At 72.2% G+C, this 42,056-nt stretch carries 43 protein-coding genes and 2 pseudogenes (1 of these 45 running past the window's edge); 30 read left to right on the top strand and 15 right to left on the bottom strand.

Annotated elements, in window-relative coordinates:
* Window positions 1–103: 103 nt before the first annotated feature.
* Window positions 104–469: a DUF4440 domain-containing protein gene (locus CG747_RS22490; RefSeq protein WP_100603575.1), complete on the top strand. Its 366-nt coding sequence runs from the start codon at window positions 104–106 to the stop codon at window positions 467–469.
* Window positions 470–1,001: 532 nt separating this feature from the next.
* Here CG747_RS22490 and CG747_RS22480 read toward each other — a convergent pair.
* Together CG747_RS22480 and CG747_RS22475 are read right to left on the bottom strand one after the other, a co-directional pair.
* On the bottom strand, window positions 1,002–1,850 hold the full coding sequence (locus CG747_RS22480) for an oxidoreductase (protein ID WP_100603574.1): 849 nt from the start codon (window positions 1,848–1,850) through the stop codon (window positions 1,002–1,004).
* 238 nt (window positions 1,851–2,088) lie between these two features.
* The gene (locus tag CG747_RS22475; protein ID WP_100603573.1) at window positions 2,089–3,558 is read right to left on the bottom strand and encodes an MFS transporter; all 1,470 of its coding nucleotides are present in this window, start codon (window positions 3,556–3,558) and stop codon (window positions 2,089–2,091) included.
* Window positions 3,559–3,704: 146 nt separating this feature from the next.
* Here CG747_RS22475 and CG747_RS22470 point away from each other — a divergent pair, with 146 nt between their 5' ends.
* On the top strand, window positions 3,705–4,271 hold the full coding sequence (locus tag CG747_RS22470) for a TetR/AcrR family transcriptional regulator (RefSeq protein ID WP_100603572.1): 567 nt from the start codon (window positions 3,705–3,707) through the stop codon (window positions 4,269–4,271).
* Window positions 4,272–4,504: 233 nt separating this feature from the next.
* Here the strand turns inward: CG747_RS22470 and CG747_RS22465 are convergent, their stop codons facing one another.
* On the bottom strand, window positions 4,505–5,044 hold the full coding sequence (locus tag CG747_RS22465) for a GNAT family N-acetyltransferase (protein ID WP_100603571.1): 540 nt from the start codon (window positions 5,042–5,044) through the stop codon (window positions 4,505–4,507).
* A 571-nt stretch (window positions 5,045–5,615) separates the two neighbouring features.
* On the opposite strand from CG747_RS22465, the gene CG747_RS22460 reads away from it, so the two are divergent.
* Window positions 5,616–6,452, top strand: coding sequence for a hypothetical protein (locus CG747_RS22460; RefSeq protein WP_257980634.1), 837 nt, complete (start codon window positions 5,616–5,618; stop codon window positions 6,450–6,452).
* Between the two features lie 124 nt (window positions 6,453–6,576).
* Here CG747_RS22460 and CG747_RS22455 read toward each other — a convergent pair whose 3' ends face one another.
* The gene (locus tag CG747_RS22455; RefSeq protein ID WP_100603569.1) at window positions 6,577–8,190 is read right to left on the bottom strand and encodes a PLP-dependent aminotransferase family protein; all 1,614 of its coding nucleotides are present in this window, start codon (window positions 8,188–8,190) and stop codon (window positions 6,577–6,579) included.
* A 122-nt stretch (window positions 8,191–8,312) separates the two neighbouring features.
* Here CG747_RS22455 and CG747_RS22450 point away from each other — a divergent pair, with 122 nt between their 5' ends.
* The 3 genes from CG747_RS22450 (at window position 8,313) to CG747_RS22440 (ending at window position 11,222) form a co-directional block, all read left to right on the top strand.
* Window positions 8,313–9,038 (top strand): GNAT family N-acetyltransferase, encoded by a 726-nt coding sequence (locus CG747_RS22450; RefSeq protein WP_100603568.1) that lies wholly within the window; start codon window positions 8,313–8,315, stop codon window positions 9,036–9,038.
* A gap of 125 nt (window positions 9,039–9,163) precedes the next feature.
* Window positions 9,164–9,871: a class I SAM-dependent methyltransferase gene (locus tag CG747_RS22445; protein WP_100603567.1), complete on the top strand. Its 708-nt coding sequence runs from the start codon at window positions 9,164–9,166 to the stop codon at window positions 9,869–9,871.
* A 208-nt stretch (window positions 9,872–10,079) separates the two neighbouring features.
* Complete coding sequence (locus tag CG747_RS22440; RefSeq protein ID WP_100603566.1) at window positions 10,080–11,222, top strand: serine hydrolase; 1,143 nt, start codon at window positions 10,080–10,082, stop codon at window positions 11,220–11,222.
* A gap of 279 nt (window positions 11,223–11,501) precedes the next feature.
* On the opposite strand, the gene CG747_RS22435 is transcribed toward CG747_RS22440, so the two are convergent.
* Entirely contained in the window at window positions 11,502–11,906 is a 405-nt protein-coding gene (locus tag CG747_RS22435) for a helix-turn-helix domain-containing protein (protein ID WP_100603565.1), read from the bottom strand.
* 101 nt (window positions 11,907–12,007) lie between these two features.
* Here CG747_RS22435 and CG747_RS22430 point away from each other — a divergent pair, with 101 nt between their 5' ends.
* The 4 genes and pseudogenes from CG747_RS22430 to CG747_RS22415 all read left to right on the top strand — a co-directional run bounded on the left by CG747_RS22430 (window position 12,008) and on the right by CG747_RS22415 (window position 14,030).
* Window positions 12,008–12,409, top strand: a complete 402-nt coding sequence (locus CG747_RS22430) for a RidA family protein (protein WP_100603564.1) — start codon at window positions 12,008–12,010, stop codon at window positions 12,407–12,409.
* A gap of 113 nt (window positions 12,410–12,522) precedes the next feature.
* Window positions 12,523–12,708, top strand: a pseudogene (locus CG747_RS50730) (VOC family protein); the annotation flags it as partial.
* A gap of 121 nt (window positions 12,709–12,829) precedes the next feature.
* Window positions 12,830–13,396, top strand: a complete 567-nt coding sequence (locus CG747_RS22420; RefSeq protein ID WP_100603562.1) for a histidine phosphatase family protein — start codon at window positions 12,830–12,832, stop codon at window positions 13,394–13,396.
* Window positions 13,397–13,493: 97 nt separating this feature from the next.
* Window positions 13,494–14,030, top strand: coding sequence for a hypothetical protein (locus CG747_RS22415; RefSeq protein WP_257980633.1), 537 nt, complete (start codon window positions 13,494–13,496; stop codon window positions 14,028–14,030).
* Between the two features lie 36 nt (window positions 14,031–14,066).
* On the opposite strand, the gene CG747_RS22410 is transcribed toward CG747_RS22415, so the two are convergent.
* A complete protein-coding gene (locus CG747_RS22410; RefSeq protein WP_180985651.1) occupies window positions 14,067–14,399 on the bottom strand; it encodes an SHOCT domain-containing protein in 333 nt (110 codons plus the stop codon).
* Window positions 14,400–14,554: 155 nt separating this feature from the next.
* Here CG747_RS22410 and CG747_RS22405 point away from each other — a divergent pair, with 155 nt between their 5' ends.
* Complete coding sequence (locus tag CG747_RS22405; protein WP_146022130.1) at window positions 14,555–15,661, top strand: hypothetical protein; 1,107 nt, start codon at window positions 14,555–14,557, stop codon at window positions 15,659–15,661.
* A gap of 37 nt (window positions 15,662–15,698) precedes the next feature.
* Here the strand turns inward: CG747_RS22405 and ftsH are convergent, their stop codons facing one another.
* A complete protein-coding gene (gene ftsH / locus CG747_RS22400; RefSeq protein ID WP_100603560.1) occupies window positions 15,699–17,666 on the bottom strand; it encodes an ATP-dependent zinc metalloprotease FtsH in 1,968 nt (655 codons plus the stop codon).
* A gap of 255 nt (window positions 17,667–17,921) precedes the next feature.
* Between ftsH and CG747_RS22395 the strand changes: the two genes are divergently transcribed.
* A complete protein-coding gene (locus CG747_RS22395) occupies window positions 17,922–18,497 on the top strand; it encodes a hypothetical protein (protein WP_257980632.1) in 576 nt (191 codons plus the stop codon).
* 248 nt (window positions 18,498–18,745) lie between these two features.
* Complete coding sequence (locus CG747_RS22390; RefSeq protein WP_146022129.1) at window positions 18,746–19,210, top strand: hypothetical protein; 465 nt, start codon at window positions 18,746–18,748, stop codon at window positions 19,208–19,210.
* A gap of 58 nt (window positions 19,211–19,268) precedes the next feature.
* Here the strand turns inward: CG747_RS22390 and CG747_RS22385 are convergent, their stop codons facing one another.
* Window positions 19,269–19,913 (bottom strand): TetR/AcrR family transcriptional regulator, encoded by a 645-nt coding sequence (locus CG747_RS22385; protein WP_100603557.1) that lies wholly within the window; start codon window positions 19,911–19,913, stop codon window positions 19,269–19,271.
* A gap of 132 nt (window positions 19,914–20,045) precedes the next feature.
* Between CG747_RS22385 and CG747_RS22380 the strand changes: the two genes are divergently transcribed.
* A complete protein-coding gene (locus CG747_RS22380) occupies window positions 20,046–20,981 on the top strand; it encodes an alpha/beta fold hydrolase (RefSeq protein ID WP_180985650.1) in 936 nt (311 codons plus the stop codon).
* A 93-nt stretch (window positions 20,982–21,074) separates the two neighbouring features.
* Here the strand turns inward: CG747_RS22380 and CG747_RS48165 are convergent, their stop codons facing one another.
* The 3 genes and pseudogenes from CG747_RS48165 to CG747_RS22370 form a co-directional block, all read right to left on the bottom strand.
* Window positions 21,075–21,548, bottom strand: a complete 474-nt coding sequence (locus CG747_RS48165; RefSeq protein ID WP_180985662.1) for a DUF6461 domain-containing protein — start codon at window positions 21,546–21,548, stop codon at window positions 21,075–21,077.
* A gap of 49 nt (window positions 21,549–21,597) precedes the next feature.
* Window positions 21,598–22,041: pseudogene (locus CG747_RS22375) on the bottom strand (SDR family NAD(P)-dependent oxidoreductase); the annotation flags it as partial.
* A gap of 194 nt (window positions 22,042–22,235) precedes the next feature.
* Window positions 22,236–23,045 (bottom strand): LysR family transcriptional regulator, encoded by an 810-nt coding sequence (locus CG747_RS22370; protein ID WP_100603555.1) that lies wholly within the window; start codon window positions 23,043–23,045, stop codon window positions 22,236–22,238.
* Between the two features lie 67 nt (window positions 23,046–23,112).
* On the opposite strand from CG747_RS22370, the gene CG747_RS22365 reads away from it, so the two are divergent.
* Both CG747_RS22365 and CG747_RS22360 read left to right on the top strand, forming a co-directional pair.
* Window positions 23,113–24,009, top strand: a complete 897-nt coding sequence (locus CG747_RS22365; protein WP_100603554.1) for an NAD(P)H-binding protein — start codon at window positions 23,113–23,115, stop codon at window positions 24,007–24,009.
* Complete coding sequence (locus CG747_RS22360; RefSeq protein ID WP_100603553.1) at window positions 24,006–24,695, top strand: SDR family oxidoreductase; 690 nt, start codon at window positions 24,006–24,008, stop codon at window positions 24,693–24,695. The genes CG747_RS22365 and CG747_RS22360 overlap by 4 nt, the downstream gene beginning before the upstream one ends.
* Before the next feature lie 806 nt (window positions 24,696–25,501).
* On the opposite strand, the gene CG747_RS22355 is transcribed toward CG747_RS22360, so the two are convergent.
* The gene (locus CG747_RS22355) at window positions 25,502–25,744 is read right to left on the bottom strand and encodes a hypothetical protein (RefSeq protein WP_257980630.1); all 243 of its coding nucleotides are present in this window, start codon (window positions 25,742–25,744) and stop codon (window positions 25,502–25,504) included.
* A 156-nt stretch (window positions 25,745–25,900) separates the two neighbouring features.
* Window positions 25,901–26,473, bottom strand: a complete 573-nt coding sequence (locus CG747_RS22350; protein ID WP_100603552.1) for an RNA polymerase sigma factor — start codon at window positions 26,471–26,473, stop codon at window positions 25,901–25,903.
* 129 nt (window positions 26,474–26,602) lie between these two features.
* On the opposite strand from CG747_RS22350, the gene CG747_RS48160 reads away from it, so the two are divergent.
* Window positions 26,603–26,740, top strand: coding sequence for a hypothetical protein (locus CG747_RS48160; RefSeq protein ID WP_180985661.1), 138 nt, complete (start codon window positions 26,603–26,605; stop codon window positions 26,738–26,740).
* 71 nt (window positions 26,741–26,811) lie between these two features.
* Here the strand turns inward: CG747_RS48160 and CG747_RS22345 are convergent, their stop codons facing one another.
* A complete protein-coding gene (locus tag CG747_RS22345; RefSeq protein ID WP_100603551.1) occupies window positions 26,812–27,162 on the bottom strand; it encodes a DoxX family protein in 351 nt (116 codons plus the stop codon).
* 203 nt (window positions 27,163–27,365) lie between these two features.
* Here CG747_RS22345 and CG747_RS22340 point away from each other — a divergent pair, with 203 nt between their 5' ends.
* Together CG747_RS22340 and CG747_RS22335 are read left to right on the top strand one after the other, a co-directional pair.
* Window positions 27,366–28,313 (top strand): LysR family transcriptional regulator, encoded by a 948-nt coding sequence (locus CG747_RS22340; protein WP_100603550.1) that lies wholly within the window; start codon window positions 27,366–27,368, stop codon window positions 28,311–28,313.
* Between the two features lie 138 nt (window positions 28,314–28,451).
* Entirely contained in the window at window positions 28,452–29,186 is a 735-nt protein-coding gene (locus CG747_RS22335; RefSeq protein ID WP_100603549.1) for a 1,4-alpha-glucan branching protein, read from the top strand.
* Window positions 29,187–29,638: 452 nt separating this feature from the next.
* Here CG747_RS22335 and CG747_RS22330 read toward each other — a convergent pair whose 3' ends face one another.
* A complete protein-coding gene (locus CG747_RS22330; RefSeq protein WP_146022128.1) occupies window positions 29,639–31,060 on the bottom strand; it encodes a hypothetical protein in 1,422 nt (473 codons plus the stop codon).
* Window positions 31,061–31,418: 358 nt separating this feature from the next.
* Between CG747_RS22330 and CG747_RS22325 the strand changes: the two genes are divergently transcribed.
* From CG747_RS22325 to CG747_RS49695, 11 genes are all read left to right on the top strand, one after another.
* Window positions 31,419–32,783: a hypothetical protein gene (locus CG747_RS22325; protein WP_146022127.1), complete on the top strand. Its 1,365-nt coding sequence runs from the start codon at window positions 31,419–31,421 to the stop codon at window positions 32,781–32,783.
* Between the two features lie 336 nt (window positions 32,784–33,119).
* Entirely contained in the window at window positions 33,120–33,989 is an 870-nt protein-coding gene (locus CG747_RS22320; RefSeq protein ID WP_257980629.1) for an acyltransferase domain-containing protein, read from the top strand.
* Window positions 33,961–35,805 carry an acyl-CoA dehydrogenase gene (locus CG747_RS22315; RefSeq protein ID WP_100603545.1) on the top strand — a complete coding sequence of 615 codons (1,845 nt, stop codon included), beginning with the start codon at window positions 33,961–33,963 and terminating at the stop codon, window positions 35,803–35,805. Before CG747_RS22320 ends, CG747_RS22315 begins: the two co-directional genes overlap by 29 nt.
* Before the next feature lie 13 nt (window positions 35,806–35,818).
* A complete protein-coding gene (locus CG747_RS22310; RefSeq protein WP_100603544.1) occupies window positions 35,819–36,928 on the top strand; it encodes a 3-oxoacyl-ACP synthase III family protein in 1,110 nt (369 codons plus the stop codon).
* Window positions 36,925–37,767: an SDR family NAD(P)-dependent oxidoreductase gene (locus tag CG747_RS22305; RefSeq protein ID WP_100603543.1), complete on the top strand. Its 843-nt coding sequence runs from the start codon at window positions 36,925–36,927 to the stop codon at window positions 37,765–37,767. The genes CG747_RS22310 and CG747_RS22305 overlap by 4 nt, the downstream gene beginning before the upstream one ends.
* 27 nt (window positions 37,768–37,794) lie before the next feature.
* Window positions 37,795–38,895: a beta-ketoacyl-ACP synthase III gene (locus CG747_RS22300; RefSeq protein WP_100603542.1), complete on the top strand. Its 1,101-nt coding sequence runs from the start codon at window positions 37,795–37,797 to the stop codon at window positions 38,893–38,895.
* Window positions 38,868–39,140, top strand: coding sequence for an acyl carrier protein (locus CG747_RS22295; RefSeq protein ID WP_100603541.1), 273 nt, complete (start codon window positions 38,868–38,870; stop codon window positions 39,138–39,140). The genes CG747_RS22300 and CG747_RS22295 overlap by 28 nt, the downstream gene beginning before the upstream one ends.
* Complete coding sequence (locus CG747_RS22290; RefSeq protein ID WP_100603540.1) at window positions 39,137–40,381, top strand: beta-ketoacyl synthase; 1,245 nt, start codon at window positions 39,137–39,139, stop codon at window positions 40,379–40,381. The genes CG747_RS22295 and CG747_RS22290 overlap by 4 nt, the downstream gene beginning before the upstream one ends.
* A 148-nt stretch (window positions 40,382–40,529) precedes the next feature.
* The gene (locus tag CG747_RS22285; RefSeq protein ID WP_100603539.1) at window positions 40,530–41,093 is read left to right on the top strand and encodes a cysteine hydrolase family protein; all 564 of its coding nucleotides are present in this window, start codon (window positions 40,530–40,532) and stop codon (window positions 41,091–41,093) included.
* A 64-nt stretch (window positions 41,094–41,157) separates the two neighbouring features.
* Window positions 41,158–41,700, top strand: a complete 543-nt coding sequence (locus CG747_RS22280) for a GNAT family N-acetyltransferase (protein ID WP_100603607.1) — start codon at window positions 41,158–41,160, stop codon at window positions 41,698–41,700.
* Window positions 41,701–41,879: 179 nt separating this feature from the next.
* Window positions 41,880–42,056: the 5' portion of a hypothetical protein gene (locus CG747_RS49695; protein ID WP_257980628.1), read on the top strand. It continues 84 nt past the right edge of the window; the window shows 177 of its 261 coding nt (coding positions 1–177); the start codon lies at window positions 41,880–41,882; the stop codon falls past the right edge of the window.

The following is a 42,056-nucleotide window of genomic DNA, read 5'->3' as shown; positions in this document are numbered from 1 at the left end:
CACAAGTTGAGCCAGAACCCGAGAAGGGACGGCACTGACGACTGTTCCCCGTGCCGGCAACTATTCGCTGTGGCGGGATGGGGTCCGTCCGTAGGGTTCATGCATGGCAGACGAGAGTGAACGGGCCGTTCAGGCGGCCATTGCGGCGGAGATGCGGCTTCTTGACCCTGACGTGCGTGCTTCCCCAGTCCTGGTCTCGGAGCTTCTGGACCCGGAGTTCACCGAGATCGGAGCATCTGGCAGGCGCTGGGACGCGACGTCGATTCTCACTGTCACGAGTGCCGGTTCAGTGGCCCCGGAGTCTCCGGTCAAGGTCAGCGAGATGGCCGGGGTCGTACTCGCTCCGGGCATCGTCCACTTGACGTACTTCGCCGACAGCAAAGGGCGCCGAGCATGGCGGAGCTCCCTGTGGCGTATGACGGCAACCGGCTGGCGCATGTACTTCCACCAGGGCACTTTGGCGAGCTGAGCCAAGGATGGTCTGCCGCCCGAGAAGGCAGCGGACATCGAGGGAAACAGCGGCAGAAGTCAGCCGGCCTTGGCGGGTTCCTCGGCTCGGGCCCTTGTGCCGGCAAGACGGTAAGAGTCGGTGCAGGTCGCGATGGTGGTGCAGCCTTGCCCGACTCGATCAGGATCTCCGGCTTGCGACTGGCGGCGTAGTAGCGCACCACGCCGTAGGAGACGCCCGCCCCGCGCTCCTCGACCAGCCGGTGAGAGGTCCAGGTGACCGTGTGCCGCTGCTTGCGCGGCGCGTCGAGATCCGCCCGCAGGAGTTGCGGGCGGATCATCGCTCGGCGGACGCCGGCCGGCAGACGTGGTTGGCGCAGGCCAGGGCCAAGAACAGTCCGGCGAGCGCTAACAGCGGAAACAGCGGGCCGCGCCGGTCGGCCGGGGCACCGGCGCCCAGAAGCCCGGCGGGCATGGTCCCGGCCGGGCCGACAGTCTTGCCCGGAACCGCCTCTATCTGCAGTTGTTTAGGCGTCACTGTCCCTCAGTGGCTCTCACGCGATCTGTTCCCCGTCGGGGTGGTCGGTGGACTTCGACAGCTCGTTCCAGGCGGCTGTCTCCGCATCGAAGGCGGAGCGGGCGTCGGCGACGAGGCGGAGGGCGTCGCTGCCGAGGATGAGGTGGGTCGGCGGGTTTTCGGCCTCCACGATGGTGAGCAGGGCGCGGCCGGCTTGGGCGGGATCGCCGAGTTGCTGACCGTGCATGTCGAGGCGGCGTTGGCGGATCGGGGCGAAGATCGGGTCGTAGTCGGCGATGGTGCTTTCTACGCGGTGCATGGAGCGGCCGGCCCAATCGGTGCGGAAGGAGCCGGGCTCGATCGCCGTGACGTGAATGCCGAATGGTGCGACCTCTGGGGCGAGGGTGGCCGCAATGCCCTCGACGGCGAACTTGGAGCCGTGGTAGGCGGCCAGGCCGGGGAACGCGCGCAGGCCGCCCATGGAGGTCACGAACAGGATGTGCCCGGCACGGCGCTCGCGCATGCGGGGCAGAACGGCTTGAGTGACCGCGATGACGCCGAAGACGTTGACGTCGAACTGGTGGCGGAAGGTGTCGAGCGGGGTTTCCTCGAAGGTGCCCTCGACGCCGTAGCCGGCGTTGTTGACGAGTACGTCGATGGGGCCCACGTTTGCCTCGACCGCTGCGACGGTCGGCGCGATGGCATCGGTGTCGGTGACGTCCAGCACGCGGGCGTGAGCGCGGCCCGGAGCGGACTGCTCGAAGGCGGCGACCTGGTCCGGGTTCCGAACGGTGCCGATGACGGTATGGCCGGCCTCTAGGGCGGCGGTGGCGAGGGCGCGGCCCAGGCCGCTGCTCACGCCGGTGATGAGAAACGTGCGGGACATGTGTCTCTCCGTTGGAATCGGAAGTGTCGGACGGTGGAGCGCATAAGCCTGTCGAGCGCGGTGCGCGCGAGCTTCTCGGCGTGCTCGTCCGTGAGGTCGTAGTGGCCGGTGAGCCTGCGGAAGTTGAGTGGCTCGATGAGGATGTCGATGGCGTCGTCCTCGTCGGTGGATGTCGATGACTCGGGCGAGGGTCATCGGGCGGGATGTCTCCCGGACAAGGTCGGCGTCGGCGTCGGCGTCAACGGCTGTTCGTGGGTGCCTCGTTCGAGGTGGTGACCGCATGTGGATCGGTGGGGCGGTGGGGCGCCGCGGAGTCTTCCGGGGGCTTGGACCTCGCCAGCCACAGGCCGGTGAGTGCGGCGGTGGCCGATGTGATGGCGCCGGCAGCGAGGAAGGCGCTGTTGAGGGCGGTCTCGAAGGAGGCGCCGTCGGATTGGCGGGTGCGGACGATGGCTCCGAGTACCGCCACGCCGAGTACCGCGCCGATCTGTCGGGTGGTGCTGCTGATGCCTGATGCGAGGCCGCCTTCCTGCGGTCTGACTGCTTGGATGGCGGCTCCCGTCAGTGGGGACATGGTCAGAGCGAAGCCGATGCCGACCACTGCCAGCCGCCACCACACGTTCCCGTAGCCGGTGTCGGCGTGCACCATGCCCAGCGCCAGTAGCCCTGGGCCGGCCACGGCCAGGCCGACGGTGACCACGGTTCGGAACCCGTAGCGGGCGGCGAGCCGTCCTGCATACGGGCTGACGATCACCATGGCGAGGGATGCCGGCAGGTTCTGTAGGCCGGCGCGCAGGATCGAGCTGCCTTGGACGTACACGAAGAACTGGGAGAAGAAGAACGACGAACCCATGAGCGCGAACCCCACAACGACCATGGCGGTGTTGGACACGGTGAACAGCCGCTGCCGGAACAGCCGCGGCGGCAGCATCGGAGCGGAACGGCGCGCTTCGACGGTGGCGAAGGCGGCGAGGAGGATCACCGCGACGGTGAAGCTGCCCAGGATCGCCGGCGACGTCCAGCCGCGGGCACCGCCCTCGATCAGCCCGTAGGTCAGGGCCCCCACCCCCAGAACGGACAGCACCGTCCCCGGGGTGTCGATCGCGGGGGCGCTCGGATTGCTGGCCTCTTCAAGGCTGCGCAGGCCGACCAGCAGGAGGACCACGCCGATGGGCAGATTGACCAGGAAGATGGCGGGCCAGCCGAAGGCATCTGTCAGCACGCCGCCGGCCACGGGGCCCGCGGCCAGACCGATTCCGCTCAATCCGGCCCACAGACCGATCGCCTTGATTCGTTCTTGCGGCACGGGATAGGCGGCGGTGAGCAGGGCCAGCGAGGCGGGGCTCAGCGCCGCGGCGCCGATGCCCTGCAGCACCCGGCCGGCGATCAACCAGCCGACCGAGGGCGCGAGGCTGCACAGCACCGATGCGGTGGTGAACACCGCCACGCCGGCCAGGTACACCCGCTTGCGGCCGAACCGGTCGGCGAATACGCCGCCGGACAGCAGCAGCATGGCGACCAGCAGCACGTACGCGTCGACGATCCATTGCAGACCGGTCAGTTGAGTGTGCAGTCGGTGCTGCATGTCGGGCAGCGCTGCTCCGACGATCGTGTTGTCGAGCAGCACCATGAACTGGCCCAGGCAGGTCACCGTGAGCAGCACGGTCCGGTTCGGTCGACTGCCTACGGCCGCAGGGGGTGCAGCCATGGGAATTCCTCTCGATCGGTGGTTGCGCCTCTCCGCGGCCGACGCGGTCAGCCTCCGGGCGCCCTAACGCAGCCAATGACTGCGTTAGGGGACTGTAAGGAGGCTCGCCCCGCAAACGCAAGTCACGACTGCGTTAAGATGAGGGCATGGACGAACGACAGCGAGCCCGGCGACCTGGCGGGCGCGGCGCCCGCGTCGGCGCGGCGGTGCACCAGGCCGTCACCGACCTGATCGGCGAGCGCGGTTACGGGAAGTTCTCCGTCGGCGAGGTCGCAGCCCGCGCGGGCGTGGCCGACAGCAGCATCTACCGCCGGTGGGGCAGCCTGGAAACCCTGCTCACCGACGTGGCGCTCACCCGCCTCAACGCGCGGTCGCCGATGCCCGACACCGGGAGTCTGGCCGGCGACCTGCGCGCTTACGCGGCCAACGTGGCCCGCGAGATCACCGGACCCGACGGCCTGGCGTTGCTGCACCTGTCCGTCACCCTGTCGAGCCTCGGTCAGCAGGGCCTGCAGGCGCGTGACGACCTCCTCGCCGAACGCACCCGGCAACTGCAGTCCATGCTCGATCGCGCCCGCGAACGCGGCGAGCAGGCACCCGACGCGTTCGGCGTGCTGGACCACGTGCTGGCCCCGATGTACATCCGCGTCTTGCTCGGCATGGGCCCCCTCACCCCGGACTACGTCGACGGGCTGGTCGACCAATTGCTGTGACCTCGACCTGGTCCGCGGCACTGTCCCCACTGCGACCAGCCCGTCACGATCGTCGCCCTGCTCGCCACCCAGGAAGCCGCCCGCCCCACGATCACCAACCGCGTCACCGGCATCGCCCCGCTCAGACGCCTCCAATGAGCATCCGCTGAACGTCACCGATCGGCGGGCCCACAACGCGGCTCTGTCCTAGCAGTGCCTGGCGCGTTGGGGCTCCGCGGCCGTCGAGCACGGGCTCAAGCGGACGGCGTGACCGGCGACCGCAAGCCGAGCCACTGCTCGGCGTCCCAGGCATGGAACCGCTCCACCTCGGTGAACCCCAGCTTTGCCGCGAGGCGCATCGAGCCGACGTTGGCGGTCTGGGTGGTGAGCACCACTGGCTCGCCGGGAAGGACACCGTCGAACCAGTCGAGTGCCGCCGCGCACGCCTCGGCGGCATACCCGAATCCCCACGCCCGCGGCAGGAACAGGTAGCCGAGATCGGCCTTCCCCGCAGCAGCCGGGCGACGATGCTCCGTTGCCCTCCTGAGCAGGATCTGGCCGATCATCGCCCCGTCGAGATCAACGACGAAACTCCCCGGCCACCGCCCGGGCACCCCGGGCATCTCGCGCTCAAGTTCGTCACGCGGCCGGGGGCCGCCGAGGTAGGTGTGCACCTCCGGCGACGCCAGCAGCTCGATGAACGCCGCACGGTCCCGGGCCTCGGGCTCTCGGAGCACGAGCCGCTCGGTGTTGATCGGAGCAGGCGGCCAGGCGACCGGTCCAAGTTCAGTCATGCCGACCAACCAATCAGCAGGCTCGGCAGCGTTCAAGGCTCGCGGACCGATCAAGCCAACCGGCCGACCGCGGACACGTCGCTGCGGCGTTGCGCTTCGTCGCCGCGCCTGCGAGGTCCGGGTCGGTTCCTCTCTCATGGCTGCCTGCCGGGTTGACGCTCGCGCTCCGGCCTTCCCCCGTGCGGGGGAGGCGGGTGATCCGTGGGATGGATGTGATCGGCGCGGGTGACGGGGAGTCTTGGGGTGTCGGCAATCCGGATATATGGGGGTCACAGTGGCTGTTGCTGCGAACTCGGAGGTAGGCGGCGTTCCCAGGCCACCGACCACAAGCCCGGGGCGGATGTTGTGGTGGCGGCGGTGGCCCGTATGGGTACCGACGGCCGCTGCTTTGTGGGGTGTGTTGTACGCCGCTGTCGAGGTCACGTGGGCGGCGGCGGGCATCACCGTGCGTTGGAAGGAACACTCCTCGTACACACCGGCGGTCCAGCTTCTCCTGGCGGCCCTCGCGCTCCTGGCCGGCGGCGCCTGCCTGGCCAGCACCCGAACTCTCGCCAGGACTGGCCGGGTTGTGGTGGCGACGGCGCTGGTCACGGCGCTCCCGGTGTTCGTCGTGGGGTCGACTGGACTGCCGATCTATTTCGTGACGATTGCGACGCTCTCGGGGGTCGAGAGCGCCACCGGGCTGGCCCAGGTGCTGTTGAACACGGCCGGTGCCGCCCTTCTGCTCCTCGTCGGTTTGTCGTACCGCCGACGGTTGCGCGGCGACTGTCCGCGATGTGGGCGGCCGCACGCCGGCGCAGTCGACGGCCCGCTTGCCTACCCAGGCGCCTCCCGGGCCCCGAGGCGGACCCGCGTCGCGGTGTACCTGCTCATGTGCGGACTCCTGCCGTGGGCAGGAGCCAAGAGCATCTGGACGCTGGGTGGCGACGCACTCGGTGTCTCGGGCGATGACTGGCAGCGGACGATGAGCGTCGGCGCGTCGGGGCCGTCGAAGGCGGCCGCGTCGGCGGGGATCGAAGTGACCGTGCTGGCCGCGATGGTCGGGATCTTCCTGCTGCTGGGGTTGCTGTACGTGTGGGGGCAGGTGTTCCCCCGGTGGACGCTGTTCCTGTCCGGACGACGGGTCCCGCGCCTGCTGCCGTTGATTCCGGCATGGCTGACCGGCATCCCTCTGACGGTGTACGGGGTCTTCCTCATCGTCATGGCCCCGCTCGTCGCCGTCGGGGTGCTGCCCGGGATCAAGCCGTCCCCGCCGTTCACCACCAGCTCGGGGATCACTTGGATGGTCGAGTTCGGCGGCCTGGCATTCGCCGGTTTGGGCATCGGCCTCGTCGTGGCCGCTCGCTCCTATGCCGCCCGCACCCACCCCGTCTGTGCCAGCGCCACGGCAACGATGGGGCCTGAGTAGTCGAACATCGGAATGTCGGCTTCCGGCTGGCGTCGACGCGCAGTTGGCGGCGGTTCCCGATCGGAGCGCTCCCGTGCCTCGCGCCAACCCATGCCAGCCGGACAGCCCTGGGCAAGTGGCCAGGCTACGGCCCCGATCCGCCGCCGGGGCGCCGGACCGGCGGTGGGTACGTCGGGGCGGTTTTGGGCGTGCCGTGGAGGTGAGGCCGGGAGGGGCGAGGCGGTTGGGGAACCGCTGGGCGTGGAGGTCGGTCCAGTTCCCTGATCAGGTGCGCGAGTTGGCGCAGGCCGGGTGCGAACGCCGACTCGGGGGTGTTGCCGTATCCCAGGATGAGCCCGTTGTAAGCGGCGTCGGGGAGCAGGGAGTGCTGGGACAGGGGCCGGGGGGCCATCCGGTGGCGGCGGGCGGCGCGGGTCAGGGGCTGGTCCGGGGCATCCAACGGTAGTCGTACGGTCAGGTGCATCCCGCTGTCCCCGCCGGTCACGGTGTGGGGCACGTCGAAGTGTTCGGCCAGTGCCGTCCTGAGCGCGTCGCGTCGGCGGCGGTAGAGGCGGCGCATGCGGGCGAGGTGTCTGCCGTACTGGCCGCTCTCCATGAAGTGCGCGACGGCGAGTTGTTCGCAGCGGTGCCCGCCGCGGAGCAGTTCGTCCACGACCGGTGCCGCCCGGTCGACCAGCGGTTCGGGTAGTACGAGGAACCCCAGGCGCAGGGAGGGGAAGAGGGTCTTGCTGAAGGTGCCGACGTAGAACACGGGCGCGCCGGGTGCCAGGCCCTGTATGCAGGCGAGGGGTTCTTGGCTGTGGCGGAACTCGCTGTCGTAGTCGTCCTCGACGATCCAGGCGCCGTGCAGGCGGCACTTCTCGATCAGGTCGAGGCGTCTGGAGGCGGTGAGGACCGCGCCCGTCGGGTACTGGTGCGCGGGGGTGGTGCAGACGAGGCGGGGTGGGCGGTTCTTCCAGTCGGATGCGGAGGTCCGCAGACCTTCCGCGTCGACCGGGACGGGTACGACGGTCAGGTCGCCGCAGGCCAGCGCGGTCTGCGCGCCGCGGTAGCCGGGGTCTTCGACCCAGGCGGTGTCCCCCGGGTCGGTGACCAGTCGGACGCACAGGGAGAGCGCCTCCTGCGCTCCTTCGGTGATGACGATCTGTTCCGGGGTGCAGTGCATGCCGCGGGCGAGCGCGAGGTGACGCAGGATGGCGGTCCTCAGTGATAGTTCACCTTGCGGTGGGCCGTAACCCAGCAGCTCCGTCCCGCCCTGTTGGAGCGCCCGGTCCAGGGAACGCCGCCAGGCCGCCAGGGGAAACTGGGCCAAGGCGGGGACCCCCGGCGCGAAGGTGAGGGAGTCGGTGCCTTCCAGGTCGAGCGTGCGGATCCGCCCGCCACGCCGTGCGAGGGTGGCCGGGGCCGAGAGCGCGCGGTGTTCCGGCTCCGGGCGGGGCAGTGCGGCGATACGGGTGCCCTGCCTGCTGGGCTCGATGTAGCCCTCCGTGCTCAGTACGTCGTACACGAGCGTCACGGTGTTGCGTGACACTCCGAGGCTCTCGGCCAAGACGCGCGAGCCCGGCAGGCGACTGCCTGCCGGGAGCCGGCCGTCGAGGACGGCGGTCCTGAGGCGGTGCAGGAGCTGCTTTTGCAGGGAGTCCCCGCCGCGTGCCCGGGACAGCGGCTCCTGGAGCAGGAAGTCGAACTGCGGGCCGAGGACTTCGCTGTCGGTCGGCGCCGCTCTGCCCTCTTTCATGCGCCTGTCCTCCCTGTGCGGATATTTCACCGTGGCTCCATGGAATGACCGTACCGTGGCCCTTTTCGAGGATCCACGTGGTTCCTAGCCTGGTGAGGACCGGCACACACCAGGAGAAGAGCATGTCCGCACGTCTCAACGAATACGGCCAGCCCGTCGGCCACCCTCTGCCTGACTGGACGGCGCGTCCCGCGCCCGCCCGGGTCTGCCTGGAGGGTCGCTTCTGCCGGGTGGAGCCCCTGGACGCGGACCGTCACGCCGACGATCTGTATGCCGCCTTCGCTCTCGCGGCGGACGGCAGGGACTGGACGTACATGACGGCCGGTCCCTTCGACGGCCCGGCCGACTACCGCGCCTACGTGACGACGACACAGGCGGACGACCCCCTGCCGTACGCCGTCGTCGACCTGCGCACCGGCAAGGCCGTGGGCACCCTCTCCCTGATGCGCCAGGATCCGTCGAACGGCGTCGTCGAGGTCGGCAGCGTGTCCTTCTCGCCTCTGCTGCAGCGGACTCCGGTGTCCACGGAGGCCCAGTTCCTGCTCATGTCCTATGTCTTCGACGAACTCGGCTACCGCCGCTACGAGTGGAAGTGCGACAGCCTCAACGCGCCCTCGCGTGAGGCGGCGCTGCGGCTGGGCTTCACCTTCGAAGGGGTCTTCCGTCAGGCCGTGGTCTACAAGGGCCGCAGCCGTGACACCGCCTGGTACTCCGTTGTCGACTCCGAGTGGCCGCACGTCGGCAAGGCGTTGCGGGAGTGGCTCTCGCCCGACAACTTCGACGGGGAAGGCCGGCAGAAGCGGTCCCTGTCCGTCGTCCGGGTTTCCGACGAGGAGCCGGGACGCTGACGGTCCGGCACGGCACGCCGCGCGTCCGGCGACGGCGGCGGCAGTCTGCTCCTGATCCCCGCGGTGTGCCCGCTAGGTGCTGGTCAGAGCAGTCTTTTCCACCCGAAGCTGCACCGAAGGACTGTATGAACACCGGCTTTGGCGACACCGCCTGGCGCTACGGACCGCCGGCAACCCTGTTCTACGAAATCGACAAGCCGGTCGGCACCTCGTTCGGAGACGTCGAGTTCTACGCCGACCGCCTGCGGAACGTATCCGGCCCCGTATTGGAACCCGCCGTGGGTACCGGCCGCATCCTGATCCCCCTGCTCGAACAGGGACTGGCCGTGCGCGGCTACGACACCTCGGACTCCATGCTGGAACAGTGCCGCGTCAACTGTGCCCGGCGAGGGCTGAAGGCCGATGTCTTCGAAGGCGACATGACCGCATACCGCGACCCCGGCGCCTTCGAAGCGATCATGATCCCCACCGGTTCCTTCGCCCTGCTTCCCGACCGTGACAGTGCGCAGACCGCGCTGGCCGCCATGTACGACAGCCTGGCTCCCGGAGGCCGGCTGATCGTCGACGTCGAACCGCCGTCCCTGGATACGGCCCCCGACTGCGGACCGGTCGCCCACCAATGGAACGGCAGCGAGCTGATCACCCTCACCACCTGGCGCACGCAGGTGGACCCGGTAGCCCAGCGCACCACCCGCTGGCTCCGCTACGAAGCCTGGACGGACGGAGCCCTGACACGCGCCGAACTGCCCGTGCGGGGGGATCGGCAGGGCGAGGGCCTGGGTTCCACCCGTCACGACGGCGGCCATACCTTCCAGCACCGTCTCCACCACTGACGAGCAGCCGGTCTCGGGAGCCTGAACGTACTGGTACCACTGCTCCTGCGGGACGCCTTTCGCCAAGCGCGATCGCGATCCGGACTGCGGTGTCCCGGGGTTGGGACAACCACCCCCCACGACGGGTGCCAGCACCCGTGATTCGCGCAAACGCAGCGCGCAGACTGGGCGAACGAACATCGCCCGACACGCGACACCGAGAGGCATCATGCGCGTCTCCCATACCCTGCTCACCAGCCTGTTCACCGTCACGGCCATGGGCACCCTCTCCGTTTCCTCCATCGCCACGGCGGCCGACCGCCCGCAAGACCTGCGCGGCTCGCACAGCGAGCCGGACTCCGGTACGGCCCGCAAGGTCCGGCGCGACCTGGACCTGCTCACCCGCAGTGGCGCGGTTGGCGCGCAGGTAAAGGTGACCGAGGGCGACCGGACCTGGCTGGCCAGGTCCGGTGGTGCGCAGAAGACGGGAACCCCGGTGCCGTCTGAGGGGCAGTTCCGTGTCGGCAGTACCACCAAGATGTTCACGTCGGTGGTGCTGCTCCAACTCGTCGGTGAAGGCAAGGTGTCGCTGGACGGACCCATCTCGCGTTATCTGCCGTCGGGACTGGTGCCCCAGGGCGACAAGATCACCGTCCGGATGGCGCTGCAGCACACCAGTGGGCTGCATGACGTGGCGCGGGACCTGCCGCAGGGCGAGGAGTTCATCCGTCATCGCTTCCGTCACTACGACATGACCGACCAGGTACGGCGGGCCGCCGCCAAGCCCGCCGACTTCCCGCCCGGCACCGACTACGGCTACTCCAACACCAACTACCTCGTTGCCGGGCTGATCATCGAGCGAGTGACCGGGCACTCCTACGCCACCGAGGTGCGGAACCGGGTCATCGCACCGCTGGGGATGCGCCACACGGTGGTGCCCGTTGACAGCTCCGTCATACCCGGGCCGCACGCGCACGGCTATATGGGACAGACCGACATCAGCGCGCTGAACCCCTCCCTTGCGGGGCCGGCTGGAGAGATCGTCTCCACGCCGGGTGACATGGACAAGCTGCTGACGGCGCTCACCTCAGGCAAGCTGCTGCGGCCCGCGCAGTGGAAGGAAATGAACCACACCGTGGCCACCAAGGAGCCTGGAGCTGGGTACGGACTCGGGCTCAAGGTGCGCGAGTTGAGCTGCGGGCGCACGGCGATCGGCCACACCGGCGGCATCCCCGGCTATGCGACGCTCGCGTTCACCACGAGGGACGGCAAACAACGCGTGGTGCTCTCCGCAAACCTCGCCGACTGGCCTGCCGACGAAGCCATCGGCAAGCCCATCGACAAGGTTCTCAACGACGCGCTCTGCGGCTGAGCTCCCGACGGCGAGGTGCGTCCGGGGATTCATCAGCGGGCCTCCTTCAGGACTTGGTGGTGCGAGGAGGACGGGGTCGGGTGGTGTGCTGCGCGGTGATTCCGCTTCGTTTTCCGCTCCAGATTCCGGTGAGGGCGCCTTGCGCAGTGGCGAGGCGGCCCAACCGGCGGTGGAGACTCAGGTGTTACGGGTGTGCGCGAGGGACATCATGCTTGGCGCCGGGCGCAGAGGGCGGCCCGGAGTCGGCGGCCGTCGTCGGTGTCCGGGATCTTGACGCGCTCAGCTGTCGCTGCGTGCCCGTCCGGCGTCGAAACGGCCGCGTGCACTCTCGATGTGACCGAGGTGCTGGTGGGTCCAGCCGCATATGGCGTCGACCGCGGTGCGCAGGGCCCGGCCCGGCTCGGTGAGGGTGTACTCGACTCGCGGCGGCACGGTGGGGTACACCTTCCGGTCGACCAGGCCATTGCGCTCCAGCATGCGCAGGTTCTGGGTGAGCATCTTGTGGCTGACGCCCTCGACCTCGTTCCGCAGCTCGCTGAAGCGCAGGGTGCGCTCGCCGAGCGCCTCGATGATCAGGAGCGCCCACTTGTTGGCGACGTCCGAGAAGATCTCCCGCGCCAGGGAGTCTGCGCGCCGCAGGTCAGCGTCCTCGGGCAGGCCCTTGAGTACTTGCTTGGTCACCATCAGGTTCCTCAGTCACCGAAAAGTGCGTTCTTCCAGGTCAACCATGACTCTCCTACGGTTTCCGAGTAACTACAAGAGAGCAAACCGGAAGGGCGAGCACCATGGCCACCATTGATGCCTTCAACTACAACGTTCCGGCCGAGAGCGACTTCGGCTACTCACAGGCGATCAAGTCCGGCGAGCTGATCCACGTCTCCGGACAGCTCTCGTTCGATGAGGCAGGCGAGTTCCTCTACGCGGGCGACTTCGCCGCCCAGCTCAAGCAGACCTACGCCAACATGGACAAGGTCCTGGACCACTACGGCGCCACCCGGAACCAGGTCGTCTCGCAGACCCTGTACGTGGTGAACCTGCGGCAGAATGCCGCGGCGACGGCAGAGGGCAACCTGGGGTACTTCGGCGACCACCGCCCGGCCAGCACGGTCTTGGGCGTCACTGAACTGACCTTGCCCGGCCAGGTCATCGAGATCAGCTTCGTCATCGACACGAAACTGCCCGCTTGAGGTCTCCTCCTCGCACGTCCCGCAGCCCTCTGGGGGCGGCGGTCGGCCGTCTTGTTCCTGACGCCCCGTGGGAGTGGGTGGCCTCGCTGTTGCCACCCGCTCCCGAACGGCGCCGCCGCGGCCCCGAGCAGCTGCGTGTTCCCGACCGGGGGGTGCCGACCGCGAAGCCGAAGACGGCCCACAAGAAACGGCTCCACCTTGACCTGGCCGGGGGGCCGGACTGGGAGACCGAGGTGGCGCGCCTGCTCACACTCGGTGCGACGCGGGTCGACATCGGCCAGGGGGACGTTCCGGGTGATGGGGCCACCTGCCGAGGCGCCGCGTGGGGCGCGGTCCCCGGGTGGGGCCGGGGCCGTACGGTCGGCGCAGCGGCCGGACCGGGTTAGCCTGCCGGTATCCCCTACCCCAGGGAGCCTTTCGATGTGTGCCTCCGGTGCCGCGGGTGCCCGCCTGATCGTGCTGCGGCACGCGAAGTCGGCCTGGCCGGAGGGCGTCCCCGATCACGAGCGTCCGCTCGCGGGCCGGGGTCGCCGTGACGCGCCGGCGGCCGGCCGGTGGCTGCGGCAGGAGCACTGCGCACCCGACGTGGTGGTCTGCTCGACGTCCCGGCGGACCCGTGAGACCTGGGACCGGGTCGCCGCGGAACTCCGTCCGGCACACCCGCCGCCCGCTGGTCCGCCGGATCCGGAGGTGCTCTTCGAGCCCCGGGTCTACCAGGCGACCGCGTCCACCCTTCTCCAGGTGGTGCGCGGGCTGCCGGACCGGTGGCGGACCGCGCTGTTGATCGGCCACCAGCCGGGCGTGCAGGACCTGGTCGTGTCGCTGGCCGGCGGGGGTGACGACGACGCGCTGGCGCGGGCCCGCGGGAAGTTCCCCACGGCGGCGGTGGCGGTGCTGACGCTGCCGGGCGGGTGGGCCTGCCTGGCGCCGGGCTCCGCGACGCTCACCGCCTTCACCGTGCCCCGCGGCCCGAAGGGCGGTCGTTGAGGCCCCGGCCGGTGTGCAGCGCGTCTTCACCCCGATGGTCCGCACGTCCCGCGTGCCCGCCGCGCGGGCCGGGAGGTGCCCGGCGATGCTGTGAGGCATGGCGGACGGTACGGGCGCCGGCGACCGGGGAGACGGCCCGGACCGAGGGATCCCCCAGCGGCAGAAGGAGCCGCACACCGACTACGGAGGTGCGGTCTACGGCTCCCTCCAGGCCGCGTCGGTGGTGGCCGGCACCGCCGCGTTCGGGCCGTTCCCCAGGGTCGGCCTCATGCTCCTGCTGCTCGTCACCGGCCTGGTCTTCTGGATGGCGCACGTGTACTCCCACCTCGTCGGCGACCTGGCGTCGTACCGGCACCTGACGTGGGACCGGATCCGGCGGGTGGCGGGTCAGGAGTGGCCGATCGCGCAGGCTTCGGTGGGACCGGCCGTGGCGGTGGCGATCAGCCCGATGCTGCGGCTGGACCTGCCGGCGACCGCGTGGTTCGCGCTCTCCGTCGCGGTGGCCGAGCAGATCGGCTGGGCCACCGCGGCCGCGATCCGGGCCAGGGTCTCGCGCCGCCTGGTGGCCCTCTCGGTCGCCGTGAACCTGGTACTCGGCCTGATCATCGTGGTCCTCAAGGCCAAGCTGCTCTGAGGGCGCCGGACGTGGTCCGGCGGCCCGTTCGCCCGGTCACGCCTGCGGCGCGTCGGGCCTGGTCGGTCCGCCCGGTGGGGAGCGGAGCACGGCCAGGCGCCGCTGGTACTCCTCGTCCTCGATCTCACCGCGGGCGTACCGCTCGGCGAGGATCTGCTCCGCCGTGGAAGGGCCACCGGATGGGGCGCCACCGGGGCGCCAACCGGGGTGGCCGCGGCCCGGCTCGCCTTCGCCGGACGGCCCCGGACGGAACACGGCACGGAAGACCAGTACACCCACCGTGATCACCAACGCCCAGAACAGGACCATGCCGACCGTGGCCGCCATCCAACCCCATCCGTCGCCACCGTGGCCGTACCAGAACAACATCGGACCTCACCTTCCCCGCTCGGGACGGGTGCGGACCCTGGCGAGGGCCGCACGCGAAATGGTGCCCGTACCTCGATTCTCGCTCGCCGGAGCCGGGGCGGGCGCATGCTGGAGGTGCGGGGCGGCGGCCCCGTCAGGTCGTCCTGGTGGTGGCGATGCGACTGACCTTCCTCGAACCGCTCTACAGGCAGCCCGGCCCGTTCGCGTCCGTGTACGTGGACACGTCGCGGGACGGCACCGTCGCCGATCCGGACGCCGCCCTCGCGCTGCGGTGGCGCCGGCTGCGCGACGCCTTGGTGGCCGAGGGGGCCGACCCGGACTCGATCACCGCCGTGGCGGGCACGGTGGGCTGCGATGCCGACGTCCCGGGGGCGCACGGGCAGGCGCTGTTCACCGCGCACGGCGCGCTGGTGCTCCAGGGCGAACTGCCGGATCCGCCCGTCCGCGACACCGCCCACTTCGGTGCGCTGCCCGACACCATGCCCCTCATCGCCCAGCACGCCCCGGAGATCCCGTACCTGGCCGTGTACGTCCACTACACGGGACGCCATTCCCTGGAGGCCGCCGGCACCGTCCACGTCGAGGCGGAGGCCGGCCGGTGGCCGCTGACCAGGGTCTCGCCCGGTGAACGGCTCGACGCGCGGGTGCCGGTCGCCGACTGGCCGCACGCCGCGGAACGGCTGGGCCGCCGGCTGGCGGCGCGGGCTCACCAGCTCGACGCCGAGGCGCTGGTGCTGGCCGGTGACACCTGGGCCCGTGGCATCCTGGCCCGCCGGCTCCCCGCGCGGCTGCGCGGCCGGGTCGTCGGGGTCGACTCGGGCGGCGCGCCGCGGCCGGGGCGCGCGCTGCTGGAACTGCGGCTGGACCGCCTGTTCCACGGGCGGATGGCCGCGCACGACCAGGTCCTGGTGGGGGCCTTCCTGGCCCGGCGGGCGCACCGCGGCGCGGCCGTCGAGGGGCTGCCGGACACCGTGTCGGCGCTCCAGCGCGGCCAGGTCAGCGCGCTCTTCCGCAACGCCCCCGGCCGCTCGGCGCCGGGGTGGCTGTGGGTGGGGCCGGAGCCTGCTCAACTAGCCCTGTCGGAGGCGGAGTTGAGGTCATATGGGGTGCGCACGGTCCGCCGGGAGCAGGTGGATGCCGCGCTGGCACGGGCTCTGGTGGGGACGGGCGCGGAGCTGGTCCTCGTCCCCGAGCGGCGGCTTCGCCTGCGGGACGGTACCGGTGCGTTGCTGCGGTACGCGGATTCCGCCGCGTCCTCTTGAACGCGGGGCGCCGGGCGGGTCGGGGCGGCTGGTCGGGTCAGAGCGGGTTCGGGTCAGAGCGGGTGGTGTCCGGGCCCGGTGTGCGGCCTTCGGGGGGCGTGCCCGGCCGCTGCCGCAGCACGTCGTGGACGACCGCGCCGTCGACCGTCTCGCGCGTGGTCAGCAGGTCGGCGAGGTGTTCCAGGGCCGACCGGTGGTCGCGGAGCAGGGTGGTGGCGCGCTGTTCGGCCTGCCGGACCAGGCGGGCGGTCTCCTCGTCGATGAGGCGTTGGGTCTGCTCGGCGTAGGGACGGTGCAGGGTGTCGCCGGGGGCTTCGTCGCCGAGCCGGTGCAGGGCGCCCGTGGTGGCGTAGCCGATCGGGCCGAGGGCCGGTGAGAGGCCGAAGTCGCGGACCATGCGGCCGGCGATCTGGGTGGCGCCGGCCAGGTCGTCGGCGGCGCCGGTGGAGCCCTCGCCGAAGACCACGAGTTCGGCGGCCCGGCCGCCCAGCCGGACGGTGAGCAGGTCGGTGAGGTAGCCCTCGGTGTAGAGGTGCCGCTCGGCTTCCGGGAGTTGTTCGGTGGCGCCCAGCGCGGGGCCGGACGGCAGGATGGTCACCTTGGCGACCGGGTCGGCGTGTTCGCACAGCGCGGCCACGAGGGCGTGGCCCGACTCGTGGACGGCGACGGCGTGGCGTTCCTCGGGGAGCAGGGCGTTGGAGGATTCCCGGCGGCCGAGCAGCACCCGGTCCCGGGCCTCGTCCAGGTCCTGGGCGGAGATGGCGGTGTTGCCGGTGCGGACGGCGTGGATCGCGGCCTCGTTGACGAGGTTGGCGAGGTCGGCGCCGGAGAAGCCGGGGGTGGCCCGGGCGACCACGGTCCAGTCCACGTCGGGTGCCGTCTTCTTGCTGCGGGCGTGGACGGCGAGGATCGCGGCCCGCTCGGTCTGGTTGGGCAGCGGGACGGTGACGTGCCGGTCGAAGCGGCCGGGTCGCAGGAGTGCCGGGTCGAGGGCCTCGGGGCGGTTGGTGGCGGCGAGTACCACGATGCCGCTGCTCTGGTCGAAGCCGTCCATCTCGGCGAGGAGTTGGTTGAGGGTCTGTTCGCGTTCGTCGTTGCCGCCCAGCCGGACGCCCCCGCGGCGGCTGCCGACGGCGTCGATCTCGTCGATGAAGATGATCGACGGGGCGCGTTTGCGGGCCTCCTCGAACAGGTCGCGGACGCGGGAGGCGCCGACGCCCACGAACATCTCCACGAACGCCGATCCGGTCACCGACAGGAACGGCACCGCCGCCTCGCCGGCGACGGCCCGGGCGATCAGCGTCTTGCCGGTGCCGGGCGGTCCGACCATGAGGACTCCGCGCGGCCCGACGGCGCCGACCACCGCGTACCGCTCGGGGTGCCGCAGGAAGTCCACGACCTCGCTGATCTCCTGCTTGACCCCCTCGTACCCGGCGACGTCGTCGAAGCGGGTGGTGGGGCGCTCGGCCTCGATGATCCTGGCGCGGGAGCGGCCGATGCTGCTGAGCCCTCCGGTGAGGCTGCGCGCGGCCTGCCGCCCGGTCCACAGGAACAGCGCGCCGAGGAGGACCAGTGGGAGCAGCACGGCGGCCAGCGGCCCCACCCAGCTTCCGCCGCCGGTGCCGCTGGAGGCGGTGACGTCGACGTTCTTCGCGTGGAGCTGCTGGGCGAGGCCGGTGTTGCCGAGGGCGGTGGGGATCTGGGTGGTGAACTTCCGGCCGTCCTTGAGTTTCCCGCTGACGCCGCCCTTGTCGTCGATGTCGACGGTCTTGACCTGCCCGGTGTCCACCTTGCCGAGGAAGGCGCTGTACGTGAGGGAGGTCCCCGCGGGGTTGTGCGCCCGGCCGAGGAGCAGGACGAAGATCGCCACGAGGGCGATCGGCAGCAGCCACGGCCGCCAGCCGGGGGCCCGTGGCTCGGCCTGCGGTGTGGGCGGCTCCCGGGGCGGCCCCGGCTTCGCCGAACGCGTGGCGTGGCGCCCCGAGAGGCGCACTGCGGTGATCACGTCGGCCCCCTACGGCTCCTTCGCGCGTGGGACTTCCCCTTCCAGGAAACTCCTGGCGGCCCCGTGGCGGGCCTTTTCCAGGAAACTCCCGGTTGTCCTTGAGGGGCTTCCGGCAGGCTCCACCCGGCACATTCCGCTCCCCCTCCTCCACGATCGGCTGTCCCGACCGGTTCCGCAGGGCGGGGAGCTCCGCTGAGATGTGGGGCCGACGGGCCAGGTGTGGGACGCTCGAAGAGCAGGCGAAGGGGGTGCGTGATGCCTCATGTGAAGCTCCGTCCGCCCTGGCGGCACGGTCCGCTCAGGCGGGGCACGGATGTGGCGCAGTCCTGGATCGTCCTGGCCACGGGCGTGCTGATCGCCGTGGCGTCCCCGGCCGCGGGAGTCGTGGCCGGCAGCACGGTGGACGCGGCGGTCCACCGGGAGAGCGCCACATGGCGCCCCGTTTCGGCGGTGGTGACGAAGGAACCTCCCACCCGGGTCAGTGCCGACAGCGGGACCGGCACGGGGGGCCGGGTCCACACGACCGTGCGCTGGACCGCGCAGGACCACACCGTGCGGACGGGGGAGACGTCCGTGACGCCCGGCGTCCACGTCGGGGACCGGACGACGGTCTGGCTGGACCGGAACGGGACGCTGGTGCGGGACCCCAGCACCCCGACGGACTCCCTGGCCGAGAGTGTCGTGGCCGGCACCGTGGTCGCGTCCGGCACCGGGCTGCTGCTCCTCGGTGGGGAGAAGGCCGCCGTCCGCCTGCTGGACCGCAGGCGCTACGCCCAGTGGGAGAAGGAGTGGGCGGAAGCGGACGCCCGGTGGCGGCATCCGCAGCAGTGAGGGGCAGGGCATCCGCTGCGGGCGGCGTCTCGCGTGGCGGCCCCGGACCGTCCCTGCCACGCTGAGACTGGCGGCTGTTCCGCCCGACGTCCCCGGCCCGCTACCGGGCCGGAACCATCGAGGTCACCGACGTCGGACGGCGGGGCACCGTCCTGGCGGTGGCGATGCCGCCGGCCGAAGTCCGCGGGATTTCGGGGGGCTTCGACGAGGCGGCATCGGCGCACCGCCCCTCGATCACGGAGGTTTCCATGGCATCCGCAGCAGGTCACCCGACCGGAACGCCGCACCCCGGCTACGGCGGGAGAACCACCACTCCACGGACGGCGGACCGGAAAGGCCACGGCCTGGTGACGTTCGCCGGGGTCATGTTGGCGTTGCTGGCCCTCTTCAACGGACTCGACGGCATCGCGGCGATCGTCAACTCGCATGTCTTCGTGGGAAACGTCTCCCTGGTCCTGGGGGACTTGCAGGCCTTCGGCTGGCTGATGCTCGCCCTGGGCATCCTCCAGGCGGTCGCCGCCTTCGGCGTGCTCACCAAAGGTACGGAAGCCGCCCGTTGGTTCGGCGTCTCGGTGCTGGGTCTGAACGCCTTCGCCCAGATGTTCTTCATCCCCTCCTACCCGGTGTGGTCGGTGATGATCATCGCGCTGGACGTCCTGGCCATCTACGGGCTGTGCGTGTACGGAGGGCCTTCCTCCGAAACGGCCGAATAGGAGCGGCGACAAGCGAGGAGGAACCGCGGCAAGGAGAGCGCACGGGAGCGGACACCGCTCAGCGGACACCCTGGGCGGGCGCTCCTCCCCCGTCGCCCGAGAAGATCCGGTCCAGGTGGTGGGCCAGGACGTCGGCCGCGGACCGTGCGCTGCGCTGGCCGACCAGGACGCTGGTGCCGAGTCCCGCGGACATGGCCAGCAGGCCGATCGCCTCGTTTCGCGCGTCCATCCCGGGCCGGGTGAGGTCGGCCTCCGCCTCCTGGGCCTGCCGCAGGAGTGCGGTCAGGGTGTCCTCGGCGGCGTCCGGGTTCTGGATGAACGGCTGGTCGGCGAGGGCCTGATCGGTCACGGACAGCATGGCGTACGAGGTGTAGACGAGGTGGAAGGTGCGGCTCGCCTCGTCGGTCGGCAGCGCTGTCATCAGGAGCGCTTCGATCACCGCACGCGGTCCGGCGCCGCTCTCCCCCGCGGTCCGGAGCCGCGCGGCGACCCGTTCCCCGAATGCCGCGGCCAGTCGCTGCAGCCCGTACAGCAGCAGCTTCTCCTTGGTCTCGAAGTAGTACTGCACCAGCCGCAGTGAGACGCCGGCCTCCGCCGCCACATCCCGCATTCCCGCGGCGTGCAGCCCGCGTCGGGCGGCGACCCGGAGGAGCGCCTCGGCGATCTCGTTGCGTCGCTCTGCATGGTCCACGCGCTTGGGCATCGGTCGCGTCTTCCCTCGTCGGTCGCATCGGTACGGCACCGGCAGTGCCAGGCCATTTTGATGATACAGCCGTACCAACTTCATGGTACGTTCGTATCACGAAGTCCCTAATCGACCTTCCCGGAGGTGGCCGTGCCCGAGACCACGACCCGCACCCAGGCCGATGTCGGCCGCTATGTGAGCGACGCCCTGCGCGACCGCTACTTCGCAGCCTGTGACGCGCTCTACGCACTCGGCGCGCCCGCGGTCGCCGAGGACGACGTGGAGACCACCTTCGGCACCACGCACGTCTACCGGTACGAACCGGCCGACCCCGCCGCCCGGTCCCGCACCCCCGTCGTCCTCGTGCACGGCTCGGGATCCTGCTCCGCCATGTGGTACCCGAACACCCCCGCCCTCAGCGCCGAGCGCCCGGTGTACGCGCTCGACACCCCGGGCGACCCCGGACGCAGCGTGCAGCGCGTTCCCATGCACCAACCCGAGCGCGCCGCACAGTGGTTGGACGAGTCACTCGCCGCGCTCGGCCTCGACCGCGTCCACCTGGTCGGCTCCTCCTACGGCGGCTGGCTCACCCTGAACCAGGCATACCGCGGGGCCGACCGGCTGGCCTCGGTCACGCTGCTCGATCCCGGTGGCCTGGAGAAGGTGGGGCTGCGCTTCTTCGTCTGGATCTTCGTCAGCCTCTTCGCGACCTCCGCCCCGAAGGCGCTGCGTCCGCGCCTGGCGGCCTGGTTGGAGCAGCCGGTGCTCGTCGTGCCGGAGCTGCGCGCGATGATCAGGGCGGGTGTCCGGGCCTTCCGCATCCGGCGCCCGGCTCCGCTGCCGCTGTCCGAGAGCGAACTGTCCACCATCCGCACCCCGCTCTACCTGGTACTCGGCAAGCGCAGCCTGCTCGTCCACCCGAAGCGGCAACTGGAGCGCGTTCCGCGCCTGATACCGGGCTCCCGGGCCGAAATCGTCTCGGACACCGGCCACGGACCGCAGATCGACCACGCGGACGAGATCAACCGCAGGATGCTGCGCTTCATGGACTCGACCGACCGGTCCGTCGGCCGCCGGCACAGCTGAGGGGCGTACCGCCGGAGCCACGGAACCCCCCTGCGCGGGCCGACCCGGCCGGGGCGCCTCGCCGTGTCGGCCGTCGCGGGCCCGCGACGGCCGTCAGGCGGCCGGCCCTCGCAGGTCGCCGACGAGCAGCGGCGCCTCCAGGACGTCGGGGGTGAAGGCCACCCCGGTGACCCGGGCGGCCAGGGCGAACGCGGCCGCGATCCGGTGCTCGGACCGGCGTGCCTCCCCGCGCGGGTCCAGGCCGACCTCCGCCATGGCCGCGTTCAGCCGGTCCGGCGCGCTGCCGCGCCGCACGGCCGGCGTCCCGAGGGCGAACGCGGTCAGCACGGCGCCGTCCACCGCGTGGACGAAATCGTCCTCGGCGTAGTCGTGCCGGCTGACGGTCACGGACTCCGCCGCCGCGGACAGTACGGTCGCCACCTCCGTCAGGGCGCCCCGCCACCCCCACGGCTCCACGGCCACGCTCCAGCCACCGAGCTGCCCGACACCCACGTATCCGCCACCGTCCCCGCCCTGGGTCTCGGCGACGAACTCCCCTACCCGGCCCAGGAGTTCGTGCCATCGCATCCGGTGACTTGCTGCCGGCGCAGACCGAGTACAGGCCGGTGTAGGCGGCCAGTAGCGAGGTGACGACGGTGATGATCGAGCCGTCGCGGTCGATGCGCTTGGCGGCCTCCCGCATCATGAAGTAGGCGGCCTTGGAGTTCACCGCGAACATCCGGTCGTACTCGGCCTCCGAGGTCTCGGTCATCGGCTTCTTGACCACCATGCCCGCGGTGTTCACGCTCGCGTCCACCCGCCCGAACGCGTCGAACGCCGCGTCGAAGAGCCCCTCGACACCGGCCACCCGCGTCAGGTCCGCCTGGTGCGTCACCGCGTCCCCGCCCGCCTGTTTGACCGCGGCGGCCGTCTCCTCCGCGCCGGAGCGGGAGGAGTCGCTGTTGTAGTGCACCACGACCTTCGCGCCGTGCTCGCCGAGTTGGCGGCTGATCAGGCCACCGAGGTTCCTGGAGGCGCCGCCGACCACGACGACCTTGTCCTTGAGCGTACGAGCGGGCATGACGCGTCTCCTCACCACAACGATGTCCGTCCCCGCGCGTGCGCGGCGGCGCACACCCGCGCCCGCAGGCCGTCCGCGGCTCACCCGGTCGGCCCACTTCGATGCGCCGCCGGGGCGCGGGGCGATGTCCGAACCGGTGGCCCGGGAGCGGTCGGCCGTGGCCGGCGCCGACCGCGGTCTCGCACGTGGACCGCTCAGGTATCCCGCAGGGTCGCGGTGGCGATCTCCAGGAAGTCGCGCAGCAGCTTCTCGCGCCGGTCCTCGGCGACGGCCAGGCAGGTCGCGATCCCCGGGGCGTCCGTGACGGGGAGGTAGGCGAGGTCGGGGCGGGAGTAGGACCGCGCGACGCTCAACGGGATGAGCGCGATGGCGTGCCCGGACGCGATCAGCTCGAACTTCTCTTCCAGCGACGACGTCCGCCGCTTCGGTCTGTCGAGCATCTGCTCGCAGTCGAGGTCCGCGGAGGTCAGCTCCTGACGGCGCGCCAGCGGGTGCGTCACGGGCAGGCAGGCGACCCGGGGATCGACGCCGATGGGAATGATGCGCAGGCCCGTCTCGTCGAACGGCCGCCGCAGATAGCCGACTTGGGCCCGGCCGTCCCGTAGCGGCCGGTCCTGCTCCCACCAGCGTGCTGGGACGACGTCGATCTCGACGTCCGCGTGGCGCGCCGTGAACTCCCGGATCGCATCCGACACGTGCAGTCCGGCGGAGAAGGCGACCGCGAGCCGTTGGACGCCCTGCTCGACGTCGTGCACGCGCCGGACCGCCGCGGCGACCGACGGGAGGATCTGCTGCGCCTCCTCGTAGAGCTGTTGACCGGCGGTGGTCAGCTCCACGCTGCGGGTGGTCCGCACGAGCAGGGCGCAGCCTAACTCCTGCTCCAGGGACTTGATTTGACGGCTGAGTACCGGCTGGGCGATGTAGAGCTGTTCCGCCGCCCGGCCGAAGTGCCGGTGCTCGGCCACCGAGGCGAAGTAGCGGAGTTTGCGCAGATCGAGATCCATACCCCGAAGGTATCAATTGCCGGGAAGGGTATTGGACGTCGCGGATGGCCGCCCCGAGACTCGAAGCATGATCGTCATCACCACTCCTACCGGCCAGATCGGCGGCCGGCTCCTGGAGATCCTCCTCGCCGACCGCCGCACACGCGGCGAAGAACTGCGCGTCATCGTGCGCGACCCCGGGAAACTCCCCGCCGCGGTCCGCGCCCACGTCGACGTCGTCACCGGCTCGCACGACGACGCCGAGGTCGTCGACCGGGCCTTCGCCGGTGCGGACGCCGTCTTCTGGCTGGCTCCGTCAACCACACAGGCACCGAGCCTGGACGCCATGTACTCCGGATTCACCCGCGCCGCCGCCAAGGCGTTCACCACCCACAAGGTCGGACACGTCGTCGGCGTCTCGGCGCTCGGCCGCGGCACCCCCGTCGCCGACCGCGCCGGGCACGTGACGGCGTCGCTGGCCATGGACGACCTCATCGCCGGCACGGGCGTGGCCTACCGGGCGCTCGCCAACCCGACGTTCTTCGACAACCTGCTGTGGCAGGCGGCTTCGCTCCGCGACCACGGCGTGTTCACCGAGACCGGCGCCGCCGACCGCAAGGCGCCGAGGGCCGCCACCCGCGACATCGCCGCGGCCGCCGCCGGCCTGCTGCTCGACCGCTCGTGGACGGGGACGGGCGAGGTCCCGGTGCTGGGCCCCGAGGACCTCTCGCCGAACGACCTGGCGCGCATCATGTCCGACGTGCTCGGCCGCCCCATCCGCTACGAACGGCAGACGTTCGACGCGGCCCGCGCCGCGTACACCGGACACGGCCTGGAGGGCCCGGTCACGCAGGGCTTCCTCGACATGATGCGGGCCAAGGACGACGGCCTCGACGACGGGGTGCGGCGCACTCCGCAGACCGCGAGCCCGACGACCTTCCGCGAGTGGTGCGAGCAGGTCCTGAAGCCGGCGGTGCAGGCATGAGCGCCGGCACCGCCCTCATCGTCGGCGCCTCCCGGTCCCTCGGGCTCGGCCTGGCCACCGAGTACGCGCACCGCGGTTGGGACGTCATCGGGACGGTCCGCGGCGATCGGCGCACCGGCCTGCACGACCTGGCCGACGCGTCCGACGGCCGCGTCACCGTCGAGTCCCTGGACATGACGAGGCCGGAGGAGATCGCCGCGCTGCGCGAACGCCTGGCGGAGCGCACCCTCGACCTGCTGTTCGTCAACGCCGGTATCGCGCGGGGCGACATCCCCGTCGGCGAGGTCCCGACGGAGATGTTCGTCGAGGTCATGGTCACCAACGCGCTCAGCCCGATGCGCGTGGTCGAGTCCTTCCGCTCACTGGTCACGCCGACCGGGACCATCGGCGTCATGTCCTCGCGCCAAGGCAGCCTCAGCCTGAACACCCTCGGCGGCCAGGACGTCTACCGCGCCAGCAAGTCCGCCCTGAACCAGCTGATGCGCAGCTACGCCGCCCGGTACGCCGACGCCGCGCACACCCTGCTGCTCATGTGCCCCGGCCATGTCCGCACCGAACTCGGCGGCCCCGGCGCGCCGTTGACCATCGACCAGTCCATCCCGGGCGTGGCGGACACGATCGACCGCCACAGCGGCGAACCGGGCCTGAAGTACCTCAACCACCAGGACCAGACCGTGCCCTGGTAGCGGTCGTCGGAGTCCGGGGCGAGGGTCGCGGTGGCGCAGGGGCGGCAGGGGGAGCAAGGCCAGGCGCCCGCCGCGCGGCTCGCCGTCGTTCAGGAGGGGCCCGGCATCCGCCCGATCAGGGCCGGGTGCCGGGCCCCGCCGTGCGTGGACCAGCCGGTCGTAGGTGATGCCCGTCGCGGCGTCCCGGTCGGTGTCCGGCCCCGGCCGCAGGGGCACCGGTGCGGTCGGGGCCGGGGCGAGGCGGATCCGCCCAGCGGCCGGACCGAGGGCGGCGGCGCGGGCGCGCAGGTGCGTCACACCGGTGCCGGAGAGCAGCGTCCGGTAGGTGTGCCCTACGGAGACCCGGGTGCCCGCGGCGAGTTCGTGCGGCCGGATGCGTTGGACGAAGTGGGTGCGCGGCTCGACGAGCGTGATGTGGTGGTGCGAGGCGGCGGGCGGCCGGGGCCGCGCGTGCCACGAACGCGTCGTAGATGAGCGGCGGTTGATCGTGCGCGGCCTCCGGTGTGCCCGCACGGGCATGCGGTACCTCGGGCGCTCTTCGCCGACGGACGCGGACGGCGCGGCCCATCCCCCAATGTGGGCCGCGCCCCCGGTTCCGTCGCCTGTTTACACCAGCACCCGCTGCGCCAACCCTCGTGTGACGCACCAGATGGAGGTGCCGAGCCGATCCCTCGATGTCCCCCCGTGGTGACCGAGGCGCCGCGCCGGACCCCACCCCGAGTGCAGGATGGCGAGGACGATGGCGGACCCGTGCAGAAACGGGATGCCCGGATCCCCCTGGAAGGCTGGTGTGCGGAGTCTCCGCGTCACCACTTCACCACCCACCGTCCCAGCACTTCGTCGAACCCGTCGCGGTACCAGGCCGCCGGCGACAGGTCGGGGAATTCAAGCGGATTCGCCGCGGCGGCAGACACCTCGGCGGCCGCCGACAGCCTGTCGTACCGTGCTTCCCGGTCGCGTGCGCCGCACGCGACCGGAGGCACGAGCTGGTCCCCCTCCAAGAGGTAAGCCAGCATCCTCTCGTGCGGAGAGGAATGGCCATTGCTCATGATCACCCTTCCATCGGAAGCTGTTGGGTGCGGATCGATCCCACCCAGGGGCCACGACCCATTCGTGGCCCCTAGGCGAAGTCCGGTCCGGCACCGCCCGCCAGGTCCGGGCGCGGCGGCCGCGCGCACCGCGGCCGCCGGAGCCCGGGCCACGACCTATGCGGAAGCCGGTTCCTCGTCGTCCCGGCACAGCTTGGCCTTGGCCTCGGCCGAGGCCAGCTCGCGGCTGACCGTCGCGGACGAGATCTCCAGCAGTTCGGCGATCTCGACGCCCTTCAGTCCCCAGACGTGGGTGAGTTCCCAGACGGCGGCCTGCCGTTCGTTGGCAATCGCGGCCTTCACCGACTCCAGCAGTTCGAGGTATTCCAGTCCGGCGGCCGATCCGGTGCCGAACTGCCTGGCATGTTCAGGCGGTTCGTCGTAGAGCCGTTCGCCCGAGGACGCCTTGCGCCAGTGGTCCCGGAGCTTGTTGCGGGCGACCACGGTCGCGAACACGATGATCGGCTTCTCGAACTTGGTGCCGCGGCGGAACTCCTGGAGGACCGCGATGCAGGTCTCCTGGGTGATGTCCTGGGCCAGGTGGTAGTCGCGCGTCACCCGCGTGACCGAGGAGATCAGCCGGGGCTCGATGGCCCGCAGGGCATCCTCCATCAGCTCGGCCTCGCGTGCCTTCGACAGCCGGCGGTGCGCCTCCCCGGAGTCGTCGCCGCCCCCTGAGAGCTGCCTCATGTGTCGTCCTCTCCACTGACCGGGTACCGCAACCGCGGCCCCGGGCTCAGTAGGAGGACGTGTCGGCTCCCCGATTCCTTTCACGACCGCCGGATGAAAATTCCGGCGGCCCCGCCGGGACCTGAGGACATGAACACGCGTACTGCCCTCGCCCTCGTACTCGGCGGCCTCGCCGTCTACCTCGCGTACCACAACCCGGTGCTCGGCACGGCCATCGGCCTCGGCGTCGTCGTGGTCACCCTGCTGCTGTCCCTCCTCGACGAATAGGGGCGCGGCCCCAACTCCCCATACCGGCATCGTCGTTGCGGCGCGGGCCTGCACGCCCCCTCGGGCCGGCCCTATCGCGGCAGGGCGAGGGCGAGCGACGCGACCGCCAGTCCCAGGTACCCGGCGGGGCCCACCATGGTGGAGTAGGCGCGCATCCGGACGTGGGCGACGACGGCGCCGACGAAGAACAGGACGAGGCCGACGGCGGCGGCGACGCCGAGCGGACGGACCCCCAGAAGACCGGCCAACAGCCCTGCCGCACCAGCGCCCTTGAGCGCACCGAGCCAGGGGAGCCAGGACCGAGGGACCCCCACTGCCGCGGAGTTGGCGAGGACGAACCCGGCCCTCGCGAAGTCCGCGGCGGCGATCCCGGCGTTCGCCACGATCGTGAGGACGGTGATGATCTCGTAGGCCATGGCCATGTGTTGACGCCTCCCTTTCCCTGTGCCCGGTGCGACGAGGCCGCCGGACGGTCGCGGTAGCGGTGCCGCCTCGGGTGGCCCGCCCGTTCTGCCCACCCCGTGGTGCGGTCGGTACCGTCCGCCCCGTCCCGCGCGGGCCTTCTGCGACCAGGCTCGTCGTGCCGCGCTCCGACGTCCAATACCTGCGGCTATAACCTGACGGCATGGACGTCGACACCCGGCTGTTGCGCTACTTCGTCGCCGTGGCGGAGGAGGGGAGCCTGACCCGTGCCGCGCAGCGCCTGTTCGTGTCCCAACCGGCGCTGACCAAGCAGGTCCGGCAATTGGAGACGCAGCTCGGCGTGCGCCTGTTCACCCGGTCCCGGACCGGTATGGCCGTGACGGAGGCAGGGCGTGCCCTGGCGGACCGGGTGCCCGCGCTGCTGGCCGACTGGGACCGGACGCTGCGGGCGACGAAGGCCGCGGCGAGCCGGGCGCAACGCGTGCTGCGGGTCGGTTTCGTGGCCAGTGCCGCCAACGAGGCGACGCCGCGCATCGTCGCGGAGTTCGCGCGGCGCCGACCGGGTTGGCGGGCCGAGATGCGGCAGGCGACCTGGTCCGACCCGTCGGCCGGACTGGCCGACGCGGAGGTCGAGGTCGCCCTGGTGCGGCTGCCGTTCCCCGGCCAGGACGCGGTGCGCGTGGCGGCGCTGTTCAGCGAACCCCGCTGTGTGGCGCTCGCCGATGCCCACCCCTTGGCCGCGCACGAGGTGATCCCGTTCCACGAGCTGTGGGACGAGCCGTTCGTCGCCGCCCCACCGGAGACGGGCCGCTGGCGGGACTACTGGCTGGCCGCCGACGAACGCGAGGGGCACCCGGTCCGCATCGGCGCCGTCACCGACCAGCCGGACGACTGGCTCACCGCGATCGCCAACGGCTACGGCATCGCCCTCGCCCCGGAATCCGCCTCCCGCTTCTACGCGCGCCCCGGCATCACCTATCGGCCGGTCACCGGCGTCAGCCCCAGTCAGGTGGGGGTCGCCTGGGCCCCGGCCGACGACGCCAACCCCGTGGTTTCGGACTTCGTCCAGTGCTGCCTGGACGGACTGGGGGCTTCGGGCGGCCCGGACGCCGGCAACGGGCCGGCCGGGGAGGGCGGTCGAGTCCGTTGAAGGACGGTGACGGTGCCCCCGTCCGGAGCGTTGTGGCTGGGGGATTCCGCTGCCGGGGGATCCCACTGTCGGGGAGTTCCGCGGTCGGCGAGTTCCGCTGTCGGGGAATGATCTTCGTCGGGATGATGTTGGCGGGGTATGGCTGTTATCCACAACACATCTCTCAAGCCCACCAAGCTGGAGCTCCTCACCGCCTGGCTGCCGGGCCGGCCTTGGTACCAGGGCGACCCCCAGGCACCCCAGCTGGCCAAGGCAGGCGGCTTCCGGATCGACGATCCGCAGGGCGAGGTGGGCATCGAATGCATGGTGGTCACCGACCGGTCCGGTGACGTTCCGCGCTCCTATTTCCTCCCGCTCACCTACCGCGGGGCGCCGCTCGACGACGCCGAGCAGGCCCTCGTCGGCACCACCGAGCACGGTGTGCTGGGCCGGCGCTGGATATACGACGGATCCCAGGACCCCGTGCTCAGCGCCCAATTGCTCGCCCTGCTCCAGGGGCACGCGGAACCGCAGGACCAGGACGCCAGCGACGTCCGGGACGAATCCGTCACCTGTCACGTCGGTGACGACAGCGGATTCGGCTCGTCGAGCATGGTGGGGATGGTCGCCGTCGCCAACGGTCCGCACGGCACCGACCTCACCGTGGAAACCACCACGGAGCAGGGAGCCGAGCCCGACGACCGGTCGGAGCCGGCCCGGACCGCCGTCACCCTCCACATCGCTCGCGTACTGGAACCGCTGGCCGGGGCCGAGGTCGCCGGCCGGGCCGCCGGCGCCCCGGGGCACCTGGCCTCGGTCACCGGTGTCTGGCAGTCGGACGACGGCACGGAGCAGCGCGGCCTGTTCGTCGCCGTCCGCACGTCGGGCCGCTGACGCGTCCCATTGCGCCGCATCGCCCGCGAGCGTCGCTTCCCGGCACGGCCACGGCGGGGTGACCGGCCGTCGCAACGGTGGGCGTGACTGTGCCCGGAGGCGGATCAGCGCGGCAACCAGCTCTGGATTGCCGGTAGTTGGGCCGGGCCCGCGGTCGGCGCGGTCGGCTTCCCACCGCACCGTCGTGGTGCGGTGGGCGGGGCGTGGTCCGGTGGGGCGGTGGGGCGGTGGGCTGCGTGCTTCCGGGTGAATGGTGTGGTCGGGTGGGCGCGCCGGGATTCGAAACGGGGCGCCTTCTCCCCCTTATAGCCTTGTGACCGATCCTGTGGACGTGGCAATGGTGTTGCTGGGCGGGTTCACCGCGGTGCGTGCGGCCGCCGAGGGGGAGGATCGCCGGTCGGTGGACGGGCGGTGGCGTGGTCCGGGTGCTGCGGAGGGGGCCGGTTCCGACCTCACCGGGCCGTCGCGCGCAGACGCTCCCGGAAGGCTTTGACGTGGGGGTTGCGCTGATGCGGCGCGAGCCGTTGGGCCAGCCGGGGCAGGGTGCCGTGCACGGACCCCGCGGTCAGCTGCCGGTGGTGGCGCAGGGCGTGGAGGGAGTGGTCCACGGCCGCGTCGACGTCGTGCAGGGCCAGCAGGGTGTGCGCGAGTTGGGCGTGCAGCAGGGTGCGGGCCTTGTGGTGGTCGGCGGGTCGGCAGGCGAGGGAGTTCCCCAGTTCGGCCAGGGCGGCCTGGTGGTCGCCCAGGTATGAGAGCACTTCGGCGCGCTGGTAGCGCAGTGCGGTCTCCGGGTAGCTGGTGAAGGGTCCTTCGGGGCCGGTGGCGCGGGCCAGGTGCTGCTCCGCGGCCAGCAGGTCCGCGGTCGCGGCGCGGCTCTGGCCGGCGCCGGCCCGGACGACGGCGCGCCCCGCGTGCAGGTAGGCGCGGACAGCGCTGGGTACCGCGGATCCCGCGATGTCGGTGGCGGCCTCGCCGAGGGCGAGGGCCTGGTGGTGGTCGCCGAGCTGGTGCGCCTGCACGCTCAGGCAGCGCAGGATGATCGCGTAGGAGCCGCGGTCGCCGGCCGCGTGGGCGAGTTCGAGGGCGATGTCGTAGTAGTGCTGGGCGAGGGCGGGGTGGCCGGTCTCGGAGGTGCGGCCGGCCAGGAGGAGGGTCAGATGGGCGCCGCCGGTGAGGAGGGCGCGTCGGACCGCCGGATGTGCCGGGGCGGTGAGCAGCGGCGCCACTTCGGTGGTGAGGTACCCCGCCAGCGCGGTTCGGCCGTGGGCGCCGCCGTACCGCTCGCCCAGCTGGGCACTGCGGACGGCCACGGCCTCCAGGCGTGCCGGGGCCGCCGCGGATGCCTGCGGTGCGCGCGGGTCGGCCGGGGGCAGCGCCGGGGGCCGGCTCCCCCAGCCGGTGAACACGGGAGGCGGGGCGGAGAGGACGGTGCGGGCGAGGTCCGCCCGGCGCGCGGGGTGGGTCTCGGCGCGGCAGAGGGCGGCGAGGCGGTGGACGGGGTCGCCGCCGCGCAGGGCGGACGTGAGCGCGCCGCCGGTGGTGTCGGGGTCGGCGAACCCGGTGTCCCGGGGGGTCAGCCGGCGGCCGATGCGGCGGCTCAGCGCCTGGCAGATCAGTTGCCCGGCGGGCGGCCGGGGGCGGGCCCCGTTGAGCCAGCGGGCCACCGAGGTGCGGTCGTAGCGCAGGCGTAACCCATGGGCTGCGCCGAGGGCGTTGACGGCGCGGGAGAGGTCCGCGGGGGTCCAGTCGGCCTCGGCCAACAGTGCCGCGAGCATGCGGTTGGGGCGGCGCGGGGGCGTCATGGTCAGTCTGCCTCGCTCACTGGTCAGGCCGTCCGGCTGGGAGTTGCGCGGTGTCACGGGGGTGTCTTTCAACACGTTCACGCTTCCCGCCGCGGTCCGGCGTTCCGCCTCGGCTGGATTCATGGTTCCGTTGATGGACCGCTGTTGGCTACGGCTCAGCGGTCCGCAAGGCGCCTTTCCGGCCACCGTAAGACTGCCCCGGAGGGATTCCGGGGACACTCTCAAGGACTCCGGCAGCGGTTGTTCGGAAATCGATCAGGCACAACGGCAAAACCAGGTACGGACATCACACCCCATGAACTCCTTTCGCACCATCTGTTTCTCGGGTTCCCCTCCTCCGGGCGTCCACGACATGACCGTGGAATTGACGCGGAATGACGCGGGCGGATTAGTCGGAAGACCGCCCGAACTACCGTGCCGGGAGCCGTAGGTGCCGCCGTCCCGCCGCCGTAACGAGAATTTGCGGGCCCTGCTGGCAGAGGCCCGCTGGACACAGGCGGCGTTGGCGCGCACGGTCAATGCCCTCGCCGCGGAGATAGACCTCGACCTGAACTACGACCGCACGGCCGTGGCGCACTGGCTCAGCGGGACCCGCCCGGCGCCACCGGTACCGGAGCTGATCGCCGAGGCGCTGTCCCGGCGGCTGGGCCGCTCGGTCTCCCCCGCCGCGACGGGGCTCGCAGGGGAGCCGTCCACTCCGGCGGGCGGGCGGCTCCCCCTCTCCGACCTTCCGGTCGGCTCCGCGCTCACCGAGCTGTGCAGCATGGAGAACGATCCCGCGCGCCGGGCCGCCGCCCGCATGGTGCCGTACCGGGAAGCGGAGTTGGCGAGGGCGGCGGCCGGGTCCGCGGACCGGGCGCGGGTGCCCGCGGTGCCGCGCGGGGAGCGGGACGCCGGGGACGACCTCGGCGTCGTCCGGCTCGCGGTGCGCTTCTACTCCGCCTCCTTCGACGCGCACGGTGGGCGCCGGGCGCGCTCGGCGCTGGCCGTCTACCTCGCGGACGACATCGCTCCGCTGCTGCGCGAGCGGGAGGGCCACCAGCCGCGCCGCGACCTGCTGGTGGAGGCGTCCCGGCTGTCGTTCCTGCTCGCCCGGATGTACCAGGACGCTTCCGTGCACGGGCTCGCGCAGCGGCACTTCACCACCGCGCTGCGGCTCGCCGAGGAGTCCGGGGACGCCACGGCGCGCGCCGTCGTCCTGCGCGGGCTGAGCGCCCAGGCGCTCGCGCTGGGCCACCGGCGCATCGCCCTGCACGCCGCCGAGGCCGCCGCCGCGACCCGGGCGTCCGAGGGCCCGGCCCGGGCGTTCCTGCTGTCCCAACTCGCCGTGGCGCAGGCGGCGTGCGGGCTCCACCGGGTGGCACGGGAATCCCTGGACCGGGCCGAACGCGCCTTGACGACGGGCGAGCGCGCGGGCACGGCGGAACCTTTCACCTCCTACTCTGCCGGCTCCCTGGAATTCCAGAGCGCGGACGTCCTCAGATATACGGGGGACCTGCCGGCCGCACGCACCGCCCTGGCCAACTCGCTGGCCCACCGGTCCGCCGGGGACCACCGGGGCATGGCGCTGAGCCATGCCCAGCACGCGGAAATCCTCATGGGCCTCGGCCATGTGGAAGAGGCCTGTGCCTCCTGGAATTCCTTTCTCGACCACTACGTCCAGCTGCGGTCCGGGACGGCGGATCTCGCCACGGGCCGGTTGCGGCAGTTGCTGACGCCCTTCCGGAAACTCCCGGTGGCGAACGCGGTGTTGCACCGTGCGTTCGCCGTGACGTCACCGTCTCAGCACTCCTGAGACGCCGCGTCGCCTGCGCGTTCACCCCTTTCAACAGTCTCGGACGTGAAACGAAGACCACGGACCGGGCGGCGGATGTTGAATGGCACAACACCGACCGGAATCCACCGGAAATGGGGTGAGGAAATGCGTGATGCTGCCGCGCCCGGAAACGGGAATCGCCACTCGACGCCGCTCCGCATCGTCCATGTTTTTCCCGGGCAGGGCGACTTCTCGGTAAGTCCGCTCAGCCGCGCACTACGCACTCACACAACCGTACGAAAAGCGGTCCGTGAAGTATTCGAGGAAGCCGAAGAAGTCGGTGATGAATTCGGGATCGTACCGCTGGCGAAGGCATTGCTGAGCGATACGCCGCCGAGCGGCCGTGAGCTCTCCGCCGGCAGCGTGGGCACCTTGCAACTCGCTCTGTTCTGCTCGTCGGTGGCGGTGCACCGTGCCCTGTGCGCCGCGGGACTGCCGCCCGACCAGGTGCTCGGGGTGAGCTTCGGGGAGATCGCCGCCCTCACCGCGGCAGGTGTGTTCGAGGTCCCCGAGGGCGCCCGGATCGCCTGCCTCCTGGCCCGCCAACTTGCCTGCTGTGCAGGTGGTTTGACGCTCATCGGCGCCGGAGAGGACCGCACGGCGGCCCTGTTGCGCGGCGCGGGCTCCCCCACCCTCGCCCTGGCCTGCGTCAACGCTCCCGACGAGTCCGTCGTCAGCGGCCCGCTGCCCGCCCTGCGAACCCTGGAGGGGGTGGCCGCGCGGCAGGGCGTCCCGGCCTCCCGCCTCCGGCTGCCGTTCTCCTCCCACCACCCGTCCCTCACCGGACCGGCGGACGCCTTCGCCGCCGCGATCGGTGACCTCCGCCCCCGCCCGGCCCGGATCCCCGTGCACTCCGCCGTCCGCGGCGGCCCCTACGGTCCCCGGGACGACGTCCACCGCGGCCTGGCCGACTGCCTGGTGCGCCCGGTCCGCCTGCCGCCGGTGCTCCGCGGGATGACCGCCGGCAGCCGCACCCTGTTCTTCGAAGCGGGCACCGGCCGGGCACTGACCCGCAGCATCCGGCAGACCCTGCCGCCCGACACGGCCGGCGCCCGCGCGCCGCTCGCCGATCCCACCTTCCCCTGGCCGCGGCCCGGTGCCCCGGCCGCCGACCGGCCGAACGCCGGACTCTCCGCCGCTTTCTGGAGCCATCACGATGACCACGTACACGCAACCCCTCGGTGAACTCGGCGAGATCGTCAACGGGTCCCGCCCCTACTCCCTGCGCAGCCGCCTGCTGACCGCCCTGGCGGCCGACCGTGAGCAGTCCGCGCACGCCTCCGAGGGCCCCGCCCGCCGGGTGCACCGGCGGCTGCGGCTGATCGTGGACAACCTGCCGACGGTGGGCGAGCTGTTCCGCGACCCGGAGCAGCTCGCGGTGGTCGGCGAGTGTGTGGCGCTCGCCGACCCGCCGCTGTACATGGCCGTCCTCAACCACTACGCGCTCTGCCTGGGTTCCGTCGTCACGCTGGCCGACGACCCGGCGGTGATCGGCGGCCCGTGGCAGGCCCTGACCAGCGGTCGCGCCAAGGGCGTCTTCCTGGTGACCGAGGTCGGCGACGCCAGCAGCCATCTGGGTATCCGGACCACCGCCCGGTTCGACCCGGACACCCGGGAGTTCGTGCTCGACACGCCGGTGGTGGGCGCGGCGAAGTTCTCCGGCGTCGGTGGTTCCGGGGGGCCGCAGAGCGCCGTGGTGTGCGCCCGCCTCGTGGTCGACGGGACCGCACGCGGGGTGTTCTCGTTCGTGGTGGAGCTCACCGACGCCGTCGGCCCGCTGCCGGGCGTATCGGTCTCGCGCAGCATCGGCGTGCCGTCGCTGCCGCTGGACTACTCGCTGGTGCGGTTCGACGGCGTTCGGGTGCCGTACGTCCAGTGGCTGCGCGATCGGGCGCGCATCGACGCGGACGGCGCCTTCCACGATCCGCTCGGCGGCCCGGACGCCCGGCTCCAACGGACCCTGTCCGTCGGACGGATCCTGTGGGCCACCCTGCCCTCGGCGGTCGCCGCGATGGCCCGCCAGTCCGCGGTGACGTCCCTGCGCTTCTCCGCGCACCGCCGGGCGCACGGTCGGCTGGCCCCCGGCGCACGCGTGCTGGAGCTCCGCAATCAGCAGCACGCGCTGCTCGGTGCGCTGGCCGAGTCGTTCGCCCTGACCTGCGCCGGGCGGACCGCGCGGGAGATCTGGGCCCGGTCGCGCACCGCCGCGGCGCGCGGCGCCCCGGCGCGCCGCACGGACGGGATGACCTTCTCCCCGTGGACGGCCGTCGACCGGCCGCTGGCGGTGCTCAAGGCCGTCACGGTGCGCGGCGCCGCGCGGGTGGCCGCCGAGTGCCAGCACCGCTGCGGGCTGGCCGGGTTCCTGCACCCCAACCTGCTCGACGGCTACCACGGTTTCGCGCACGCCTTCGACACCGCGGGCGGCGACAGCCAGTTGATCCTGTTGGACGCCGGGCGGGCCCTCGCCCAGGAGAGGGGTGGCGGGGCGGGCGGCACCGTGCCCCCGGTCGACGTGCCCGCGGATCAGCCGGGGTGGTGGCCGGCGGTCGCCCGGGCCCAGGGGGGCTGCCTGCGGGTCGAGTTGCAGCGCTCGGTCCGGCGGGGCGTCCAGGCCGGGCGGACGGGGCTGGAGCTGTGGAATCCGCTGCTGGACACCGCGCACGGACTCGGCGAGGCGTACGGCGCCCGGCTCGTCGCGGATGCCACGGCCGCCGCCGTCGAGGCCGTGCACGATCCCGAACTCCGTTCCGCACTCCGCCCGTTGGCGGCCCTGTACGGAGCCGTCGAGGCGCGAAGGACGGCCGGTCGGCTGCTGGCCGCGGGCACCCTCGCGCCCGCCGCCGTCCGCGCGCTGCCCGCGGTGATCGACGACCTGTGCGACCGCCTGCTGCCCCATCTGCCGCTGCTGTGCGAGGCGATGGGCGCGCCGTCGGGCGCGGTGCCGGCGCCCTTGGGGGCCGACGACTACGCCGCCGCCCTGTACGACTTCCTCGACCGGTGATCGGAAAGGCGTCATGAACCCGTACTCCTCCCCCGTGTCGCGCATCGGCGTGCTGGGCATGGGCACCTACCTCCCGTCCGGCACCCGCACCAACCAGGACGTCGCGGCCGCGGCCGGCGTCACCCCGGAGTGGATCGCCCAGCGCACCGGCGTGCACACCCGGCATGTCGCCGATCCCGACCAGGCCGCGTCCGATCTGGCGGCGGCCGCGGTCCGGGCCGCGGTCGCCGCCGCCGGTATCGACATCGACCAGCTCGACGTGCTGATCGCCGCCACCTCCACCCCCGACGAGCTGGGCCCCTCCACGGCCTGCCGCGTCCAGGCGCTGACCGGCGCCCGGCACGCGGTGGCGCTAGACGTCAGCGCGGCCTGCGCCGGCTGGCTGTTCGCGGCCCGGGTGGCGCACGACTGGCTGCGCGGGCACGGCGGCGCGCGGTACGCGGCGGTGGTCGGCGTCGAGGCGTACTCCAAGTTCCTCGATCCGACCGACCGGGGCACCGCGGTGCTCTTCGCCGACGGGGCGGCGGCCGCGGTGCTGGGCCCCGTCCCGGACGGCGCCGGATTCACCGACTTCCGCCTCGGCTCGGACGGCACCGGCGCGCACCACGTCCTGATCCCGGCCGGCGGCAGCCGCGTCCCGGCCAGCCCCGCCACGCTCGGCGACCACCGGCACCACATCCACATGGACGGCCGTGCGGTCCGGGACTTCATCGTCGAGATCTTCCCCCGGCTGGTCCGGGAGAGCCTGGCCGCCAACGACCTGCGGCTCCAGGACATCGACGCGTTCATCACCCACCAGCCCAACCCGGTCCTGCTGCGCAGCCTCGGCGAACGGATCGGCATCCCGCCCGGGCGGCTGGTCATCGTCGGCGACGAGGTCGGCAACATCGGCGCCGCGAGCGCCCCGTACGCACTGGCCGGTGCCGCCGCCCGCGGGCTGCTGCCGCGCGGCGGCCGGATCCTGCTGGCCGTCTTCGGCGCGGGTGTGACCTGGGGCAGCGCCCTGCTGACCTGGACCGGGGCGCCCACCATCCGCATCGCACCCACCCGGGTACCGCACGCCGGCGCCTCCCTCGCCGCTTCCCCCGCCTCCGCTCCCCCGTTGCAAAGGAGTTCCTCATGACGACCTCGCACGACCCGTTCCGGCTCGACGGCGCCCGAGCCCTGGTCACCGGCGCCTCCCGCGGCATCGGCAAGGCCACCGCGGTGGCCCTCGCCCGGGCCGGCGCCGATCTGGCGCTGTCCGCCCGGAGTTCGGGCGCGCTCAAGGAGACCGCCGCGCTGGTGGAGGAGGAGGGCCGCACCGCGGTCCTGGTCCCCGGCGACCTCGCCGAACCGGGCGCCGCGGAGGCGGTGGTGGACGAGGCGGCGGCCCCGCTCGGCGGGCTCGACGTCATCGTCCACAACGCGGGCGTGCTGCCCGCCCAGGACGACGGCACCCCCACCCTGGTGCCCCTCCAGGACTCCGCACAGGCCGACTGGGACCATGTGGTGTCGGTCAACCTCAACGCGACCGCGGCACTGTGCCGGCGCGCCCACCGCCACCTCACCGGCTCGTCCCTGGGCAGTGTGGTGCTGATGTCCTCGCTGGCCGGGGTCGCCGGCACCCCCCGGATGGAGGCGTACGGCGCCTCCAAGGCGGCGCAGATCGCGCTCGCCCGCAGTCTGGCGGTGGGCTGGGCGCGCGACGGCATCCGGGTCAACGCGCTGTGCCCGGGCTGGACCCGCACCGACATGACGGCCTTCGCGTACTCCCTGGCGCCGCTGTCGGAGTGGCTGATGGCGCACGTCCCGTTGGGCCGCTGGGCGGAACCGGACGAGATCGCCCGCGCCGCGCTGTTCCTCGCCTCCCCCGCCGCGTCGTACCTGACCGGGCAGGCGCTGGTGCTCGACGGCGGGGTCTCCGTGCCCGACGGCGGACTGGCCGGTATCCCCAAACCGCCGTCCCCGTTCACCGCCTGACCGCCCCGCGAATCGAGGGATACCACCATGACAACGGTGAGCCCGACCGCCGTGATCGACGGCATCGGCAGTTGCCTGCCCCCGCGGGTGCTGACCAACGAAGACGTCCGGCGCCGCGGCGTCCTGGACACCAGCGACGAGTGGATCCGCTCCCGCACCGGTATCGCCCGGCGCCGGGCCGCCGAGGACGACACCAGCACCGGCGACCTCGCGGTGGCCGCCGGCCGGGCCGCGCAGGACTCCGCGCAGGCCCCGGCGGACCTGGTGCTGGTCGCCACCACCACCCCCGACCGGCGCTGCCCGGCGACCGCGCCGGAGGTCGCCCACCGCCTGGGCCTGGGCACCGTGCCCGCCTTCGACCTGGCGGCGGTGTGCTCCGGTTTCCTCTACGGCCTCACCGTCGCCACCGCGCTGATCCGCACCGGCGTCTGCACCCGACCCCTGGTGATCGGCGCCGAGACCTACTCCCGCATCATCGACCCGCTGGACCGGGACACCGCGGTGATCTTCGGCGACGGCGCCGGAGCGGTACTGCTGCGCGCCGGGGACCGGACCGAGCCCGGCGCGATCGCCGGCACCGACTGGGGCTCCGACGGCGCCGGCAGCGACCTCATCGCGATCGCCGCGGGCGGTGCCCGACAGCCCGACCCGGGGCGCCGGCTGTGCCGCGACGACCACTACTTCCGGATGCGCGGCCGCGAGGTGTACGGGCAGGCGGTGCGCCGGATGACCGTGTCCTCGCGCGCCGTCCTGGCGAAGTCCGGCTGGCCGCCCGCCGCGGTCGGGGCGTTCATCGGCCACCAGGCCAACCAGCGGATCCTGGACTCGGTCGCCGACCGGGTCGGCATCCCGCCCCGCCGCTGCTTCGGCAACCTCCGCGACGTCGGCAACACCGCCGCCGCGTCCATCCCACTGGCCCTCGCCGACGCCGCCGCCCACCGTCGCATCCGCCCCGGGACCCCCACCCTGCTGACCGCGTTCGGCGGCGGACTGACCTGGGCCTCCGCCGCCCTGACCTGGCCGGCGGTCCGGCCCCGCGACCTCCCCCCGGAACCCCACAGCACCATCTCCACCACCCGTCCCACGCACCGGAGGAACTCATGGACCCTGTCTACGACCACCTCGTGACCGTCCTCACCGACAAGTTCGAGGTCGACGCCGAGGAAGTCCGCCCCGGCAGCACCCTGGCCGCGCTGGAACTCGACTCCCTCGCCGTCGTCGAGCTCTACGTCACCCTCCAGGAACACTGGGGCGTCCCGCTGGAGGAGGACGACTCCGCCGCCGAACTGACCCTGGAACAGGTGGCGCAGGCCGTGACGGCACAGCTGTCCGGCGCGGGCGCCGCCGCCGACCGGGGAGGAGCCCCGCGGTGAGCGTCCCAGGCGACGACGCGGGTCTCGCGGTCACCGGAATCGGCCTGGTCACCCCGGCCGGTTCCGGCACCGCGGCGACCTGGGCGGGGGTCTGCGCCGGGCGGGGCACCGCGGCGCCGGACCCCGAACTGGCGGGCCTGCCGGTCGGATTCTCCTGCCGCGTCCCCGACTTCGACCCGCGCACCCAGGTACCCGGTGCCCGGCCCTGGCAGTACGACCGGTGCACCCAGTTCGCCCTGGCCGCCGCCCACGAGGCGGTCTCCGCAGCCGGACTGGACCCGGCTTCCTGGGACGCCGCCCGGGTCGCGGTGATCCTGGGATCGGCGGCCGGCGGCGTGGGCACCTACGAGGAGCAGCACCGCAAACTCACCGACGGCGGCCCCCGAGCCGTCTCCCCCCTCACCCTCCCCGCGTTCCTGCCCAACATGGCCGCGGGGCAACTGGCCATCGCCCTCGGCGCCCGGGGCCCGGTCCTGCACACCGCGACGGCCTGCGCATCGGGCGCCGCCGCGGTGGCGCTGGCCGCCTTGCTGCTGTCCGCGGGTGCCTGCGACATCGCCGTGGCCGGCGGCACCGACGCCATGGTCACCCCGCTCTGCGCCACCGCGTTCGCGCGCATGGGCGCCCTGTCCCGCCGCCACGACACCCCCGCCCGCGCCTCCCGCCCCTTCGACGCGGACCGGGACGGCTTCGTGCTCGCCGAGGGCGCGGGGGTGCTCGTACTGGAACGTGCCGCGGACGCCGCCGCCCGCCGGGCACCGGTCCAGGCGCGCCTCGCCGGCTACGGCCTCTCCGCCGACGCCCACCACCCGGTGGTCCCCGACCCGGAGGGCCGGGGCCTGCGCCTGGCCACACAGGAGGCGCTGCGCTCCGCCGGAGCCGCTCCGGCCGACGTCGCCCACATCAACGCCCACGGAACCAGCACCCCCCTCAACGACCGGTCGGAGGCCGCCACCCTGGACCAGCTGTTCGGCGCCTCACCGCCCTCGGTGACCTCGGCCAAAGGAGTCCTGGGCCACACCATGGGCGCCGCCGGGGCGATCGAGGCCGCGCTCACCGCACTGACCGTCAAACACCAACTCGTCCCGCCCACCGCCAACTTCCGGCGCCGCGACCCCCAACTCCCCGCCCTCGACCTGGTCACCGGCCGTCCCCGGCCTCAGCCCGTCCGCCTCGCCCTCAGCAACTCCCTGGGCTTCGGCGGCCACACCACGGTGCTCGCCTTCCGACCGGCGCTCTGACGCCGGGAAGTTGTGCGGGCGGCCGATACCGAGCATGGTGTGCTCGACACCTTCGCCCTCGGCACGGCGGTGCAGCGGCCGTTCCCACGCCGCCCCGGCCGATCGCGAAGAACCGTTCTCGTGCCCCACCGAAGAAGGGACGGCGACCATGGCGCACAGCGCTCTCCTCGTGATGGACGTCCAAGAGGACATCGTGGCGATCGCGGACGACGGCTCCGGATACCTGCCGCGCCTGCGCACAGCGATCGACGGCGCCCGGGCGGCCGGCATCCCCGTGATCTACGTGATCATCGGGCTCCGCCCGGGCCGGCCCGACGTCAGCCCTCGCCACAAGGTGCTCACCGCCGCGGTGCGGGACGGCCTGTTCACCGAGGGAGCCCCCGGTACGGAGATCCACCACGACGTCGCGCCCCAGGAGGGCGACGTCGTGATCACCAAGCGGCGGGCCAGCGCGTTCTCGGGCAGCGACCTCGACCTGGTGCTCAGGTCCCGCGGCATCGACAGCCTCGTCCTCACCGGCATCGCCACCAGCGGTGTCGTGCTGTACACCCTGTGCCAGGCCAACGACCTGGACTTCGGCCTCACCGTCCTGGCGGATGCCTGCCTCGACACCGACCCCGAGGTGCACCGGACCCTCACCGAAAGACTGTTCCCGCAGTGGGCGGACGTCCTGACCGTCGGGGACTGGGTCAAAGCCATCGCACCGGACTAACGCGCGTATCGCAAGTGCCTGGTGAGGATGGCGGAGAGCCCATTGTGTGATCCAGAATGGTTCGATGGTCACGCTTGAGACTTCCCGTTTGATCCTGCGTCGCTGGCGCGCGGAAGATGTTGCGCCCATGGCTGCCATCAATGCCGACCCCGAGGTCATGCGGTGGATCCGTGACGGCAGCGTCCGTGACGAACAGCAGACTCGCGACGGGATCCAGGCATGGGAGAGCGAGTGGGAGTCACGGGGCTTCGGCCTGTTCGCTGTGGAGATCCGGGCCACTGGCGAACTGGCCGGGTTCACCGGCCTTTCGGTACCCCACTTCTTGCCGGAGGTACTGCCGGCGGTTGAGGTCGGCTGGCGGCTGGGACGTTCCCACTGGGGGCAGGGCTTGGCCACCGAGGCCGCTGCGGCCGCTGTCCGGTTCGGGTTCGAAGAGCGGGGGCTGGAGCGGATCGTCAGCATCACTCACGTGGGCAACGACGCCTCCGAACGGATCATGACCAAACTGGGGATGCACCCGGTCCGTGAGACCGTCCATCCCACCAGCGGCCGGCCGGTCCGGGTGTTCGAGCTGTCGTCGGATCAGTACGTCACCACCACTCGTTGATCGCGGCAAGGAGGACGTCACACGGCGCTCGGGGGTCGGAGGGCGTCTCGGCAGCACCTGGGATTCCGCGCCAGGAGACGGGACATCGGGACTCCGTCAACGACCTCTACGCCGCCGCCGATGCCCTCGATGCGGAGGCCGACGCATCCTGGACGTTGCCGATCTACGGCGGGCGCCCCGTGGCACACGGCGCCGATGCCGACACCTTTGACCCGCCCCTGATGCTGCTGGATCCGCCGGGGGTGTCACAGGCCGCGGGCTTCCTCGCGAGTGTCGCCTTCGACGAGCTGTGGCACGCCGCCGGTGCCGGGTTCAGCGGCTACGGAGGGGACGAGGCGCAGGTCGGGCAGGAGTTC

This window comes from Streptomyces sp. CB02959 (assembly GCF_002803155.1).
Classification (GTDB): domain Bacteria; phylum Actinomycetota; class Actinomycetes; order Streptomycetales; family Streptomycetaceae; genus Streptomyces.
Note: the sequence above shows the minus strand (reverse complement) of the source record. Positions and strands in the feature narration are given on the sequence as shown.

Excerpts from the sequence above, each read along its gene's own strand:
- CG747_RS22490 (WP_100603575.1), top strand. The coding sequence starts at position 104 with ATGGCAGACGAGAGTGAACGGGCCGTTCAGGCGGCCATTGCGGCGGAG.
- CG747_RS22480 (WP_100603574.1), bottom strand. The coding sequence starts at position 1,850 with ATGTCCCGCACGTTTCTCATCACCGGCGTGAGCAGCGGCCTGGGCCGC.
- CG747_RS22475 (WP_100603573.1), bottom strand. The coding sequence starts at position 3,558 with ATGGCTGCACCCCCTGCGGCCGTAGGCAGTCGACCGAACCGGACCGTG.
- CG747_RS22470 (WP_100603572.1), top strand. The coding sequence starts at position 3,705 with ATGGACGAACGACAGCGAGCCCGGCGACCTGGCGGGCGCGGCGCCCGC.
- CG747_RS22465 (WP_100603571.1), bottom strand. The coding sequence starts at position 5,044 with ATGACTGAACTTGGACCGGTCGCCTGGCCGCCTGCTCCGATCAACACC.
- CG747_RS22455 (WP_100603569.1), bottom strand. The coding sequence starts at position 8,190 with ATGAAAGAGGGCAGAGCGGCGCCGACCGACAGCGAAGTCCTCGGCCCG.
- CG747_RS22450 (WP_100603568.1), top strand. The coding sequence starts at position 8,313 with ATGTCCGCACGTCTCAACGAATACGGCCAGCCCGTCGGCCACCCTCTG.
- CG747_RS22445 (WP_100603567.1), top strand. The coding sequence starts at position 9,164 with ATGAACACCGGCTTTGGCGACACCGCCTGGCGCTACGGACCGCCGGCA.
- CG747_RS22440 (WP_100603566.1), top strand. The coding sequence starts at position 10,080 with ATGCGCGTCTCCCATACCCTGCTCACCAGCCTGTTCACCGTCACGGCC.
- CG747_RS22435 (WP_100603565.1), bottom strand. The coding sequence starts at position 11,906 with ATGGTGACCAAGCAAGTACTCAAGGGCCTGCCCGAGGACGCTGACCTG.
- CG747_RS22430 (WP_100603564.1), top strand. The coding sequence starts at position 12,008 with ATGGCCACCATTGATGCCTTCAACTACAACGTTCCGGCCGAGAGCGAC.
- CG747_RS22420 (WP_100603562.1), top strand. The coding sequence starts at position 12,830 with ATGTGTGCCTCCGGTGCCGCGGGTGCCCGCCTGATCGTGCTGCGGCAC.
- CG747_RS22415 (WP_257980633.1), top strand. The coding sequence starts at position 13,494 with ATGGCGGACGGTACGGGCGCCGGCGACCGGGGAGACGGCCCGGACCGA.
- CG747_RS22410 (WP_180985651.1), bottom strand. The coding sequence starts at position 14,399 with ATGTTGTTCTGGTACGGCCACGGTGGCGACGGATGGGGTTGGATGGCG.
- CG747_RS22405 (WP_146022130.1), top strand. The coding sequence starts at position 14,555 with ATGCGACTGACCTTCCTCGAACCGCTCTACAGGCAGCCCGGCCCGTTC.
- CG747_RS22395 (WP_257980632.1), top strand. The coding sequence starts at position 17,922 with ATGCCTCATGTGAAGCTCCGTCCGCCCTGGCGGCACGGTCCGCTCAGG.
- CG747_RS22390 (WP_146022129.1), top strand. The coding sequence starts at position 18,746 with ATGGCATCCGCAGCAGGTCACCCGACCGGAACGCCGCACCCCGGCTAC.
- CG747_RS22385 (WP_100603557.1), bottom strand. The coding sequence starts at position 19,913 with ATGCCCAAGCGCGTGGACCATGCAGAGCGACGCAACGAGATCGCCGAG.
- CG747_RS48165 (WP_180985662.1), bottom strand. The coding sequence starts at position 21,548 with ATGCGATGGCACGAACTCCTGGGCCGGGTAGGGGAGTTCGTCGCCGAG.
- CG747_RS22370 (WP_100603555.1), bottom strand. The coding sequence starts at position 23,045 with ATGGATCTCGATCTGCGCAAACTCCGCTACTTCGCCTCGGTGGCCGAG.
- CG747_RS22365 (WP_100603554.1), top strand. The coding sequence starts at position 23,113 with ATGATCGTCATCACCACTCCTACCGGCCAGATCGGCGGCCGGCTCCTG.
- CG747_RS22360 (WP_100603553.1), top strand. The coding sequence starts at position 24,006 with ATGAGCGCCGGCACCGCCCTCATCGTCGGCGCCTCCCGGTCCCTCGGG.
- CG747_RS22355 (WP_257980630.1), bottom strand. The coding sequence starts at position 25,744 with ATGAGCAATGGCCATTCCTCTCCGCACGAGAGGATGCTGGCTTACCTC.
- CG747_RS22350 (WP_100603552.1), bottom strand. The coding sequence starts at position 26,473 with ATGAGGCAGCTCTCAGGGGGCGGCGACGACTCCGGGGAGGCGCACCGC.
- CG747_RS48160 (WP_180985661.1), top strand. The coding sequence starts at position 26,603 with ATGAACACGCGTACTGCCCTCGCCCTCGTACTCGGCGGCCTCGCCGTC.
- CG747_RS22345 (WP_100603551.1), bottom strand. The coding sequence starts at position 27,162 with ATGGCCATGGCCTACGAGATCATCACCGTCCTCACGATCGTGGCGAAC.
- CG747_RS22340 (WP_100603550.1), top strand. The coding sequence starts at position 27,366 with ATGGACGTCGACACCCGGCTGTTGCGCTACTTCGTCGCCGTGGCGGAG.
- CG747_RS22335 (WP_100603549.1), top strand. The coding sequence starts at position 28,452 with ATGGCTGTTATCCACAACACATCTCTCAAGCCCACCAAGCTGGAGCTC.
- CG747_RS22315 (WP_100603545.1), top strand. The coding sequence starts at position 33,961 with ATGACCACGTACACGCAACCCCTCGGTGAACTCGGCGAGATCGTCAAC.
- CG747_RS22310 (WP_100603544.1), top strand. The coding sequence starts at position 35,819 with ATGAACCCGTACTCCTCCCCCGTGTCGCGCATCGGCGTGCTGGGCATG.
- CG747_RS22305 (WP_100603543.1), top strand. The coding sequence starts at position 36,925 with ATGACGACCTCGCACGACCCGTTCCGGCTCGACGGCGCCCGAGCCCTG.
- CG747_RS22300 (WP_100603542.1), top strand. The coding sequence starts at position 37,795 with ATGACAACGGTGAGCCCGACCGCCGTGATCGACGGCATCGGCAGTTGC.
- CG747_RS22295 (WP_100603541.1), top strand. The coding sequence starts at position 38,868 with ATGGACCCTGTCTACGACCACCTCGTGACCGTCCTCACCGACAAGTTC.
- CG747_RS22285 (WP_100603539.1), top strand. The coding sequence starts at position 40,530 with ATGGCGCACAGCGCTCTCCTCGTGATGGACGTCCAAGAGGACATCGTG.
- CG747_RS22280 (WP_100603607.1), top strand. The coding sequence starts at position 41,158 with ATGGTCACGCTTGAGACTTCCCGTTTGATCCTGCGTCGCTGGCGCGCG.